The organism is Streptomyces purpurascens (assembly GCF_045040895.1).
Lineage (GTDB): Bacteria > Actinomycetota > Actinomycetes > Streptomycetales > Streptomycetaceae > Streptomyces > Streptomyces purpurascens.
Map to the genome: position 1 here is coordinate 2,215,117 of NZ_CP108341.1, position 56,362 is coordinate 2,271,478.

At 70.3% G+C, this 56,362-nt stretch carries 54 protein-coding genes (2 of these 54 running past the window's edge); 18 read left to right on the top strand and 36 right to left on the bottom strand.

Features of this window, described 5'->3' with window-relative positions; all coding sequences use genetic code 11:
* Nucleotides 1–58: the 3' end of an endonuclease/exonuclease/phosphatase family protein gene (locus tag OHU35_RS10110; protein ID WP_405505187.1), read on the top strand. The gene continues 1,772 nt to the left of window position 1, outside the view; only the last 58 of its 1,830 coding nucleotides appear in the window; its start codon lies off the left edge, out of view; the stop codon is at nt 56–58.
* A 50-nt stretch (nt 59–108) separates the two neighbouring features.
* Here the strand turns inward: OHU35_RS10110 and OHU35_RS10115 are convergent, their stop codons facing one another.
* The 3 genes from OHU35_RS10115 to OHU35_RS10125 form a co-directional block, all read right to left on the bottom strand.
* Complete coding sequence (locus OHU35_RS10115; protein WP_359896916.1) at nt 109–795, bottom strand: antibiotic biosynthesis monooxygenase; 687 nt, start codon at nt 793–795, stop codon at nt 109–111.
* A gap of 349 nt (nt 796–1,144) precedes the next feature.
* The gene (locus tag OHU35_RS10120) at nt 1,145–1,513 is read right to left on the bottom strand and encodes a DUF3618 domain-containing protein (RefSeq protein ID WP_189731081.1); all 369 of its coding nucleotides are present in this window, start codon (nt 1,511–1,513) and stop codon (nt 1,145–1,147) included.
* The gene (locus OHU35_RS10125) at nt 1,510–1,929 is read right to left on the bottom strand and encodes a phage holin family protein (protein WP_189731079.1); all 420 of its coding nucleotides are present in this window, start codon (nt 1,927–1,929) and stop codon (nt 1,510–1,512) included. The genes OHU35_RS10120 and OHU35_RS10125 overlap by 4 nt, the downstream gene beginning before the upstream one ends.
* A 166-nt stretch (nt 1,930–2,095) precedes the next feature.
* Here OHU35_RS10125 and dapA point away from each other — a divergent pair, with 166 nt between their 5' ends.
* A complete protein-coding gene (gene dapA / locus OHU35_RS10130) occupies nt 2,096–2,980 on the top strand; it encodes a 4-hydroxy-tetrahydrodipicolinate synthase (RefSeq protein ID WP_405505188.1) in 885 nt (294 codons plus the stop codon).
* A gap of 107 nt (nt 2,981–3,087) precedes the next feature.
* Here dapA and OHU35_RS10135 read toward each other — a convergent pair whose 3' ends face one another.
* From OHU35_RS10135 to OHU35_RS10150, 4 genes are all read right to left on the bottom strand, one after another.
* Entirely contained in the window at nt 3,088–3,321 is a 234-nt protein-coding gene (locus tag OHU35_RS10135) for a hypothetical protein (protein WP_359897226.1), read from the bottom strand.
* A 258-nt stretch (nt 3,322–3,579) separates the two neighbouring features.
* On the bottom strand, nt 3,580–4,569 hold the full coding sequence (dapD, locus tag OHU35_RS10140) for a 2,3,4,5-tetrahydropyridine-2,6-dicarboxylate N-succinyltransferase (protein WP_189731073.1): 990 nt from the start codon (nt 4,567–4,569) through the stop codon (nt 3,580–3,582).
* 119 nt (nt 4,570–4,688) lie between these two features.
* On the bottom strand, nt 4,689–5,252 hold the full coding sequence (locus OHU35_RS10145) for a TetR/AcrR family transcriptional regulator (protein WP_189731071.1): 564 nt from the start codon (nt 5,250–5,252) through the stop codon (nt 4,689–4,691).
* Entirely contained in the window at nt 5,252–5,572 is a 321-nt protein-coding gene (locus tag OHU35_RS10150) for a multidrug efflux SMR transporter (protein WP_189731069.1), read from the bottom strand. Before OHU35_RS10150 ends, OHU35_RS10145 begins: the two co-directional genes overlap by 1 nt.
* A gap of 167 nt (nt 5,573–5,739) precedes the next feature.
* Between OHU35_RS10150 and OHU35_RS10155 the strand changes: the two genes are divergently transcribed.
* Nucleotides 5,740–6,573, top strand: coding sequence for an AbfB domain-containing protein (locus OHU35_RS10155; RefSeq protein ID WP_189731067.1), 834 nt, complete (start codon nt 5,740–5,742; stop codon nt 6,571–6,573).
* A 66-nt stretch (nt 6,574–6,639) separates the two neighbouring features.
* Here OHU35_RS10155 and OHU35_RS10160 read toward each other — a convergent pair whose 3' ends face one another.
* The 8 genes from OHU35_RS10160 to OHU35_RS10195 are packed head-to-tail and all read right to left on the bottom strand — an operon-like array spanning nt 6,640 to nt 13,220.
* On the bottom strand, nt 6,640–6,972 hold the full coding sequence (locus tag OHU35_RS10160; protein ID WP_184596910.1) for a metal-sulfur cluster assembly factor: 333 nt from the start codon (nt 6,970–6,972) through the stop codon (nt 6,640–6,642).
* On the bottom strand, nt 6,969–7,439 hold the full coding sequence (gene sufU / locus OHU35_RS10165; RefSeq protein WP_189731065.1) for a Fe-S cluster assembly sulfur transfer protein SufU: 471 nt from the start codon (nt 7,437–7,439) through the stop codon (nt 6,969–6,971). Before sufU ends, OHU35_RS10160 begins: the two co-directional genes overlap by 4 nt.
* 16 nt (nt 7,440–7,455) lie before the next feature.
* Nucleotides 7,456–8,712, bottom strand: a complete 1,257-nt coding sequence (locus tag OHU35_RS10170) for a cysteine desulfurase (RefSeq protein ID WP_189731063.1) — start codon at nt 8,710–8,712, stop codon at nt 7,456–7,458.
* The gene (gene sufC, locus OHU35_RS10175; protein ID WP_189731061.1) at nt 8,709–9,473 is read right to left on the bottom strand and encodes a Fe-S cluster assembly ATPase SufC; all 765 of its coding nucleotides are present in this window, start codon (nt 9,471–9,473) and stop codon (nt 8,709–8,711) included. Before sufC ends, OHU35_RS10170 begins: the two co-directional genes overlap by 4 nt.
* Before the next feature lie 7 nt (nt 9,474–9,480).
* Nucleotides 9,481–9,804, bottom strand: a complete 324-nt coding sequence (locus OHU35_RS10180) for a non-heme iron oxygenase ferredoxin subunit (protein WP_189731059.1) — start codon at nt 9,802–9,804, stop codon at nt 9,481–9,483.
* Nucleotides 9,801–10,985 carry a Fe-S cluster assembly protein SufD gene (sufD, locus tag OHU35_RS10185; protein ID WP_189731058.1) on the bottom strand — a complete coding sequence of 395 codons (1,185 nt, stop codon included), beginning with the start codon at nt 10,983–10,985 and terminating at the stop codon, nt 9,801–9,803. The genes OHU35_RS10180 and sufD overlap by 4 nt, the downstream gene beginning before the upstream one ends.
* A 55-nt stretch (nt 10,986–11,040) precedes the next feature.
* Nucleotides 11,041–12,462: a Fe-S cluster assembly protein SufB gene (gene sufB, locus OHU35_RS10190; protein WP_189731056.1), complete on the bottom strand. Its 1,422-nt coding sequence runs from the start codon at nt 12,460–12,462 to the stop codon at nt 11,041–11,043.
* A complete protein-coding gene (locus OHU35_RS10195; RefSeq protein ID WP_189731054.1) occupies nt 12,459–13,220 on the bottom strand; it encodes a metalloregulator ArsR/SmtB family transcription factor in 762 nt (253 codons plus the stop codon). Before OHU35_RS10195 ends, sufB begins: the two co-directional genes overlap by 4 nt.
* Before the next feature lie 161 nt (nt 13,221–13,381).
* Here OHU35_RS10195 and OHU35_RS10200 point away from each other — a divergent pair, with 161 nt between their 5' ends.
* The 4 genes from OHU35_RS10200 to OHU35_RS10215 are packed head-to-tail and all read left to right on the top strand — an operon-like array spanning nt 13,382 to nt 16,969.
* On the top strand, nt 13,382–14,194 hold the full coding sequence (locus OHU35_RS10200; protein WP_189731052.1) for an aminoglycoside N(3)-acetyltransferase: 813 nt from the start codon (nt 13,382–13,384) through the stop codon (nt 14,192–14,194).
* Between the two features lie 31 nt (nt 14,195–14,225).
* Nucleotides 14,226–15,149: an ABC transporter ATP-binding protein gene (locus OHU35_RS10205; RefSeq protein ID WP_189731050.1), complete on the top strand. Its 924-nt coding sequence runs from the start codon at nt 14,226–14,228 to the stop codon at nt 15,147–15,149.
* A gap of 50 nt (nt 15,150–15,199) precedes the next feature.
* Nucleotides 15,200–15,916, top strand: coding sequence for an ABC transporter permease (locus OHU35_RS10210; protein WP_229873563.1), 717 nt, complete (start codon nt 15,200–15,202; stop codon nt 15,914–15,916).
* Between the two features lie 3 nt (nt 15,917–15,919).
* On the top strand, nt 15,920–16,969 hold the full coding sequence (locus tag OHU35_RS10215; protein ID WP_189731045.1) for a heme A synthase: 1,050 nt from the start codon (nt 15,920–15,922) through the stop codon (nt 16,967–16,969).
* Here OHU35_RS10215 and OHU35_RS10220 read toward each other — a convergent pair.
* The 3 genes from OHU35_RS10220 to OHU35_RS10230 form a co-directional block, all read right to left on the bottom strand.
* Nucleotides 16,966–18,072 (bottom strand): amidohydrolase family protein, encoded by a 1,107-nt coding sequence (locus OHU35_RS10220; protein ID WP_189731043.1) that lies wholly within the window; start codon nt 18,070–18,072, stop codon nt 16,966–16,968. The two genes, OHU35_RS10215 and OHU35_RS10220, sit on opposite strands and share 4 nt — an antisense overlap.
* A gap of 161 nt (nt 18,073–18,233) precedes the next feature.
* Complete coding sequence (locus OHU35_RS10225; protein WP_189731041.1) at nt 18,234–18,566, bottom strand: hypothetical protein; 333 nt, start codon at nt 18,564–18,566, stop codon at nt 18,234–18,236.
* A gap of 58 nt (nt 18,567–18,624) precedes the next feature.
* Complete coding sequence (locus tag OHU35_RS10230) at nt 18,625–19,542, bottom strand: heme o synthase (RefSeq protein ID WP_189731087.1); 918 nt, start codon at nt 19,540–19,542, stop codon at nt 18,625–18,627.
* A 383-nt stretch (nt 19,543–19,925) separates the two neighbouring features.
* Here OHU35_RS10230 and tkt point away from each other — a divergent pair, with 383 nt between their 5' ends.
* Genes tkt through pgl form a run of 5 tightly spaced genes read left to right on the top strand, consistent with a single transcriptional unit; the run spans nt 19,926 to nt 26,623 of the window.
* A complete protein-coding gene (tkt, locus tag OHU35_RS10235) occupies nt 19,926–22,013 on the top strand; it encodes a transketolase (protein WP_359897242.1) in 2,088 nt (695 codons plus the stop codon).
* Nucleotides 22,014–22,047: 34 nt separating this feature from the next.
* Nucleotides 22,048–23,166, top strand: a complete 1,119-nt coding sequence (gene tal, locus OHU35_RS10240; RefSeq protein ID WP_189731037.1) for a transaldolase — start codon at nt 22,048–22,050, stop codon at nt 23,164–23,166.
* Between the two features lie 4 nt (nt 23,167–23,170).
* Entirely contained in the window at nt 23,171–24,694 is a 1,524-nt protein-coding gene (gene zwf, locus OHU35_RS10245) for a glucose-6-phosphate dehydrogenase (RefSeq protein WP_189731035.1), read from the top strand.
* Complete coding sequence (gene opcA / locus OHU35_RS10250) at nt 24,691–25,824, top strand: glucose-6-phosphate dehydrogenase assembly protein OpcA (RefSeq protein ID WP_359897245.1); 1,134 nt, start codon at nt 24,691–24,693, stop codon at nt 25,822–25,824. Before zwf ends, opcA begins: the two co-directional genes overlap by 4 nt.
* Before the next feature lie 13 nt (nt 25,825–25,837).
* On the top strand, nt 25,838–26,623 hold the full coding sequence (gene pgl / locus OHU35_RS10255) for a 6-phosphogluconolactonase (protein ID WP_189731033.1): 786 nt from the start codon (nt 25,838–25,840) through the stop codon (nt 26,621–26,623).
* 119 nt (nt 26,624–26,742) lie between these two features.
* Here pgl and OHU35_RS10260 read toward each other — a convergent pair whose 3' ends face one another.
* The 5 genes from OHU35_RS10260 to OHU35_RS10280 form a co-directional block, all read right to left on the bottom strand.
* Complete coding sequence (locus OHU35_RS10260) at nt 26,743–27,582, bottom strand: carbohydrate ABC transporter permease (protein WP_189731032.1); 840 nt, start codon at nt 27,580–27,582, stop codon at nt 26,743–26,745.
* Entirely contained in the window at nt 27,579–28,940 is a 1,362-nt protein-coding gene (locus tag OHU35_RS10265; RefSeq protein ID WP_189731030.1) for an ABC transporter permease subunit, read from the bottom strand. Before OHU35_RS10265 ends, OHU35_RS10260 begins: the two co-directional genes overlap by 4 nt.
* Before the next feature lie 6 nt (nt 28,941–28,946).
* Nucleotides 28,947–30,272, bottom strand: coding sequence for an ABC transporter substrate-binding protein (locus tag OHU35_RS10270; RefSeq protein ID WP_189731028.1), 1,326 nt, complete (start codon nt 30,270–30,272; stop codon nt 28,947–28,949).
* 37 nt (nt 30,273–30,309) lie between these two features.
* The gene (locus OHU35_RS10275) at nt 30,310–31,968 is read right to left on the bottom strand and encodes a glycoside hydrolase family 13 protein (RefSeq protein ID WP_189731026.1); all 1,659 of its coding nucleotides are present in this window, start codon (nt 31,966–31,968) and stop codon (nt 30,310–30,312) included.
* Between the two features lie 142 nt (nt 31,969–32,110).
* Entirely contained in the window at nt 32,111–33,382 is a 1,272-nt protein-coding gene (locus OHU35_RS10280) for an ABC transporter substrate-binding protein (RefSeq protein ID WP_405505189.1), read from the bottom strand.
* Between the two features lie 121 nt (nt 33,383–33,503).
* On the opposite strand from OHU35_RS10280, the gene OHU35_RS10285 reads away from it, so the two are divergent.
* The 3 genes from OHU35_RS10285 to OHU35_RS10295 are packed head-to-tail and all read left to right on the top strand — an operon-like array spanning nt 33,504 to nt 37,249.
* The gene (locus tag OHU35_RS10285; RefSeq protein ID WP_184596865.1) at nt 33,504–34,019 is read left to right on the top strand and encodes a PadR family transcriptional regulator; all 516 of its coding nucleotides are present in this window, start codon (nt 33,504–33,506) and stop codon (nt 34,017–34,019) included.
* A complete protein-coding gene (locus OHU35_RS10290; RefSeq protein ID WP_189731022.1) occupies nt 34,016–34,771 on the top strand; it encodes an ABC transporter ATP-binding protein in 756 nt (251 codons plus the stop codon). The genes OHU35_RS10285 and OHU35_RS10290 overlap by 4 nt, the downstream gene beginning before the upstream one ends.
* Before the next feature lie 51 nt (nt 34,772–34,822).
* A complete protein-coding gene (locus OHU35_RS10295; protein WP_189731020.1) occupies nt 34,823–37,249 on the top strand; it encodes an FtsX-like permease family protein in 2,427 nt (808 codons plus the stop codon).
* Nucleotides 37,250–37,273: 24 nt separating this feature from the next.
* On the opposite strand, the gene OHU35_RS10300 is transcribed toward OHU35_RS10295, so the two are convergent.
* From OHU35_RS10300 to uvrC, 13 genes are all read right to left on the bottom strand, one after another.
* Nucleotides 37,274–38,215, bottom strand: a complete 942-nt coding sequence (locus OHU35_RS10300; RefSeq protein ID WP_189731018.1) for a hypothetical protein — start codon at nt 38,213–38,215, stop codon at nt 37,274–37,276.
* 93 nt (nt 38,216–38,308) lie between these two features.
* Nucleotides 38,309–39,961: a glucose-6-phosphate isomerase gene (gene pgi, locus OHU35_RS10305; protein WP_189731016.1), complete on the bottom strand. Its 1,653-nt coding sequence runs from the start codon at nt 39,959–39,961 to the stop codon at nt 38,309–38,311.
* A 69-nt stretch (nt 39,962–40,030) separates the two neighbouring features.
* Nucleotides 40,031–41,299, bottom strand: coding sequence for an MFS transporter (locus OHU35_RS10310; RefSeq protein WP_189731014.1), 1,269 nt, complete (start codon nt 41,297–41,299; stop codon nt 40,031–40,033).
* A gap of 134 nt (nt 41,300–41,433) precedes the next feature.
* A complete protein-coding gene (locus OHU35_RS10315; protein WP_003976875.1) occupies nt 41,434–41,769 on the bottom strand; it encodes an RNA polymerase-binding protein RbpA in 336 nt (111 codons plus the stop codon).
* A 208-nt stretch (nt 41,770–41,977) separates the two neighbouring features.
* The gene (gene secG / locus OHU35_RS10320) at nt 41,978–42,208 is read right to left on the bottom strand and encodes a preprotein translocase subunit SecG (RefSeq protein WP_184596855.1); all 231 of its coding nucleotides are present in this window, start codon (nt 42,206–42,208) and stop codon (nt 41,978–41,980) included.
* A 100-nt stretch (nt 42,209–42,308) separates the two neighbouring features.
* A complete protein-coding gene (tpiA, locus tag OHU35_RS10325) occupies nt 42,309–43,085 on the bottom strand; it encodes a triose-phosphate isomerase (RefSeq protein ID WP_189731012.1) in 777 nt (258 codons plus the stop codon).
* Between the two features lie 5 nt (nt 43,086–43,090).
* A complete protein-coding gene (locus OHU35_RS10330) occupies nt 43,091–44,302 on the bottom strand; it encodes a phosphoglycerate kinase (RefSeq protein ID WP_189731010.1) in 1,212 nt (403 codons plus the stop codon).
* A gap of 142 nt (nt 44,303–44,444) precedes the next feature.
* Complete coding sequence (gene gap, locus OHU35_RS10335) at nt 44,445–45,455, bottom strand: type I glyceraldehyde-3-phosphate dehydrogenase (protein WP_189731008.1); 1,011 nt, start codon at nt 45,453–45,455, stop codon at nt 44,445–44,447.
* Between the two features lie 250 nt (nt 45,456–45,705).
* A complete protein-coding gene (locus tag OHU35_RS10340) occupies nt 45,706–48,660 on the bottom strand; it encodes a M14 family metallopeptidase (RefSeq protein WP_189731006.1) in 2,955 nt (984 codons plus the stop codon).
* A 152-nt stretch (nt 48,661–48,812) separates the two neighbouring features.
* The gene (gene whiA / locus OHU35_RS10345) at nt 48,813–49,802 is read right to left on the bottom strand and encodes a DNA-binding protein WhiA (RefSeq protein ID WP_189731004.1); all 990 of its coding nucleotides are present in this window, start codon (nt 49,800–49,802) and stop codon (nt 48,813–48,815) included.
* On the bottom strand, nt 49,793–50,872 hold the full coding sequence (gene yvcK, locus OHU35_RS10350; protein WP_189731002.1) for a uridine diphosphate-N-acetylglucosamine-binding protein YvcK: 1,080 nt from the start codon (nt 50,870–50,872) through the stop codon (nt 49,793–49,795). Before yvcK ends, whiA begins: the two co-directional genes overlap by 10 nt.
* Nucleotides 50,869–51,828, bottom strand: coding sequence for an RNase adapter RapZ (gene rapZ, locus OHU35_RS10355; protein ID WP_189731000.1), 960 nt, complete (start codon nt 51,826–51,828; stop codon nt 50,869–50,871). The genes yvcK and rapZ overlap by 4 nt, the downstream gene beginning before the upstream one ends.
* Nucleotides 51,825–53,924: an excinuclease ABC subunit UvrC gene (gene uvrC, locus OHU35_RS10360; RefSeq protein ID WP_189730997.1), complete on the bottom strand. Its 2,100-nt coding sequence runs from the start codon at nt 53,922–53,924 to the stop codon at nt 51,825–51,827. Before uvrC ends, rapZ begins: the two co-directional genes overlap by 4 nt.
* Before the next feature lie 265 nt (nt 53,925–54,189).
* Here uvrC and OHU35_RS10365 point away from each other — a divergent pair, with 265 nt between their 5' ends.
* The 3 genes from OHU35_RS10365 to OHU35_RS10375 all read left to right on the top strand — a co-directional run.
* Complete coding sequence (locus OHU35_RS10365; RefSeq protein WP_184597020.1) at nt 54,190–54,342, top strand: hypothetical protein; 153 nt, start codon at nt 54,190–54,192, stop codon at nt 54,340–54,342.
* Between the two features lie 247 nt (nt 54,343–54,589).
* Nucleotides 54,590–55,537, top strand: coding sequence for a hypothetical protein (locus OHU35_RS10370; RefSeq protein WP_189730993.1), 948 nt, complete (start codon nt 54,590–54,592; stop codon nt 55,535–55,537).
* 142 nt (nt 55,538–55,679) lie between these two features.
* A protein-coding gene (locus tag OHU35_RS10375; protein ID WP_189730991.1) for a LacI family DNA-binding transcriptional regulator crosses the window boundary here: on the top strand, nt 55,680–56,362 show its 5' portion. 391 nt of this gene lie beyond the right edge of the window; 683 of the gene's 1,074 nt are visible here — the first part of the coding sequence; it begins with the start codon at nt 55,680–55,682; its stop codon lies off the right edge, out of view.

The following is a 56,362-nucleotide window of genomic DNA, read 5'->3' on the forward strand; positions in this document are numbered from 1 at the left end:
GGAGTTCAACGACCAGATCAGCGACCACGACCCCCAGGTCCTGCGCTTCCGCCCGTAACCCACAAGGGCCGGCTGAACCACTGCTTCAGCCGGCCCACCTCACCCCACTCACCCGGGCACGAGCCCCAGAGCATGCCGGTACCGGCTCCCGCTCGTCCCCCTCATCCCCGGATACGTCCGCACCCGCTCCCACGCATCGGTCCCTGGCGCGGCCAGAGCATCGTCGTAGGCCTGGTCACTCTCCCACTCGGCGTAATTCAGCACATGCCCGCCATCGACACTCAGATGGAAGTGAGCGGAGATCAGCCCGGCGTGCCCCTCCGGATCGTCCCCCACGGCCTTCAGCACCAGGTCGACCCACTCCTCCGGCCGCGCCCCGGTCGCTTCCTCGAAGTCGATCCGCACGGTGACGATCAACCCCGGCACCCGCACGTCCCCGACGGCCCGCTCCCTGCTGCGATACCGCCGGTACCGCCCGAGCCCCACGCGCTCGATCCCCGGCACGGCGGTGTCGATCTCGTCGACCCGCTCCTGCCGATGGGTCTTCACAAACGCCTCGAAGGCCTGCTCACCGCTCCACTGCGAGTGGTGCATCAGCGTGGACCCGTCATGCCCCGCGTACACGTGATACCCCAGCAGTCCATCAGCGGGCCAGGGCCGCCGCTCCCAGGTACGCCCGATCGCCTCCACAGTCCGCCCCTGCCGCTCGGGCGTCCCCACGCGCCAGGTGCTGAAGAGGGGAGCACCGATACGCGGGTCGGTGAGATCAGGGTGCTGCTCGGTCCGACGGCTCATTGAACACTCCAGTCGCGGTTCGCCGAATGAGTACGCACCCCACCTTTCAATCTCAACCAAGCTTGAGGTCAAGCAAGAGTGTCAGCCACTCAGCGTTAGCGCTGGGCCGGGTGGGTCCGCAGCCCGGCGTAGCGGGGTGCCGCTGCGCCCACCCGTGCCGCCCCCAGCGGCACGCATGCCCGCAGCTGGGGGGACTACGCAAGGGGACGTGTCGGGGGGTGTCCGCCCGCAGCTGGTTGGCGCGTCAACGAACAGTCAGTCGGCATCCAACCCCATCGCGCCGTTCCGAGGACGGACACCCCCCGACACGGCCCCGACCCACCACCACCGCGCAGACGCAGACGCGCACTCACCGATGCCCGTGCTGATGCCTCCACCGCAACACCCCGACAGCCGCCACCGCCCCCGCAGCCGCCCCCACCACGAGCACCGGCCGCGGATGCCGCAACCCGGCCTGAACAGCGTTCCGCACCGGCCGAGGCCCCGCATGCGTCGCCCTGTCCTGCACCGTATGCCCAGCCTCCACCGCACTACTGCGCAACTGCACCGTCATCGCCCCGGCCTTGTCCCGGAGATCAGCCGCCCGCGCCCGCGCACGCCCCTTCACATCCGCCTTCCCCGCCAACTCCTCCACGGTATTGCCGAGTTCACTGCGGGTCCGCTCGATCTGCCGCCGCAGCTCATCGGGCCCCTTGGCCCCACCCGTCGCGTCCGTCATCGATGCGCCCTTTCCTTGATCTCCGACACGTCCGCCTTCACACTGCCGAGAGCCTCCTCAGGCGTAGGAGGCGTGGCCCGCCGCAGCTGCCCCCGGCCGACCACACCCAGCACGGCCGCGATGACGAACAGCACCCCCGTCACGATGAGCGCCGCGGCCCACACGGACAGCACCAGCGAGAGCGCCGCGACCCCCGTACCGGCCAGCGCGAGGAACCCGGCATAGGCGACGGCACCCGCCGCACCGAGCAGCCCACCACCACGCCCCGCACGCCGCCCCTTCTCGGCCAGCTCCTCCTTGGCGAGAGCCACTTCCTGCCGCACCAGCAGGGAGAGCTGCTCTGCGGCCTGTCCGACGAGCTCGCCCACGGAGTGGTGCTCGTCGTGCACGACCCGATGTTCCATGGTTCCGGTCACAGTGTTCCGCCTCCTCTCGAAGCAGGAACCCCCGAGTACCCGGACCGCGACCCCACACGCACGCACACGCACGAACCCCACCCACTCGAACCTCGAAGCAAGTCTCACCAATACCTGGTAGAAAATTTAAGTAGAGCTACACAGAAACGCCGCCGACACTACTGACATGACGACACCGTTCGGCCCCGCCCTCTGCGCCATGATCACCCCGTTCACCGAGACCGGAACCCTGGACCTCGACGGCGCCCAGCACCTCGCCACCCACCTGATCGCACACGGCTGCGACGGCCTCGTACTCTCCGGCACGACGGGCGAATCCCCGACCACCACGGACGCCGAGAAGTCGGCCCTGATCGCCGCCGTCCGCGAGGCCGTGGCCGGCAGGGCGTCGATCGTCGCGGGCATCGGCACGGCCGACACGAGGCACACCGCCGACCTGGCCCGGGAGGCCGAAAAGGCGGGCGCGGACGGCCTGTTGGTGATCCCCCCGTACTACAGCAGACCCCCGCAGGACGCGATCGAGGCACACTTCCGCGAGATCGCGGACGCCACCGAACTCCCGCTCATGCTCTACGACATCCCGATCCGCACCGGCACCCGCGTCGAACCCGAGACGATCCTCCGCCTCGCCGAACACCCCCGGATCGTCGCGGTCAAGGACTGCTCGTACGACTTCCTGGGCGCCCAGAAGGTGCTGTCCCGCACGGACCTGGCGTACTACGCGGGCTGTGACGAGCACAATCTCGCGCTGTACGCCGTAGGCGGCACGGGCTACGTCAGCACGGTCGCGAACGTGATCCCCAGCCACCTGCGAGCGGTCCTGGACGCGTTCGACGCGGGCGACACCGCACAGGCGGCCCGCCTCCAGCAGCGAGCCACCCCCCTCATCGAGGCGATCATGTCGGCAGGCCTGCCGGGCACCGTCACCACGAAGGCGCTCCTCACCGCACTGAACCTCCCCGCAGGCCCGGTCCGCGCTCCCCTACGCCCCGCCGACCGCACCACGACCGACGAACTGCTGTCGCTCCACAGGACCCTGATCACCACCTGACCACCACTTGACCAGCCCCGGGGCGAACCCTGTCCCGCAACGGGCCGGGGCCCACACCGCACCCACGCGCGATACGGACCCCGGCACCCAGCGGTCGTGCTCCCGGCTCAGTTCCAGCCGTACCCGTCACCGAACAGCAGCGTGTGCTCCAGCACGTCCTCCGCCGGGTCGTCGACCTGCCCGGTGCTGACGTTGACCAGACCGAACCGGTGGCCGTTGTGCGAGTTCGTGTTGGTCTCGTCGGCGTGCGCGGCCCCCGCCGGAAGCCAGCACACCGCCAGTACCGCGACCGCCGCCCCGGCCAGACAGCGCGCCACGACCCGCTCTCGCTCGTTCCTCATGCCCCGGTCCTCGTTTCATCGGTTCGGCGTCAGATCGGACACTGCGTCCACCGGTTCATCTGCCTGGCCCGTCACCAGGTCACGCCCGCTAATACGTCCGTACGTGCCCCGGCTCAGCGGAAGGCGTCACCGTTCCCCACCGCATCCCGCTCCTGCCCCCCCAGACAACGATCACTTGAACGACAACGCCGGTGAACACACGAACGCCCTCCCGGCCGTCTCGGGCCTGGGAGGGCGCTCGGCGATGACCGACGCGGATCAGTTGTGGCTGTGCAGGATCTCGTTCAGCCCGCCCCACACCGCGTTGTTCGGCCGGGCCTCGACCGTTCCGGTGACCGAGTTGCGGCGGAAGAGGATGTTGGAGGCGCCGGACAGCTCGCGGGCCTTGACGATCTGGCCGTCGGGCATGGTGACGCGGGTGCCGGCGGTGACGTAGAGGCCGGCCTCGACGACGCACTCGTCGCCGAGGGCGATGCCCACGCCCGCCTCGGCGCCGATCAGGCAGCGCTCGCCGATGGAGATGATGACGTTGCCGCCGCCGGACAGCGTGCCCATGGTGGAGGCGCCGCCGCCGATGTCCGAGCCGTCGCCGATCAGGACGCCCGCGGAGATACGGCCCTCGACCATCGACGTGCCGAGCGTGCCGGCGTTGAAGTTGACGAAGCCCTCGTGCATGACGGTGGTGCCCTCGGAGAGGTGCGCACCGAGGCGGACCCGGTCGGCGTCGGCGATACGGACGCCCTTGGGGGCCACGTAGTCCGTCATGCGCGGGAACTTGTCGACGCTCGTCACCTGCAGGTGCAGGCCCTCGGCGCGCGCGTTCAGGCGGACCTTCTCCAGGTCGTCGACGGCGACCGGGCCCAGCGAGGTCCAGGCGACGTTGGCGAGGTGGCCGAAGATGCCGTGGAGGCTCTGCCCGTGCGGCTTCACCAGACGGTGCGAGAGCAGGTGCAGGCGCAGGTAGACGTCGTGCGCGTCGACCGGCTTCTCGTCGAGCGAGGCGATGACCGTGCGGACCGCGACCACCTCGACGCCCCGGCGGGCGTCAGGGCCGACCGCGGCGGTCGCGCCGTCGCCGAGCAGCTCCGCGGCACGCTCGGCGGACAGCCGCTCGGTGCCGGACGGGCCGGGCTCGCCGGACAGCTCGGGTGCGGGGAACCAGGTGTCGAGGACGGTGCCGTCGGCGGCGATCGTGGCGAGGCCGGCGGCCACGGCGCCGGTGGTGCGAGGAGCAGTCGTGTCGGTCATGAGGGCAACCTAACCGGCGGACGGCGGTCGATGCGAACCGGTACGGAGGCGTCTCACGTGCCGGGCGGTACGTCTCCCGTCCTGGTCGGCGGCGCGCGGCGGCAGCCCCGCCACCGGCCTCACTCCCCCGCCCCGCGACGGCCCGCCCCCGCGACGACCCGCCCCAGCACCTCCCGTGCGTACGCCTCGTCGTACGGCGCCCCCGTCAGCAGCGCCTGAAGACAGATGCCGTCGACGAGCGCCACGAGCGCCCGCGCGGTGACCGGATCCGTACGCCGGGACAGCACCTCGGCGAGTCCCTCGGTGCACTCGGCGGCGACGGGCCGCAGAGCGGGCCGGCGCAGGGCGGCCAGGTACAGCTCGTACTCCAGCTCGACGGCGGTGCGGTCGTCCGCGAGCCACTCGCCCATCCACGCGGCGAGTTCGGCCGCGAGGTCGCTCTGCGGATCCTCCAGACCGCCGCGGGCGGCGACCACCTTGGCGAACCCCTCGTTGGCCTGCCGCAGCGCGGCGACCATCAGTTCGTCGAGGGTCTTGAAGTGGTACGTGGTGGAGCCGAGCGGCACATCGGCCTCGGCGGCGGCACTGCGGTGGCTCAGCCCCGCGATGCCCTTCTCCCCGACGACCCGCATCGCCGCGTCGATGATCCGCTGCCGCCGCTCGGGGTCGTAACGCCGGGGCATCAGTGCCCACCTCCCATGTTCAGCACCACGACCCCGACGATGATCAGCGCGATCCCGGCGGCCTTGGCCGTGGTCATGCCCTCTCCCAGGAACAGGATCCCGATGGTAGCGATGGCCGCGGTGCCCACGCCGGACCAGATGGCGTAGGCCGAGGCGACGGAGACGGTCTTCAGCGTCTGCGCGAGCAGTGCGAAGGAGACGACGTATCCGAGGAGCGTGATCAGCGAGGGCCCGAGCCTGCTGAAACCGTCGCTGTACTTCATGGCAGTGGTCGCACCCACTTCGGCGGCGATGGCCGCGGCAAGCAGCAGATAACCCATATGTACGAGCGTACACACCATCTGTACGACCGTACACATCACAGGACGGAAACCGCTCTCACATAACGCCCCCAGTGATCCCACACGTCCACTACGGTGTCACCGATCACGCACCGGGCCACCACAACTGCGCCGCCGTCAAGGGTGCCCGATGGAGGAACAAGCGCATGACAGAAGACAAGTCCCGGCCGCCACAGGACCGTCCGTGGGAGAGCGGCTGGGCCCCGGACACCACCCGGGCACCGGGAACGCGAAGGCTCTGGCTGGCGGGCGCCCTCGCCCTGGCCACGGTCACCGCGTGTGTGACGGCGATCGCCGTGATGGACAGTCAGTCCCGCGAACCCACACCCGAGTCGGCGGAGCCGACGACACTCAGCAATTCGGCCCCTGGCGGCCTGATCTCCTTCGCGACACCCTCCGGGAACAGCACGCACACGCCCGGCAAGGACCGCGGACGCCCGTCCCCCACTCCCACGACGAGCGCACCCACCAGCCCGAGCGCCTCGGCGAAGCCGCACCCGAAGGCGCCGAAGCCCTCGAAGTCCCACCGGACTTCACCGGCCCCGAAGCCCCCGAAGTCCAACGGGATATCCATACGCTCCGTCAACTACCCCGACCGCTACTGGCGGGTGCGCGACGGCTATGTGCGCCTGGACTCGATCGGCTCCGGCCCCGAGCAGCGTGAGGACGCCACCTTCCGGCGCGTCTCCGGCCTCGCCGACTCCTCCTGCTACTCCTTCACCACCGCGGACGGCCGCTACCTCCGCCACCGCAGCTTCGTCCTCGTCGAGGACGGCGACGACGGCTCGGCCCTCTTCCGCAAGGACGCCACCTTCTGCCCCCGCCCCGTGTACCCCTCGGGCGCGGTCATGCTGGAGTCGGTGAACTACCCGGGCCGCTTCCTTCGCCACCGCGACTTCCAGCTCCGCCTCGACCCGTACCAGCACTACGGCCAGTTCCGCGCGGACGCGTCGTTCCGGCTGGTGGCCGGGCTGGACTGAGCCACTCCGGACCGAGCATGCGAAGGGGCGGCACCGGAGGTGCCGCCCCTTCGTCATACATGTATCTCAGACGTTGAATCCGAGAGCCCGAAGCTGCTCCCGGCCGTCGTCCGTGATCTTGTCGGGGCCCCACGGGGGCATCCAGACCCAGTTGATGCGCAGTTCGTTCACGATGCCGTCCGTGGCGGACTTCGCCTGGTCCTCGATGACGTCGGTGAGCGGGCAGGCCGCCGACGTCAGCGTCATGTCGATCGTCGCGATGTTCGCGTCGTCGATGTGAATGCCGTAGATCAGCCCGAGGTTGACGACGTCGATGCCCAGCTCGGGGTCCACGACGTCGTACAGGGCCTCGCGGACCTCGTCCTCCGAGGCCGGCTTCATCTCGATGGTCTCGCTCATGCCGTCGTCTTCCTTTCGGCGTCGGCCTCGCCCAGGGCCTGGGCCGTCGCGTCCTTCCAGGCCATCCAGCCCAACAGGGCGCACTTGACCCGGGCCGGGTACTTGGACACCCCGGCGAACGCGACCGCGTCCTCCAGGATGTCCTCCATGGCGTCGTCGGGCTCGAGCTTCCCCTTGGACTGCATCAGCTCCAGGAAGGTCTCCTGGATCTTCCGCGCGTCGGAGAGGTCCTTGCCGACGAGGAGTTCGTTCAGGACGGACGCGCTCGCCTGGCTGATGGAACAGCCCTGGCCCTCGTACGAGACGTCCTCGATCGTCGTGCCGTCGTACTTCACGCGCAGTGTGATCTCGTCACCGCACGTCGGGTTGACGTGGTGCACCTCGGCGTCGCCGTCCCGCAAGCCCCGCCCGTGCGGGTTCTTGTAGTGGTCCAGGATGACTTCCTGGTACATCGAATCCAGCTTCACGGTTTCCGCACGCCTCTCAGCCGAAGAAGTTCCGTACGTGCTCCAAGCCGTCGACCAGTGCGTCGATCTCGGCCGGCGTGGAGTACAGATAGAACGACGCTCGCGTGGTCGCGGGAATTCCGTAGCGCAGGCAGACCGGCCGCGCGCAGTGGTGGCCGACCCGGACCGCGATGCCCTGCTCGTCGAGGACCTGACCCACGTCGTGCGGGTGGATGTCCCCGAGGGTGAAGGAGATCGCCGCGCCCCGCTCCTCGGCCGTGGTGGGGCCGATGATCCGGAGGTCGGGGACCTCCAGGAGCCGCTTCACCGCGTACTCGGTGAGCGCGTGCTCGTGGGCGAAGATCTTGTCCATGCCGATCGAGTTGAGATAGTCGATCGCCGCGCCGAGCCCGACCGCCTGGGCGATCGGGGGCGTGCCCGCCTCGAACTTGTGGGGCGCCGGGGCGTAGGTCGAGGAGTGCATCGACACCGTCTCGATCATCTCGCCGCCGCCGAGGAACGGAGGCAGGTCCTCCAGGAGTTCCTGCCGTCCCCACAGGACGCCGATGCCGGTCGGGCCGCACATCTTGTGGCCGGTGAAGGCCACGAAGTCTGCCTGCAGGGCCTGTACGTCCAGCGGCATGTGCGGAGCGGCCTGGGAGGCGTCGACGCACACCAGCGCACCGACCTCCTGGGCGCGGCGCACTATCGCCTCGACCGGGTTCTGGGTGCCCAGGATGTTGGAGACCAGCACGAAGGAGACGATCTTCGTCTTCTCCGTGATGACCTGGTCGATGTTGGACAGGTCCAGGCGGCCGTCGTCGGTGAGGCCGAACCACTTCAGCTTCGCGCCCGTGCGCTGCGCGAGCAGCTGCCACGGCACGATGTTGGAGTGGTGCTCCATCTCCGTGATGACGATCTCGGTCTCGGCGTCCACGCGGTAGGGCTCGTCGGCCCAGCCCAGCATGTTCGCCACGAGGTTGAGCGACTCCGAGGCGTTCTTGGTGAAGATCACCTCGTTCCGCGAGGGCGCGTTGATGAACTCCGCGACCTTGTCGCGCGCGCCCTCGTACAGCGCCGTGGCCTCCTCGGCGAGGACATGCACGCCACGGTGGACGTTGGCGTTGTGCTGCTCGTAGTACTCGTCGAGGACGTCGATGACCTGACGCGGGGTCTGCGAGGTCGCGGCGTTGTCGAGGTAGACGAGCTTCTTTCCGTCATGGACCTGGCGGTCCAGGATCGGGAAGTCCTTGCGGAGCGCCTCAGTGTCGAGGAGGCCCGGCAGCTGTGTCACGCGGATGCGCCACCCTTCGTGTATGCCTCGTAGCCCTCGTCTTCGAGCTTGTCGGCGAGCTCGGCACCGCCGGACTCGACGATCCGGCCGCCGGAGAAGACGTGCACGTGGTCGGGCTTGATGTAGCGGAGGATGCGGGTGTAGTGGGTGATCAGCAGGGTGCCGACCTCGCCCGTCTCACGGACCCGGTTCACGCCCTCGGAGACGACGCGCAGGGCGTCGACGTCCAGGCCGGAGTCGGTCTCGTCGAGGACCGCGATCTTCGGCTTGAGCAGCTCCAGCTGGAGGATCTCGTGGCGCTTCTTCTCACCGCCGGAGAAGCCCTCGTTGACGTTGCGCTCGGCGAAGGACGGGTCGATGTTGAGGCGCTGCATGGCCTCCTTGACCTCCTTCACCCAGGTGCGCAGCTTGGGGGCCTCGCCGCGGATGGCGGTGGCGGAGGTGCGCAGGAAGTTGCTCACCGACACACCCGGGACCTCGACCGGGTACTGCATGGCGAGGAACAGGCCGGCGCGGGCGCGCTCGTCGACGGACATCTCCAGGACGTCCTCGCCGTCGAGCGTGACGGTGCCGCCGGTGATCGTGTACTTCGGGTGACCCGCGAGGGAGTAGGCGAGGGTCGACTTGCCGGAGCCGTTCGGGCCCATGATGGCGTGCGTCTCGCCCTGCTTCACGGTGAGGTCGACGCCCTTGAGGATCTCCTTCGTGGCGTTGTCGGCCTCGACGGTGACGTGCAGGTCTCGGATTTCAAGCGTTGCCATGGGTGCCTCAGGACTCCTGGGTGAGGGAGACGAGCACGTCGTCCCCTTCGATCTTTACGGGGTATACGGGGACGGGGCGCGTCGCCGGAAGGGCGTCGGGCTTGCCGGAACGGAGGTCGAAGCGCGAGCCGTGCAGCCAGCACTCGATGTGACAGTCGTCGACCTCGCCCTCCGACAGGGAGACGTTCGCGTGCGAGCAGATGTCGTACACCGCGAACACCTCGCCCTCGGTCTGCACGATGGACATGGGCGTGCCGTCGAGTTCCACCCGCTTCGGGGTGTCGTCCTCCAGCTCGCTCAGCCCACAGACGCGTACAAATGCGAGGCTCATGCCACCGATGCCTCCAGCTCCTCGTCGATCTTGGCGATCAGGCGCTCCTCGATGTCCGGGAGGCCGATCTGCTGGACCAACTCGGCGAAGAAGCCGCGGACCACGAGGCGGCGGGCCTCCTGCTCCGGGATGCCGCGAGCCATGAGGTAGAAGAGCTGCTCGTCGTCGAAGCGGCCGGTCGCCGAGGCGTGGCCGGCGCCGACGATCTCGCCGGTCTCGATCTCGAGGTTGGGTACGGAGTCCACGCGCGCCCCGTCCGTGAGGACCAGGTTGCGGTTCATCTCGTAGGTGTCGGTGCCCTCGGCCTTGGCCTCGATGAGCACGTCGCCGATCCACACCGCGTGCGCCTCGTCGCCCTGGAGCGCGCCCTTGTAGACGACGTTCGACTTGCAGTGCGGGACGTTGTGGTCGACCAGGAGGCGGTGCTCCTGGTGCTGGCCCTGGTCGGTGAAGTACAGGCCGAAGAGCTCGGCCTCGCCGCCGGGGCCGGCATAGGCGACGCGCGGGTGCAGCCGGACGACGTCGCCGCCGAAGGTGACGACGACCGACTTGAAGGAGGCGTCGCGGCCGACGAGCGCGTTGTGCTGGGCGACGTGGACGGCCTTCTCGTCCCAGTCCTGGACGGAGACGACGGTCAGCTTGGCGCCGTCGCCCAGGAGGTAGTCGACGTTGGCGGCGAGCACCGCGTCACCGGTGTGGTCGATGACCACGACGGCCTCGGCGAAGGCGCCCAGCTCGATCACCTGGTGGCCGAAGGCGGTCCCGCCCTCGCCGTGCACCGCGATGCGGATCGGCTCGGTGAGGACGGTCTCCTTCGGCACGGTCACGACCGAGGCCTTCTCGAAGGCGGAGTAGGCCTGGGCGGCGACGCGGTCCGCCGGGGTGCCCGCCTTGCCGAGCCGCGCGTCGTCGCGGCCGACGGCCTCGACGGTGACGCCCTCGGGGGCCTGGACCTCGACCTTCACGCCGTTGCCGTTCGCCACGGCGGTGCCGTCGTGCAGACCGCGCAGGCGCTCCAGCGGGGTGAACCGCCATTCCTCCTCCCGGCCGTGCGGGACGGGGAAGTCCGCCACGTCGAAGGAGGGGGGCGCGCTCATGCGGGTGGCGACGGTCGACTCGGCCGCCACCGCGATCGAGCCGGTGGTGGTGGACCCCACCGGGATGTTCTGGGCCTCAGCCATGGCTGTCGTAGTGCTCGCTTTCCGTTACGTAAGGGCTTGATGGACTGCGGTGGGGTTAGCCGACCGCGCCTTCCATCTGCAGCTCGATCAGCCGGTTGAGCTCCAGCGCGTACTCCATGGGGAGCTCCTTGGCGATGGGCTCGACGAAGCCGCGCACGATCATCGCCATGGCCTCGTCCTCCGACAGACCGCGGCTCATCAGGTAGAAGAGCTGGTCGTCGGAGACCTTGGAGACGGTCGCCTCGTGGCCCATGGACACGTCGTCCTCGCGGACGTCCACGTAGGGGTAGGTGTCCGAGCGGGAGATCGTGTCGACCAGCAGCGCGTCACAGAGCACGTTCGACTTCGAGCCCGGGGCGCCCTCGCCGATCTCGATGAGACCGCGGTAGGAGGTGCGGCCACCGCCGCGCGCGACGGACTTCGAGACGATGTTGGACGACGTGTTCGGCGCCATGTGGACCATCTTGGCGCCCGCGTCCTGGTGCTGGCCCTCGCCGGCGAAGGCGATGGACAGGGTCTCGCCCTTGGCGTGCTCGCCCATCAGGTAGACGGCCGGGTACTTCATCGTCACCTTGGAGCCGATGTTGCCGTCGACCCACTCCATGGTCGCGCCCTCGTAGGCCACGGCACGCTTGGTGACCAGGTTGTAGACGTTGTTCGACCAGTTCTGGATGGTCGTGTAGCGGCAGCGGGCGTTCTTCTTGACGATGATCTCGACGACCGCGGAGTGCAGCGAGTCCGACTTGTAGATCGGGGCGGTGCAGCCCTCGACGTAGTGCACGTAGGCACCCTCGTCGACGATGATCAGGGTCCGCTCGAACTGGCCCATGTTCTCCGTGTTGATACGGAAGTAGGCCTGGAGCGGGATCTCCACGTGGACGCCCGGCGGCACGTAGATGAAGGAGCCGCCCGACCACACGGCGGAGTTCAGCGAGGCGAACTTGTTGTCGCCGACGGGGATGACGGTCCCGAAGTACTCCTTGAAGAGCTCCGGGTGCTCCTTCAGGGCCGTGTCGGTGTCGAGGAAGATGACGCCCTGCTCCTCCAGGTCCTCGCGGATCTGGTGGTAGACGACCTCGGACTCGTACTGGGCGGCGACACCGGCGACGAGGCGCTGCTTCTCCGCCTCGGGGATGCCGAGCTTGTCGTACGTGTTCTTGATGTCCTCGGGCAGGTCCTCCCAGGACTCCGCCTGCTTCTCCGTGGAGCGCACGAAGTACTTGATGTTGTCGAAGTCGATCCCCGACAGGTCCGAGCCCCAGTTCGGCATCGGCTTCTTCTCGAACAGGCGCAGGCCCTTGAGGCGGAGCTTGGTCATCCACTCCGGCTCGTTCTTCTTGTCGGAGATGTCGCGGACGACGTCCTCGTTGATGCCGCGCTTGGCAGAGGCGCCGGCCGTGTCGGAGTCGGCCCAGCCGTATTCGTACTTACCCAGACCCTCGAGCTCAGGGTGGGCAGTCTCCGTGGGGAGAGTCATGCGGGGTTCCTCCCGGCCGTGCTTGCAGATGCGTTGTCGCTGTCAACTTGCGTGTGGGAAATCTTGGGGATGAACGTCGTGCAGACGCCGTCACCGTGCGCGATGGTGGCGAGCCGCTGTACATGGGTACCGAGCAGCTCGGCGAAAAATTCCGTCTCCGCCTCGCACAACTGGGGGAACTGCTCGGCGACGTGGGCGACCGGGCAGTGGTGCTGGCAGAGCTGTTCACCCTTCTGCGGGTGGGGCGCACTGCGCGCCGTAGCAGCGTACCCGTCCGTGCTCAGGGCCTTGGCCAGCGCTTCGGTCCGCTTCTCGGGCGGCGCCGCCTCGACCGCTTCGCGGTACGCGCCCGCCTGTGCGGCGATCCTGGCGCGGGCGAAGGCGGCGATCGCCTCGCGGCCGCCCTCGCGGTCGGCGATCCAGCGCAGCGCGTCGGCCGCGAGCTTGTCGTACGACTGGTCGAAGGCGTCCCGGCCGCAGTCCGTCAGGGCGAACACCTTGGCGGGACGGCCGCGGGTCCGCGCGCCGTAGACCCGCTGCTCGCGCGCTTCCACGACACCGTCGCCCGCGAGGGCATCCAGGTGCCGGCGTACGGCCGCCTGGGTGAGGCGCAGCCGCTTCGCGAGCTCGGCGACGGTCGACGGGCCGTGGTCCAGGATGGACCGCGCGACTCGGTTGCGGGTGGACCGCTCACCGGTCGCGAGTTCCTCCTGTGGGGCACCCATGGGGGCCTCCCGAGCCTCGCCGACGTTTTTCACAACGCCATTGTTGCGTAATTCTTCAGGAGCGGGCAAGCCACGCCCGGATCGCTCGACGGTGCCTTACGTCACTTAGGTAAAGCTAACCTGACCTGCGGAAACGATCTTTGATCGATCAAACCGCTGGCATGTCGAAGCCCCTTCGGGGACACTCCCGAACCATGTCCACACCCCCTCCGACCGGCCCTCTTGTCACCCGGGACACACTGCGGACGCAGTTGGGCGAACTGGGCGTGCGGCCCGGCGAGACCCTCCTCGTGCACTCTTCGCTCAGCTCCCTCGGCTGGGTCAACGGCGGCGCCGTCGCGGTGGTGCGGGGGCTGCTCGACGCGCTCGGCCCGGAGGGCACTTTGGTGGTTCCCACGCAGACCGGGGACCTCTCCGACCCGGTCCTGTGGCGCAAGCCGCCCGTACCCCCGCAATGGTGGGCGGCCATTCGCGCCACGATGCCCGCGTACGACCCCCGGATCACGCCCGCACGCGGGGTCGGAGTCGTCCCGGAGACGGTACGGACCTGGCCCGGCGCCCTGCGCAGCGCCCATCCGCAGACCTCGTTCGCGGCGGTCGGGCCGCGCGCGGCGGAGGTGACCGAGGGGCACGCACCCGACTGCAGGCTCGGCGAGCACAGCCCGCTCGCGACGCTGGAGGCGACGGGCGCCCGGGTCCTGCTGCTCGGTGCCGGCTACGCCTCCTGCACCAGCTTCCACCTCGCCGAGTACCGGATACCGTCCCCGCGCGTCGCCGTGGGCCGACCGGGTCCGGAAGGCTGGGAGACCGTGACCGAGGTGTCGATCAGCTCGGACCGCTTCGACGAGCTGGGCTACGACTTCGAACGGGACCGTCCCGTCGTACGCGGGAAGGTGGGCGCGGCCGAGGCCAGACTGTTCCCGGTGGCGGACGCGGTGGCCTACGCCGAACGGTGGCTGGCGGTGCACCGGCCGCGTGAGGAGGAGTTCCCGCACCCCCCGGTCTGAGCCCCCGCGCGCCTACCTAGACTCTGGACCCATGCGAAGTGAGCCCGTGGTCCAGGTCCAGGCCCTGGTGAAGCGGTACGGCCCGAAGACCGCGGTGGACGGGCTCGACCTGGTGGCCCGGGAGGGTGTGACCGCCGTGCTCGGCCCCAACGGGGCGGGCAAGACGACCACGATCGAGACCTGCGAGGGATACCGGAAGCCGGATGCCGGCACGGTGCGCGTCCTGGGCCTCGACCCCGTCGGACAGTCCGGGCGGCTGCGGCCCCGCATCGGCGTGATGCTCCAGTCCGGCGGCGTGTACTCGGGCTCCAGGGCCGACGAGATGCTCCGCCACGTCGCCAAGCTGCACGCTCATCCGCTGGACGTGGACGCGCTCATCGAACGCCTGGGGCTCGGCTCCTGCGGGCGTACGACGTACCGGCGGCTGTCGGGCGGGCAGCAGCAGCGGCTCGCGCTGGCGATGGCCGTGGTCGGGCGCCCCGAGCTGGTGTTCCTGGACGAACCGACCGCCGGGCTCGACCCGCAGGCCCGCCGCGCGACCTGGGACCTGGTCCGGGACCTGCGCGCCGACGGCGTCTCGGTGATCCTCACCACCCACTACATGGACGAGGCCGAGCAGCTCGCCGACGACGTGGCGATCATCGACGCGGGCCGGGTCATCGCCCAGGGCTCCCCGGAGGAGCTGTGCAAGGGCGGCGCCGAGAACACGCTCCGCTTCACCGGCCGTCCCGGTCTGGACGTGGGCTCGCTGCTCAAGGCCCTGCCCGCCGACTCCTCGGCCGCCGAGCTGACGCCGGGTTCCTACCGCGTCGTCGGCAAGATCGACCCGCAGCTGCTCGCGACGGTCACCTCCTGGTGCGCCCAGCACGGCGTGATGCCGGAGAAGATCTCGGTGGAGCGGCACTCCCTGGAAGACGTCTTTCTGGAGCTGACCGGTAAGGAGCTGCGTTCGTGACCGCCACCGGCACCTACGCGCCGAAGCCGGGGGCCGCGCCCCTCCCCCGCATGATCGCGGCCCAGGCCGCGCTCGAGACGAAGATGCTGCTGCGCAACGGCGAGCAGCTGCTGCTGACGGTCGTGATCCCGACCCTGCTGCTCGTCCTCTTCAGCACCGTGGACATCGTGGACACGGGGGCCGGTGAGGCGGTCGACTTCCTCGCCCCCGGCATCCTCGCGCTCGCGGTGATGTCGACGGCGTTCACCGGCCAGGCGATCGCGACCGGCTTCGAGCGCCGCTACGGCGTGCTGAAGCGGCTCGCCTCGTCGCCCCTGCCGCGCTGGGGCCTGATGACGGCGAAGACGCTGTCCGTGCTGGTCACCGAGGTGCTCCAGGTGGTCCTGCTGACGGTGATCGCCTTCGCGCTCGGCTGGTCGCCACAGGGCGACCCGTTCGCCGTCCTGCTGCTTCTGGTCCTCGGCACGGCGGCCTTCTCGGGCCTCGGCCTGCTGATGGCCGGGACGCTGAAGGCCGAGGCGACCCTGGCCGCCGCCAACCTGGTGTTCCTGCTGCTGCTCGTCGGCGGCGGGGTCGTCGTCCCGCTGGACAAGTTCCCCTCCGGCGCGCAGGACGTACTCGGCCTGCTGCCCGTCTCGGCGCTGTCCGACGGGCTGCGGGACGTGCTCCAGCACGGGGCCGGCATGCCCTGGGCCGACCTGGGGATCCTGGCGGTCTGGGCCGTGGCCGGACTGGCCGCCGCCGGACGGTTCTTCCGCTGGGAGTAGGCCATGAGGGACCCTCGTGAAAGCGTGCACAAGCGGCGCCCTACGATGGGTCGCGTGCCAAAAGTGACCCGCGCCGACGCCATGGCCGCCCTGCGCAACCCGCTCGCCTTCATCGCCGCACGCTGGACCCCGCAACCCCGGACCGTCCAGCGGGCCGCCCTGTCCGCCATCGTGATGTCGGTGCTCATCGTGGTCACCGGCGGCGCGGTGCGGCTGACCGGCTCTGGCCTGGGCTGCCCGACCTGGCCCAAGTGCACCGCGAACTCGCTGACCACGACCAGCGAGATGGGCGTTCACGGCGTCATCGAGTTCGGCAACCGCATGCTGACGTACGTGCTGTGCGCGGCCGTCGGCTGGGCGATCATCGCCGCGCGCTCGCAGAAGCCGTACCGGCGCGGCCTGGTCCGGCTGGGCTGGGCGCAGTTCTGGATCGTGATGAGCAACGCGGTGCTCGGCGGCATCGTCGTGCTGGTCGGTCTCAACCCGTACACGGTCGCGGCCCACTTCGTGGCGACGTCCGCGCTCATCGCGGTGGCCACGGTGATGTGGCAGCGCACCCGTGAGGGCGACACCGCACCGCGCCCGCTGGTCGGCAAGGCCGTGCGGCAGCTGGTGTGGTTCCTGACCGCGGCCGCCGTCCTGCTCATCCTGGTCGGCACGGTGGTCACCGGCGCGGGCCCGCACGCGGGCGACTCCAGCGAGGTCGAGCGGATGCCGGTCGACTGGGAGACGGTGAGCAAGCTGCACGCCGTGCTGGCCTGGATCGTGGTGACGCTGACGTTCGCCCTGTGGTTCGTCCTCAAGGCGGTCGACGCACCGAAGGGCCCCCTGAACCGCACCCGCGAACTGTTCCTGATCCTGCTCGCGCAGGGCGTCATCGGATACGTCCAGTACTTCACGGACCTGCCCGAGGTCCTGGTCGGCCTGCACATGTTCGGCTCGGCCGTGATGTGGATCTGGGTGCTCCGGGTGGCACTGTCGCTGCGGGAGCGCCCCGAGGTGGCTGTGGACCTGCCCGGCCCTGCCGCCGAGGCCTCCCTGACGAAGGCCTAGTCGAGCCCGTACACCCTGCGCGCGTTCCCCGACGCCAGCATCCCCGCCACCCGCTGCGCGTCGGTCAGGGACCACGCGCCCTCGGCGACCCAGGTGCCGAGCACCCGGCCGAGTGCCTCGCGGAACAGCCGGGCGGCCACCACGTGCAGTTCGGGCAGCCCCTGGGCGCCGCTGGAGAAGAGGATCTTGCCGAACGGGGCCAGCTCCAGGATCTCCGCGAGGACGGTCGCGGCCCGGGCGCCGGTGCGGACCAGGGCGGCGCCGCAGTCGGCGTGGACGTGCGGGAAGACGCCGGCCAGATGGGCGGCGTGCCGGTGGTACGGGTAGCCGTGCAGCAGGACGAGGTCCGTGCCGAGCCCGGCCGTGGCCCGCACGAAGTCCGTCAGCAGCACCGGGTCCGTACGGTCGATGCGCAGGCCCGGCGCCCCGAGCCCCGCGTGCAGCTGGAGCGGCAGACCCGAGGCGACGGCGCTCCACAGCAGATGCCGCAGCAGCACGGGGTCGCTCAGCTCCCCGCCGACCCCGCGCCCCGCGAGCCAGCGGCCGACCGCTCCCCGCACCTCTCCCGGCCCGGGTGGCTCGGGCGCGAGCGCGAGGCCGTGCCGGACGCCCGCGACCGAGGTGAAGGCGACGGCGTTCGCGGCGGCGGCGTGCACGGACTCGGCGAGGTTGGCGAGGAAGGACTCGACGGTTCCGGAGGTGTCGGCGACCTGCTCGGCGAGCAGTTCCAGGCGGACGATCTCGTGGGCCTCGGCGGCGCCCGCGGAGGCCAGCTCGCGGGGCTCCGTGAGGTCGCCGGGGAGGCCGGTGTCGACGAGGTACGTCGTGATGCCGCTGCCGCGCAGGAGCCGGCGGCCGGACTCCAGGACGCCCAGTTCACGGCGGCGGGCCAGGTAGTGGGCGGGGGTGCAGTGGGGTTCCAGGCCGAGCAGGGGCGGGCACCAGCGCCGTACGGCGAAGCCGGTCTGGGTGTCGAAGAGGGTGGTACCGGGGGCGGGTGGGCCCTCGGTGCGGGAGAGGTGGGCCTCGAAGGTGCCGAGGCCCAGTTCCGTGCGGAGTACTCCGTGGCAGTACTGGTCCACTAGGGACGGCGTTTCGATCATCCGGGCTCCCCGGTGTGGACCCTGTTGTTCCAAGGGTCCTAACGGGTGAAGCGGGTTTGAGGTCGCGGGGCCGTCGTAGGGGTACCGGTTTGTTTGGCGGGTGCGGGTCGTGGGTGGCTTGTCACGCCGTTCCCCGCGCCCCCAAACGGAAGGCCGGCTGCTCAGCCGTTCTTGGGGCCGCCGACCTGGATGCCCGCCATGCGGGACCACTCGTAGCGGCCCGTCTTGACCTTCGCCGCGAATTCGCCGTCGAAGGACTCGTGGCGGGTGATGCCCGACTTCTCCACCGCCTGGTCGGCGATCTCGTACGACGGGGCCACCAGGTCGCCCCAGTTGCCGTCCTCGCCGACGAGGACGATGCGGGCGCCGCGTTCGCCGAGGTAGGCGACCTGGCCCTCGGCGCCGCCGTGGGTCCTGGAGAAGGAGGTGATCTGCTTGGCGAGCCGGGCGACCTTGCGCTCGGTCTTCGGGTCAACCTGCTGCGTGTCTGCCATGGTCAGGATGCTACTCACGAGTAGATCAACTGGCGAGAGCAGGGCCCTGTGACGTACGTCAGCGCAGGAACGGGTCGACCGCGACCGCCACGAACAGGATCGACACGTAGGTGATCGACCAGTGGAAGAGCCGCATCTCCTTGAGCTTGGCGCCCGTCACCTCGGCCTTGGCGCGGTTCTGCAGGCCGTGTGCCTCCCACAGCCAGAAGCCGCCGGCCAGCAGGGCGACCGCCGTGTAGAACCAGCCCGTGTAGCCGAGCGGGGTCAGCAGGAGCGAGACGGCGACCATGACCCAGCTGTAGATCACGATCTGCTTGGCGACCACCTTGTTGGAGGCGACCACCGGCAGCATGGGCACGCCCACGCGCGCGTAGTCCTCCTTCACCTTCATCGACAGCGGCCAGTAGTGCGGCGGCGTCCAGAAGAACATGACGAGGAACAGGATGATCGGCGCCCACGACATGGAGTTCGTGACCGAGGACCAGCCGATCAGCACGGGCAGACAGCCGGCGATGCCGCCCCACACGATGTTCTGCGAGGTACGGCGCTTGAGGATCATCGTGTAGACGACGACGTAGAACAGGAGCGCGCCGAGGGAGAGCCAGGCAGAGAGCCAGTTGACCGTGAGGCCGAACAGCAGCGTGGAGACGACGGCCAGGGTGATGCCGAAGGCCAGGCACTCGCGCGGGCTGACCATGCCGGTGACCAGCGGGCGCTGCGAGGTCCGGTCCATCAGCGCGTCGATGTCGCGGTCGATGTACATGTTGAGCGCGTTGGCGCCGCCCGCCGACAGGTAACCGCCGACACAGGTCAGCAGCACCAGCGTCAGATCGGGTACACCCTGCTGCGCCAGGAACATCACCGGAACCGTGGTAATCAGCAACAGTTCGATGATCCGTGGCTTGGTGAGAGCCACGAACGCCTTGACACGGGCACCGAACGGCCGATGGGCCGGGCTCTGGTCCGTCCCGAGCATCCCCGCTGGACGGGATTCAACGGCCGTCACGCACACCCCTACAGAGACATCCCAGCAAGCCTCAGCCGTGTGAAGTCCCGGTAAAGGCTCGCGCGTACCACGCCACTTTAGACGTTGCCCAGACTCGGACATTCGCGGGGGTCGGGTCGTGTTGGGGGGAGGGTTCCGACGGGCGCGTGGAAGCTCGATTGAGCACCCGGATGAGCGGCTCCGTATTCACTTGCCGAATGCGGTACGGCCCAGTCAGGAGGCGGATCCGGATGAGCCCCGGCACTCTGGAGTGACTCGAAAAAACGCACGTCCCACGGGGGTAGGCTCGACTGCGGCCGGTGGGCGCCCCGATACACCGGCATCCGACATGTGGAGAGGAGCCCTGACTCAGGGTGAGCACCAAGCCGACCACCACAGACCTCGAGTGGACCGAGTTGGACCAGCGGTCCGTCGACACCGCGCGTGTCCTGGCCGCCGATGCCGTACAGAAGGTCGGTAACGGCCATCCGGGTACGGCGATGAGCCTGGCGCCTGCCGCCTACACCCTCTTCCAGAAGGTGATGCGGCACGACCCGGCGGACGCCGACTGGGTCGGGCGGGACCGCTTCGTGCTGTCCGCCGGCCACTCGTCCCTGACCCTCTACACCCAGCTGTACCTGGCCGGTTTCGGTCTGGAGCTGGACGACCTGAAGTCCTTCCGCACGTGGGGTTCGAAGACCCCGGGTCACCCCGAGTACGGGCACACGACCGGTGTGGAGACCACGACGGGCCCGCTCGGGCAGGGTGTCGCGAACGCGGTGGGCATGGCGATGGCCGCCCGCTACGAGCGCGGTCTGTTCGACCCGGAGGCCGCCGAGGGCGAGTCCCCCTTCGACCACTTCGTCTACTGCGTCGCCGGTGACGGCTGTCTGCAGGAGGGCATCTCCGCGGAGGCCTCGTCCCTCGCGGGCCACCAGAAGCTGGGCAACCTGGTCCTGCTGTGGGACGACAACCACATCTCGATCGAGGGCGACACCGAGACGGCCGTGTCCGAGGACACGGTGAAGCGGTACGAGGCGTACGGCTGGCACGTGCAACGTGTGGCGCCGAAGCCGGACGGCGACCTGGACCCGCACGCGCTCTACGACGCGATCGAGGCGGCCAAGGCGGTCACCGACCGGCCGTCGTTCATCGCGATGCGCTCGATCATCGCCTGGCCCGCCCCGAACGCGCAGAACACCGAGGCCGCGCACGGCTCGGCGCTGGGTGACGACGAGGTGGCCGCGACCAAGCGCGTGCTGGGCTTCGACCCGGAGCAGAGCTTCGAGGTCTCGGACGAGGTCATCACGCACACCCGCAAGGCGCTGGAGCGGGGCCAGGCGGCCCGGGCCGTGTGGGAGAAGGCGTACCAGCAGTGGCGGGACAACAACCCCGAGCGCGCCGCCGAGTACGACCGCGTCGCCCAGGGTGAGCTGCCCACCGGCTGGGAGGACAAGATCCCGGTCTTCGAGGTCGGCAAGGGCGTGGCCACGCGTGCCGCCTCCGGCAAGGTCCTCCAGGCCCTCGGCGGGGTCATCCCCGAGCTGTGGGGCGGCTCGGCCGACCTGGCCGGCTCGAACAACACCACGATCGACAAGACGTCGTCGTTCCTCCCGGCGGACAACCCGCTCCAGGAGGCGGACCCGTACGGCCGCACGATCCACTTCGGTATCCGCGAGCACGCGATGGCCGCCGAGATGAACGGCATCGCGCTGCACGGCAACACCCGGATCTACGGCGGCACGTTCCTGGTCTTCTCCGACTACATGCGCAACGCGGTGCGGCTGTCGGCGCTGATGCACCTGCCGGTGACGTACGTGTGGACGCACGACTCCATCGGCCTGGGCGAGGACGGCCCGACGCACCAGCCGATCGAGCACCTGGCGTCGCTGCGGGCGATCCCGGGTCTGAACCTCGTACGCCCGGCGGACGCCAACGAGACCGCCATCGCCTGGCGCGAGATCCTCAAGCGCTGGACGAAGGAGTTCGGCAAGGGGCAGCCGCACGGTCTGGCGCTGACGCGTCAGGGTGTGCCGACGTACGAGCCCAACGAGGATGCCGCCAAGGGCGGTTACGTCCTGTTCGAGGCCGACGGCGGCGAGCCCGAGGTCGTCCTCATCGCCACCGGCTCGGAGGTGCACGTCGCTGTCGAGGCGCGCGAGCAGCTCCAGGGCGCCGGCGTGCCCACGCGCGTGGTGTCCATGCCGTCGGTGGAGTGGTTCGAGCAGCAGGACCAGGGGTACCGGGACAGCGTCCTTCCGCCGGCCGTGAGGGCTCGCGTGGCGGTCGAGGCCGGTATCGGACTGACCTGGCACAAGTACGTCGGGGACGCCGGCCGCATCGTTTCCCTGGAGCACTTCGGTGCTTCGGCCGACGGCAAGGTCCTTTTCCGCGAGTTCGGCTTCACTGCCGAGAACGTGGCCGCCGCCGCCCGGGAATCGATCGCCGCAGCTCAGCGCTGACGCTCATATACGACACGTAGGAGATGGAATTTCCATGACAGACGCACTCAAGCGCCTCTCCGAGGAAGGCGTCGCGATCTGGCTGGACGACCTGTCGCGCAAGCGCATCACGTCCGGCAACCTCGCCGAGCTGATCGACCAGCAGCACGTCGTGGGCGTCACCACCAACCCGACGATCTTCCAGAAGGCGATCTCCGAGGGTGACGGCTACGACCAGCAGCTGTCGGACCTCGCCGCCCGCAAGGTGACCGTCGAAGAGGCCATCCGCATGATCACCACGGCGGACGTCCGCGACGCCGCCGACATCCTGCGCCCGGTCTTCGACGCCACGGGCGGCCAGGACGGCCGGGTCTCGATCGAGGTCGACCCGCGCCTCGCGCACAACACCAAGGCGACGGTCGCCGAGGCCCGGCAGCTGGCCTGGCTGGTGGACCGCCCCAACACGCTGATCAAGATCCCGGCCACCAAGGCGGGTCTGCCGGGCATCACCGAGACGATCGGCAACGGCATCAGCGTCAACGTCACGCTGATCTTCTCGCTGGAGCGCTACCGCGAGGTGATGGACGCCTACCTGTCCGGTCTGGAGAAGGCCAAGGCCAAGGGCCTGGACCTGTCCAAGATCCACTCGGTGGCGTCCTTCTTCGTCTCGCGCGTCGACACCGAGATCGACAAGCGGATCGACGCCCTGGGCACCCCCGAGGCCAAGGCGCTGCGCGGCAAGTCCGCCATCGCCAACGCCCGGCTCGCCTACCAGGCGTACGAGGAGGTCTTCTCGAGCGACCGCTGGAGCGTGCTGGAGCGCGCGGGCGCCAACAAGCAGCGTCCGCTGTGGGCCTCCACCGGTGTGAAGGACAAGGCGTACAAGGACACCCTGTACGTCGACGAGCTGGTCGCGCCGAACACGGTGAACACCATGCCGGAGGCGACCCTGTACGCCACCGAGGACCACGGCCAGATCACCGGCAACACCCTCGCCGGCACGTACGAGCAGGCCCGCGCCGACCTCGACGCGGTCGAGCAGCTCGGGATCAAGTACGACGACGTGGTCCAGCTGCTGGAGGACGAGGGCGTCGAGAAGTTCGAGGCGTCCTGGACCGACCTGCTGAAGTCGACCGAGGCCGAGCTTCAGCGCCTCGCCCCCTCGGAGGGCTGAACAGGTGTCGAGCAGCAATCCGCTGCGTGACCCCGCGGACCGACGGCTCCCGCGTATCGCGGGGCCGTCGGGCCTGGTCATCTTCGGCGTCACGGGCGACCTGTCACGCAAGAAGCTCATGCCCGCCGTGTACGACCTCGCCAACCGGGGTCTGCTGCCGCCGGGCTTCTCGCTGGTGGGTTTCGCGCGCCGTGAGTGGGCGCACGAGGACTTCGCACAGGAGGTCCACGACGCGGTCAAGGAGCACGCCCGCACGCCCTTCCGCGAGGAGGTCTGGCAGCAGCTCATCCAGGGCATGCGCTTCGTGCAGGGCACGTTCGACGACGACGACGCGTTCGAGCGGCTGCGCTCCACGATCGAGGAACTGGACAAGGCGCAGGGCACGGGCGGCAACTTCGCCTTCTACCTCTCCGTGCCGCCGAAGTCCTTCCCGTTGGTCATCCAGCAGCTGAAGAAGCACCAGCTGGCCGACCAGCAGGGCGGCTCCTGGCGGCGCGCGGTCATCGAGAAGCCCTTCGGTCACGACCTGAAGTCGGCCGAGGAGCTCAACAAGGTCGTCCACGAGGTGTTCGCGCCGGAGCAGGTCTTCCGGATCGACCACTACCTGGGCAAGGAGACCGTCCAGAACATCCTGGCGCTGCGCTTCGCCAACACGATGTTCGAGCCGATCTGGAACCGGTCCCTCGTGGACCATGTGCAGATCACCATGGCCGAGGACATCGGTATCGGCGGCCGGGCCGGGTACTACGACGGCATCGGCGCCGCCCGTGACGTCATCCAGAACCACCTGCTCCAGCTGCTGGCGCTCACCGCCATGGAGGAGCCGGCCTCGTTCGACGCGGACGCGCTGGCCGCCGAGAAGACCAAGGTGCTCGGCGCCGTGCGGCTGCCGAAGGACATGGGCCGGGACACCGTGCGCGGCCAGTACTCGGCCGGCTGGCAGGGCGGCGAGAAGGTGATCGGCTATCTGGACGAGGACGGCATCAACGCCTCGTCGAAGACCGACACCTACGCCGCGATCAAGCTGGAGATCGACAACCGCCGCTGGGCGGGTGTCCCCTTCTATCTGCGCACCGGCAAGCGGCTCGGCCGCCGGGTGACGGAGATCGCGGTCGTCTTCCAGCGGGCCCCGCACTCCCCCTTCGACACGACGGCCACCGAGGAGCTGGGCTCCAACGCGATCGTCATCCGCGTCCAGCCGGACGAGGGCGTGACGGTCCGCTTCGGCTCGAAGGTCCCCGGCACGTCGATGGAGATCCGGGACGTGTCCATGGACTTCGCGTACGGCGAGTCCTTCACGGAGTCCAGCCCCGAGGCGTACGAGCGCCTCATCCTGGACGTTCTGCTCGGTGACTCGAACCTCTTCCCGCGCACCGAGGAGGTCGAACTGTCCTGGAAGATCCTCGACCCGATCGAGGAGTACTGGGACAAGAACGGCAAGCCCGCCCAGTACCCGGCCGGTACCTGGGGGCCCGTCGAGGCGGACGAAATGCTCGAGCGAGACGGACGGAGCTGGCGCCGGCCATGAAGACAGACCTGACGGACACCACCGCCAGCAAGATCAACAAGGCGCTGGTGCAGGGCCGCCGGGCGATCGGCACCCCGGCGGTCGGCATGGTGCTCACGCTGGTCATCGTGACGGACGAGGAGAACGCCTACGACGCGCTGAAGGCGGCGAACGACGCCTCGCACGAGCATCCCTCGCGCACGCTCGTGGTCATCAAGCGCGTCTCCCGCTCGCCCCGCGACCGTACGCAGTCCCGCCTGGACGCGGAGGTCCGGCTGGGCGCGGACGCCGGCTCGGGTGAGACGGTGGTGCTCCGCCTGTACGGCGAGGTGGCCGAACACGCCCAGTCGGTGGTGCTGCCGCTGCTGCTGCCGGACGCCCCGGTGGTGGTGTGGTGGCCGGTGAACGCGCCGCTCGACCCGGCGAAGGACCCTCTGGGTGCCCTCGGCCAGCGCCGTGTCACCGACACCTACGCCTCCGAGCAGCCGGTACGGGACCTGGCGACCCGGTCGGGGACCTACACCCCCGGCGACACGGACCTGTCCTGGACCCGCATCACGCCCTGGCGCTCCATGCTGGCGGCGGCCCTCGACCAGGTCACCTGCGAGGTCAGGGCCGTCGAGGTGGAGGGCGAGGAGTTCAACCCGAGCTGCGAGCTGCTGGCGATGTGGCTCGCGGACCGGCTGGACGTCCCCGTGAAGCGCTCGCTGTCCGGCGGCCCCGGTCTGACGGCGGTCCGCCTGGACACCAACTGCGGCCCGATCAAGCTGGACCGCGCGGACGGCTCCCTCGCCACGCTCTCCATCGACGGCCAGCCGGACCGCGGAGTGGCGCTCAAGCGCCGGGACACGGCCGAGCTGATAGCGGAGGAGCTGCGGCGGCTTGACCCGGACGACACGTACGCGTCGGCCCTGCGGTACGGGGTGGACCGGCTGAAGTCCTCCTGGTCGGCTCCGGCGCCTCGGGTCTCCGGGGAGTCGGTGGCCAAAGGGGAGAGCGGAGAGCCCAAAAGTGACGGGCGAGCACGACTCGCCCTCCCCGCTCCCGTCGAAACGGCTGCGAAAGCACCCGCTGCGGAAGCGACGGCGCAGGCACCGGTGAAGCAGGAACCGCCCGCGCTGGAACCGGTACGGAAGGCGACGACGAAGTGAGGGCTACGACGAAGTGAGTACGGCACCGCAGCTGGTCGTGCACCGCGACAAGGAGCTGATGGCGCAGGCCGCGGCGGCCAGGCTGATCACGAAGATCGTGGACGCGCAGGCCTCCCGGGGCTCGGCGTCCGTGGTCCTGACGGGCGGCCGCAACGGCAATGGCCTGCTGGCCGCGCTGGCCGCGGCGCCCGCCCGGGACGCCGTCGACTGGAGCCGGCTCGACCTCTGGTGGGGCGACGAGCGGTTCCTGCCCGAGGGCGACCCGGAGCGCAACATCACGCAGGCGAGGGAGGCGCTGCTGGACGCGGTGCCGCTCGATCCGAAGCGGGTGCACGCGATGCCCGCGTCGGACGGCCCGCACGGCGCCGACGTGGACGCGGCGGCGGCTTCGTACGCGGAGGAACTGGCGCAGGCTGCCGGCCCGGAGAACCACGGCCCCGTGCCGACGTTCGACGTGCTGATGCTCGGCGTCGGCCCGGACACGCATGTCGCCTCGCTGTTCCCGGAGTTGCCCGCGGTACGCGAGACGGACCGCACGGTCGTGGGCGTCCACGGCGCGCCCAAGCCGCCGCCGACCCGGGTGACGCTGACGTTGCCGGCGATCCGTGCGGCCCGTGAGGTGTGGCTCCTGGCCGCGGGCGAGGACAAGGCCCAGGCCGCGGCGATCGCGCTCTCGGGCGCGGGCGAGATCCAGGCCCCGGCGGCCGGGGCGTACGGCCGCAGCCGGACGCTGTGGCTGCTGGACGGGGCGGCGGCCTCGCAACTGCCGCGGTCGCTGTATCCGCCGGCTTCGGCTTAGGCACACCAGGGGGCTCCGCCCCCTGGATCCTCCAGGCCTTGGCCCACCCATCAAAGGCATTTCGGGTGGTGGGTGGGCGCAGGCGAGGGTCCAGGGGGCGGAGCCCCTTGGTGCAGCGGCTACTTGACCGAGCCCGCCATCACGCCCTGCACAAAGTGCTTCTGGAACGCGAAGAACACGACGACAGGCACGACCAGGGACACGAACGCCCCCGGCGCCAGGACATCGATGTTGCTGCCGAACTGCCGGATCTGGGACTGGAGTTCCACGGTCAGCGGCTGCGACGCGCTGTCCGCGAACAGCAGCGCCACCAGCATGTCGTTCCACACCCACAGGAACTGGAAGATGGCCAGGGAGGCGATCGCCGGCCGTCCCACGGGCAGTACGAGCCGCGTGAAGATGCGCCACTCACTGCCCCCGTCCATGCGCGCGGCCTCCAGCATCTCCTTCGGTATCTCGGAGAAGTAGTTCCGCAGCAGGAACACCGCGAACGGCAGGCCGTAGGCGACGTGGAAGAGCACGACACCCGGGATGGTCCCGAACAGCCCCAGCTGCCCGAAGAGTTTCGCGACCGGCAGCAGCCCGATCTGCACGGGCACCACCAGCAAGGCGACCACGACCAGGAAGATCGTCTCCCGCCCGGGGAAGTCCAGCCATGCGAAGGCATAGCCCGCGAGCGCCGCGATGACGACGACCAGCACCGTCGTCGGCACCGATATCAGCACCGTGTTCCAGAACGCCGTCGTGATCCCGGCGTTCCCCAGCAGCTCCGAGTAGTTGTCGAAGGACAGCTGCCCGGGGCTGGTGAACACCGTCCACCAGCCGCCCTTCGCGGTGTCCTCGGCGGACCGCAGCGAGGACAGGAACAGCCCGGCCAGGGGCGTCATCCACACCAGGCCCACGATCACGAGGAAGGCCTGGACGACCCCGTTGCCCAACCCGCGCCGAACCGCGTTCATCGCTGACTCCTTCGGAAACGGCGGACGTTGAACACCATGGCCGGAACCACCAGCAGCAGGAGCAGCACACCCAGCGCGCTGCCGAGCCCCTGGTTGTTGCCGCCGCCGAACGACACCAGCCACATCTGCGTCGCGAGCACGGTCGCGTCTTCCTGCACCGGCCCGGGCGCGATGATGTAGACGAGGTCGAAGACCTTCATCACGTTGATCACCAGGGTGATGAAGACGACCGTCAGCACGGGTGCCAGCAACGGCACCGTGATCCGCCGGAAGATCTGCCACTCGTTGGCGCCGTCCATCCGCGCCGCCTCCAGCGTGTCCCGCGGCAGCGTCGCCAGGCCCGCGCCGATCAGCACCATGGAGAAGCCGGTCCAGATCCACAGGTACGCGCCGATGATCGCCGGTGTGACCAGCGCGGGTCCGAGCCAGGAGACGCCCTCGTAGGGCGGGGCGAAGTTGGACGACGGCAACTGCACCGCGTAGGAGCCCGGTTCGAGTCCCTCGAAGCGGAAGGAGCCGTCGGACGCGGTGGTCGCCGTGGCGACCGCCTTGCCGTCGCGCACCGCCTCGACCTTCATCTCGGGCAGTCCGCTCTCGCGCCGGTCGACCTTGCCCTGCTCCCCTCCCCCGCCGGGCGTGAAGTCCAGGTAGACCACACCGCGCACCTCGTCGGGGGCGGCCTTCTGTCCCGCCGCCGCGTACGCGGGCTTTGTGCCGCCCGGCAGGTCGTCGGGCAGCACCCCGACCAGCGGGAGCGACACCGCGTTCCCCGGCGACACGCTCTGGCTCGTGCGGTACGACCCGTCCTTCTCCTTCGTCAGCCCCTGCCCCTCACGCCCACGGGCCGTCGGGTAGGACGAGGAGCCCTCGAACGCGTCGTGGACGGAGACCACCGCCGCGTTGAGGACGCCCTTGTCGGGGTCCTCGTCGTAGGCGAGCCGGAAGATGATGCCGGCGGCGAGGAAGGAGACCGCCATCGGCATGAAGAGCAGCAGCTTGAAGGCCGTGGCCCAGCGGACCTTCTCCACCAGGACGGCCAGGATCAGCCCGAGGCCGGTCAGCAGGGCCGGCGCGACGACGACCCAGATGGCCGTGTTGCGTACGGCGTTGAGGGTCGCCGGGTCGCTGAACATCTCGGCGTAGTTGTCGCCGCCCACGAAGGTCGTCCCGGAGGCGTCGAAGAAGCTGCGGCCGATGCTGAACAGCACGGGGTAGACGACGAGCGCGCCGAGCAGCAGCAGCGCGGGCAGGACGAACAGCAGGGCGATGGTCCTGCCTCGCCGGCGCAGGCGCCGGGTGCGGTCGGCGATCGTGCCGGGCGGTGGAGGACTCGTCTCTTTCACGAGGGTCGCTGTCATGGCGTATCAGTCCTGGTACGCCTTGGCCGCCGCGGCCTCCAGCTTCGCCGCGGTGCCCTTCGGGTCGGACGGGTCGCGCAGGAAGTCCTGGAGCAGCTTCCACTCGCCGGTGCCCTTCGTGCCGCCGAAGGCCGCCGGGGCCTGGTCGGACATGTCGAAGCGGACCGAGTCCCCGGCCTGGACGAGGGACTTGGCGGTGGCGCGGGTGACGTCGTCGCCGTACTTGGCGAGGTCGAGCTCCTTGTTCGGGGAGAGGAAGCCGCCCGCCTCGGCCCACACCGCGGAGGCCTCCGGCGTGGCCAGGTACTCCGTGAGAGCCTGCGCGGCCTTCTGGTTCTTGCCGTCCTTCAGGACGGCGGCCGCGTCACCGCCGCTGACGACCGGCGCCTCACCGCCGCCGACCGCGGGGAACGGGAAGAAGTTCGCGTCCTTCCCGACGGTCTTGCCGAACTGGTCCTTGGCGACGCCTGCGACGAAGTCGCCCTCGTAGACCATGCCGGCCTCGGGCTCCGGACCGAAGACCTTCTCCACGGAGCCGGGGAAGTCGGTGTTCAGGGCGCCCTTCTGACCGCCGGCGATGAGCTGCTTGTCCTTGAAGAGCTTGCCGAGCGTGGTGAGGGCGTCGACGACCGACGCGTCGGTCCACTTCAGCTTGTGCGCGGCGAGGGCATCGTACTTCTCGGGTCCGGCCTGGGACAGGTAGACGTTCTCGAACCAGTCGGTGAGGGTCCAGCCGTCCTGTCCGGCGACGGAGAACGCGGCGAGCCCGGAGTCGGACACGGTCTGCCCGGCCTTGAGCATCTCGTCGTACGACTTCGGCGGCTTCACACCGGCCTGGGCGAGGGCGTCGGGGCTGTACCAGACGGTGGACTTGTGGGCGGCCTTGAAGTACAGGCCGTAGAGGGTGCCGTCGACGCTGCCGTACTTCTTCCACACGGGGGCGTACCCCGCGTCCACGGACTGCTCGGTCTTCTTCGACAGCGGCTTCAGCCAGCCCTTGGCGGCGAACTGCTTGAGCACGCCGACCTGCGGGACCATCACGACGTCGGGGGCGTTGCCGCCCTCGATCTTGCTGCCGACGACGGTGGAGACGTTGTCGCCGGTGGACGTGAACTGCGTCTTGGCGCCGGTCTTCTCGGTGAAGGCGTCCAGCACCTTCTGGAAGTTCTTCTGCTCGGTGCCGGACCAGACGCCGGCCACGGTGACCGTCTGGCCGCTGAGCGCCTTGTCGCCGCCGCCGGCCGTGACGGGGCCGCCGCCGCAGGCGGTCGTGCCGAGCGCCAGGGCGAGGGCGGTGCAGCCGGTGAGCAGGGTGGTACGTCGTCGCATCATCGTTGATGTCCCTTCGGGGAGTTGACTTGCGGGGAGTTCAGGAAGAGATCCACCAGGCGGCCGTGGAGCCGGGCAGCACGCCGGCGGGGCAGGGGCCGCTGGCCAGCAGCGGGGTGCCGGAGACCGGCGCGGGTGTGGGGGCCGTGCCGAAGTTGACGGCACACACCAGGTCGTCGCCTCGGGCGAAGGCCAGGACGCCGGGCGGGGCGTCCAGCCAGCGCAGCGTGCCCTCGCCCAGCTGGGGCAGGGTGCCGCGGAGTTGGAGGCCGTCGCGGTACAGGTGCCAGAAGGAGCGGGTGTCGGCGAGGGCGCGGTCGGTGGCGTACTCGGCGAAGTACTCCGGCTGCGGCAGCCACGGCTTGGCGCTCTCCTCGCCGGAGGTGAAGCCGAAGGGCGACGCCTGCCCCGACCAGGGCAGCGGCACCCGGCAGCCGTCGCGGATCCGGGCCCGGCTTCCGGTGCGGTGGAAGATCGGGTCGGTGAGCACGTCGTCGGGCAGGTCGACGACCTCGGGCAGGCCGAGCTCCTCGCCCTGGTAGATGTAGGCGGCTCCGGGCAGTGCCAGCATCAGCAGCGCGGCGGCGCGGGCCCGGGCGGCACCGAGGCCGCTGCCCTCCGTGGCGGGTTCGCCGTAGCGGGTGACGGTGCGGACCTGGTCGTGGTTGTTGAGGACCCAGGTGACCGTCGAGCCGGTGCCGGCGATGTCGTGCATGGCCTCGGAGATGACCTTCTGGAAGGCGTCGGGGTCCCAGGGGGCGCTGAGCAGGTCGAAGAAGAAGGCCTGGTGGAGTTCGTCCGGGCGGACGTACTGGGCGTGCTCGCGGGCGGTCGGGACGGAGACCTCGCCGACGAGCAGGCGTTCGCAGCCGTCCCGCTCGGTGTACTCCTCGCATATGGAGCGCCAGCGCCGCCACACCTCGTGCACCTCGGGCTGGTTCCAGGCGAGCGGGTTGACCGAGTCGCGGGTGCGGGCGTCGGCCTCCGGGTCGTCGGAGTCGGGCAGCTCGGGGTGCTTGTAGAGGCCGGCGGCGACGTCGATGCGGAAGCCGTCGACACCCCGGTCCAGCCAGAACCGCAGGACCCGGTCGAACTCGGCGGCGACCTCCGGGTCGCGCCAGTTCCAGTCGGGCTGCTCGGGCGTGAACATGTGCAGGTACCACTGGCCGGGCCGCCCGTCCGCCTCGGTCACCCGGCTCCACGCCGGGCCGCCGAACATCGCGTGCCAGTTGTTGGGCGGCTCGTCGCCGTCCGGGCCGCGGCCGTCGGCGAAGTGGAAACGGGCGCGGGCGTCGCTGCCGGGAGACGCGGCGAGGGCCTCGCGGAACCAGGGGTGCTCGCTGGAGCAGTGGTTCGGGACGATGTCGAGCAGCACCTTGACGCCGAGCCGCCGCGCGGCCCCGACCAGCAGGTCGAACTCGGCGAGGTCGCCGAAGAGCGCATCGACGTCGCAGTAGTCGGCCACGTCGTAGCCGTGGTCGTGCTGCGGCGAGGGATAGAAGGGGCTCAGCCAGATCCCGTCGACGCCGAGCTTCTTCAGATACGGCAGTCCGGCCCGGACGCCGGCGAGATCGCCGATGCCGTCGCCGGTGCTGTCGAGGAAGCTGCGGACGTACACCTGATAGATCACTGCGTCACGCCACCAGTGGTGCCTGTTCAACCCATCGACCTGTCTCTGTGGAGGGCAGCGGTTATGCATGCATGTTAAGTAGGCATGTCGAGAGGGTGTCAATGAAAAGGCGGAAGCTACCGAGGAGTTGAAATAGTAAAATTGGGCGCCAATCGGGCATATCTCAGCCAGATGAGACGTCCGCGTTACCTAACAAGTAACTAGAAGAGCGCTAGCCGCGCGAGATGACGGCGAGCTCCCGTGCCAGACGGCGCACCGCTGCCGTCGGCGTCTCGTGCCCGGCCATCGCGTCGTGGACGACGGCCTGGACGACCAGGCTGACCTGGTCGTAGCGCGGGCTCTTGGGGCGCGGCGCGGCCGCGAGCACGCTCTCGCGCAGGGTCGGCAGGTACGGGAACCTGCGGATGAGCCGCGGGTCGGTGTAGAGATCGGCCCGCACGGGCGGCAGCGCGCCACGGGTGAGGACCTGCCGCTGGACGCCCTCGCTGGTGAGGTACGCGATCAGGCGGGCGGTCGAGTCAGGGTGCCGGGCGTGGCTGCTGACGGCCAGGTTGGATCCGCCGAGGACGCTCGTCCCCGGCCCGTCCCGTCCGGGCAGCGGCACGGCGCCGATCTTCCCGGCGACCCGGGAGCCCGGGGCGGAGGCGCCGACGTACGCGTACGGCCAGTTCCGCAGGAAGAGCAGCCGGCCCTCCTGGAAGGCCTGCTTGGACTCCTCCTCCTTGTAGGCCAGCGCCTCTTTCGGGATCCAGCCCTCTTGTACTCCGCGGGCCAGGAACCCGATGCCCTCGCGGGCCGCCGCCGAGTCGACGGTGACGCGTTCGCCCTCGTCGCCGAGGATCGAGCCGCCCGCCGAGTAGACGGCCTCGGCCGCGTTGACGGTGAGGCCCTCGTAGGGAAGGAACTGCCCGGCGTAGCCGTCGAGGCCGTACTTCGGGGCGATGGTCTTCGCGTACCGCTCCAGTTCCGCCCAGGTGCGCGGCGGCGCGACGCCCTCCTTGGCGAGGACGTCCTTGCGGTAGAGGAGCAGGCCGGCGTTGGTGACGTACGGGACGGCGTACAGCTGTCCGTCGTAGGTCGCCGTGTCGACGACCGGCGGGAGGAAGGTCTTCAGCGGGAAGCGGTCGCGGGGCAGGGGCCTGATCCAGCCCGCGGCGGCGAACTCCGAGGTCCAGTTGACGTCGATGTTGAGCACGTCGAACCGGCTGCGGTCGCCGTCGCGCAGGTCGGTGGCCATCTGCGCCTGGGTCTCGTCGGCCGAGTCGGGCAGCTCGACGAGGGTCACCTTCTCGCCGGGGTGGGTGCGGTTCCAGCCCTCCAGCAGAGGACCGAGATAGCCGGTGAGGTCTCCGGCGGTGGCCAGGGTGAGCGGTCCGCGACCGCCGTCGGCCGGCTCGCCCGCCTGTGCTCCGGCGGCGACGTAGCCGGTCATGACCACGACGAGAACGAGAAGGCCCCTACCCGCGGCATGGATCCACCGCATAGGTTCCTCCCTGTACACCGGCGACGGGCTCCCTTGCCCGGAATCAGAGGCCATGTATACCTGTTAGGTATGGGCGATACTAGGGTCTGGAGCACATTGACCGGACAGGAGGACTGCACGCGTGCGCCTGCACCTCCTGGCACTCCTCGCCCGCGGCCCCGCCCACGGATACGAGCTCAAGCAGGACCTTGAGCAACTGCTGGGCTCCGCGTACCCTCAGCCGAATGTCGGCCAGATCTATGTGACCCTCGGCCGCCTCGAGAAGTCGGGACTGATCGAGGGCGAGGACGTGGCGCAGTCCAGCCGGCCCAACAAAAAGGTCTACCACCTCACCGACGCCGGGCGGGAGGCGCTGCGCGCCTGGTTCGAGGAGCCCGAGGACGAGCCGCGGGTACGGGACGACTTCTTCATGAAGCTGGCGCTCGCTCCGCAGACCGGGCTCGCCGACCAGATCTCCCTGATCAACCACCAGCGGCGCCAGTATCTGAACACCATGCGGCAGCTCTCGAAGCTGGCCGCCGCCGAAGACCGCGACAACCGCATCGCGCATCTGCTGATAGAGGGCGCGATGCTGCACCTGCAAGCCGATCTCGACTGGCTGGAGCGGTGCCAGGAAGAGCTGGAGGAGCTGGAGTGAGCGACGACCGTCCCGCTCCTGTGCTGCGCGCCGAGGGACTGGTGAAGACGCACCACGGCGAGGGCGCGCCCGCCCATGCCGTGCGCGGGGTCGACCTGTGCGTACGGCAGGGCGAGTTCGTGGCGATCACCGGCCCGTCCGGCGCCGGAAAGTCGACGCTGCTGCATCTGCTCGGCGGGCTCCAGCGGCCGGACGCGGGCCACCTCTGGCTCGACGGCGAGTCCACCGACACCTACGGCGAGGCCCGCTGGGCGGTGGAGCGCAGGAAGCGGATCGGGATCGTCTTCCAGTTCTTCAACCTCGTGTCGAACCTGTCCGTCGCCGACAACGTGGAACTGCCCGCCCTGCTCGCCGGGAGCTCGCCGAAGCGGGCGCGCACCGAGCGCGAGCAGCTGCTGGGCGAGCTGGGCCTGACGGGCAAGGAGCGCAGCATGCCGGGCGAGCTGTCCGGCGGTGAGCAGCAGCGGGTCGCGCTGGCCCGGGCCCTGGTCAACCATCCCCCGCTGCTGCTGGCCGACGAACCGGCCGGCAGCCTCGACAGCAAGGGCACCCGCGAGGTGATGCGGCTGCTGTCCCGCTTCCACCAGCGCGGCCAGACGATCCTGCTGGTCACCCATGACGCGCGGCTGGCGAGCGCCGCGGACCGGGTGATCAGCTTCTTCGACGGCCGGATCGCCGACGACGCGGAACTCGACGGGGGCACACCACCGCGCCGGTCCGGCATCTCCGGTGTGCTGGAACTCAAGGACTGACATGCGGGTGTACGACGGCTGCCCGGCGTCCGGGCCGAGAGGCTGAGGCCCGTGCGAGCCACCCTGCGCTGGGCGCACTCCGATCTGCGCACGCACCGCGGCGAGGCGCTGTTCCTCGTCCTCGCCACCGCGGGCATCGTCGCGTCGCTGCTGCTGGCCACGGCCCTGTTCGGGTACGCGACCAACCCCTGGCAGCGCGTGTTCACGCAGTCGCACGGAGCGCATGTGTGGCTGCACACCGACACCGCCGCCGACACCGGGAAACTGGCCGGGCTGGACGGCGTCGACTCCGTCGCCGGCCCTTATCCCACCGCCGCCACCACCGTCTCCTCAAGGGGCAGCCGCGCCGCCGTCGAGCTGCGCGGCACTCCGGAACGGCCCTCCGTCGGCCGCCCGCCGCTCGTCTCCGGCCACTGGCTCGACCCCTCGACGCCGAACGGTGTGGTCCTCGAGAGCCGTCTCGCCCGCGCGCTGCTGGCCGAGCCCGGCGACACCCTCACCGTGCCCGGCACCGCCCGCGAGCTGACCGTCGTGGGGCTCGCCGACAGCGCCGAGCCGCGCTACCGGCCCGGTGAGCAACCGGGCCTGGTGTGGGCACTGCCGTCGGCCGTGCCGGAACCCGGCGGCCAGGTGATCGGTCTGCGCCTGACGGACCCCGGCGACACCTCCTACGTCGTGCAGCGTGCCGTGACCGTGCTGGGATCCGGGGCGATCGGCGAGGTCTCCACCTGGCAGCAGGCACGCGCCGAGGCCCAGGGCGACAACCGGCTCCTCGGCCAGGTGCTGGGCCTGTTCGGGCTGGGCGCGCTGGTCGCCGCCGGGCTCGCCGTGCACGGGGCGATCAGCACCCGTATCCGCGGCCACCTGCGGGACCTCTCCGTGCTGAAGGCGATCGGCTTCACCCCGGGGCAGGTGGTCCGCGTCTTCCTGCTCCAGCACCTCGCCTACGCCCTGCTGGGCGCCGTGGCCGCCGCCGCGCTCGCCGAGGCCCTGGGCAGCCGGATCCCCGGGCGGCTCGGGGACGCGGTCGGCGTGTGGCAAGGCCTACCCGGGCACACCGTGGCACTGGTCGTGGTCCCGGTGGGCGCGGTGCTGTTCATCGGCGCGACCACCGGCCTGGCCGCGTGGCGGGCGGGACGGGTGCCGCCGGTGCCGGTGCCGAGGCCCGCGGCGGCACTGGGCGGGCGGTTGACCGGGGCAGCAGGCCGAAGCCGCGGAACGCGGCCCGCCGGCCACGGGGTGCGGCCCGCTTCCGCTTCGCCGGGCAGGCGGGCGGCGAGCGGCGTGCGCCGCGTCCTCAGGCTCCCGCCCGCGGCTCCGCGCACCGGACAGCTGTCCGGCATGGCCCGCCGGGCACTCGGCCTGCGGATTCCGCCCGCGCTGGTGCTGGGCTGGCACAAGGCGTTCACCCGCCGCCCCCGGTCCCTGGCCACGGTCGCCCGCCTCACACTGCCGCTGCTGCTGATCGTCGTGGCGATGAGCGCGTGGACCACCATCGACCGCTTCCACAGCGAGCCGGAGCAGATCGGCCTGCCCACCACGCTCAGCGTCCGCGCCGACACCGGCCTGAGCGAACGGCAGACCCGCACCCTCCTGGAACGCGACCCGCAGGTCGCCGCCGCCTACCCCGGCGTCGAGACGGCCGCCCTGGTCCCGGGCCAGACGGCGACCATCGCCCTGCGCGGCCTCGGCACCCACCAGGACCCCTACCCGTACACCCTCGCCGAGGGCCGCGCCGCCCGCGGTGCCGACGAGGCCGTGGCGGGGCAGGGACTGCTCGACCTGCTGGACGTGCGCGTCGGCGACTGGGTCCGCATGACCGTCGGCGACCAGCCGCAGATCCTGCACATCGTGGGCCGCAGCATCGAGCCGGAGAACGCCGGCCGGGTCATCTCCACGTCCCTCGACACTCTCCGCGCGAACGACCCCGGGCTCCGCCCGACCCTCTACGAGCTGCGCCTGGACCCCGGCGCCGACCCGGCGAAGGTCGCCGACCGGCTCGCCACGGCCGGGCGCGGCCATCTGGACGTGCACACCGTGGCCAACCCCGCCGACGGGCTCTCCCCGCTGCGCGCCGTCGTCGCCGGACTGATCGCCGTGCTCGCCCTGATCGGGCTCATCGAACTGCTGACCGCGATCGGCGGCGCCGTCCGCGAGGGCGAACGGGACCTGCTGGCGCTGAAGGCCATCGGCCTGTCCCCCCGCCAGATCACGGCGATCACGGTCACGGCCACCGGCTGTACGGCCCTGGCGGCCGTGCTCGCCGCCACCGTCCTGGGCCTGCCGCTCGCCCACTGGCTCATCGACGCCCAGGGCCGATCGAGCGGGATCGGCGCCGGGATCGCGCAGGGCCCGTCGGCCCTCCTCATGTTGCCGCTGGGGGCGGCGGCGGTGCTCTGCGCGGCCGCACTGGCCGCCCTGCCCGCGGCCCGCGCGGCACGCCGCCGGCTCGCGGACACGCTGAGCGCGGTCGCCTGACCTCGACTTCGGCGGCTTCGCCGGTCAGCCGCCGTAGGGCCGCTGCGGGTTGTACGGCGGCTGCGGGTGGGGTGGGTAGGGGTTGCCGCCTCCGGTGGGCTGCTGCGGCACACCGTAGGGATTGCCGTACGGGTTCCCCTGCGGCGGCAGGTACGGCTGCCCCGCCGGGGGCATCCCCGGCGGCACGTGCGGGGACATCGGCGGAACGGGACCGGGGGCCGGTGCCAGGGTCGCCGGGTGTGCCCTCAGCCGGATCCCGTACCGCCGCCTCAGCCGCCCCATCTCCAGCAACGCGATCGCGGTGACCGTCACCGGAGCGCCCAGGATGAAGACGATGCCCAGCCTGAGGCTGAGCCCGTGCAGATCACCGGTGACCAGGTCCGGGACAGCCATCAGCCAGCTCGTCACCATGGCGAGCAGCGGCGGCAGACAACGGTGCGTGGCAGCCGTACCGAAGAAGTTGCCGGAGACCCGCACCGCCCCGTAGGCCGTGAAGATGAGCATCCACATCATCGTCACGCCGACCCCGATGATCGCGGCGGGGTGCGCCGACCCGTTCACCGTCCGCACCAGCACCAGCAGGGCGGCCACACATCCGACGAACAGCACCAGCAGCTTGAGGGAGTTGAGCAGAGGCACCCGCAACTGCCGTACGGTGCCGCCGCGCCTCCAGACGAAGAGCATCGCCCCGACCGTCAGCGGCGTGAGGAAGAGCAGGACGACCGAGGCGGTCATCGCGTTCTCCAGCAGCTCCGTGAAGTCGAAGCCGCCCTGGATGAAGGTGTAGACGCCGAGGGACGCGACCGCGCCTGCGATGACCCGGAACTTCTTGAGCTGCTCCACGGACGGATCGAGCGACTCCGGTATCCACGCCGGGTGGAACACGGCCCGAGCCACGTCCTGGGGCTTCAACAGGGACCGGGCCGTCAGCGTGCCGCCCGTCCAACTTCCGCGTGTGCGTGCCACTTCGCGCTCCCCCGAGCACTCGCTGTCATGATCGCCCGGAGTCTACGGGACGCGGACGGCGTCCCACCGTCCGCGTCCACTGTCCGGAAGCCGTCACCCCCGGCCGCGCAACTCCCGGTAGGCCGCGACCAGCGCCTTCGTGGAGGCGTCCAGGCCCTCGACCTCGGCGCCCTCGGTCAGCGCGGGCTCGACGCGCTTGGCGAGGACCTTGCCCAGCTCCACGCCCCACTGGTCGAAGGAGTCGATGTTCCACACCGCGCCCTGCACGAACACCTTGTGCTCGTAGAGGGCGACGAGCTGGCCGAGGACGGACGGCGTCAGCTCGGGCGCCAGGATCGTGGTCGTCGGGTGGTTGCCCTGGAACGTCTTGTGCGGCACCAGCTCCTCCGGCACCCCCTCGGCCCGCACCTCCTGAGGCGTCTTGCCGAAGGCGAGCGCCTGCGTCTGGGCGAAGAAGTTGGCCATCAGCAGGTCGTGCTGCGCCTTGAGTTCGTCGCTCAGCTCGGCGACCGGCCGTGCGAAGCCGATGAAGTCCGCCGGGATCAGCTTCGTGCCCTGGTGGATGAGCTGGTAGTAGGCGTGCTGCCCGTTGGTGCCCGGTGTGCCCCACACCACCGGCCCGGTCTGCCACTCCACCTCACGCCCGTCCCGGCCCACGTACTTGCCGTTGGACTCCATGTCGAGCTGCTGGAGGTAGGCGGTGAACTTGGACAGGTAGTGGCTGTACGGCAGCACCGCGTGCGACTGGGCGTCGTGGAAGTTGCCGTACCAGATGCCCAGCAGGCCCAGCAGCAGCGGCACATTGGACTCGGCGGGCGCGTTCCGGAAGTGCTCGTCGACGATGCGGAACCCGTCGAGCATCTCCCGGAAGCGGTCCGGGCCGATGGCGATCATCAGGGACAGGCCGATCGCGGAGTCGTACGAGTAGCGGCCGCCGACCCAGTCCCAGAACTCGAACATGTTGGCCGTGTCGATGCCGAACCCGGCGACCTTCTCGGCGTTCGTCGACAGGGCGACGAAGTGCTGGGCGACGGCGGCCTTGTCACCGAGCGCGGCCAGCAGCCAGCTTCGGGCGGACGTGGCGTTGGTGACCGTCTCGATGGTGGTGAAGGTCTTGGAGGCGACGATGAACAGCGTCTCCGCCGGGTCCAGGTCGCGCACGGCCTCGTGCAGGTCGGAGCCGTCCACGTTCGACACGAAGCGGAACGTCATCGAGCGGTCCGTGTAGGCGCGCAGCACCTCGTACGCCATCGCGGGGCCGAGGTCGGAGCCGCCGATGCCGATGTTGACGACGTTGCGGATGCGCTTGCCGGTGTGGCCGGTCCACTCGCCGGAGCGGACACGGTCGGCGAAGCCGGCCATCTTGTCGAGCACGGCGTGCACGCCCGGCACCACGTTCTCGCCGTCGGCCTCGATCACCGCGTCCCGCGGGGCGCGCAGCGCGGTGTGCAGCACGGACCGGTCCTCGGTGGTGTTGATCTTCTCCCCGCGGAACATGGCGTCCCGGAGCCCGAAGACGTCGGTGGCGGCGGCCAGTTCCCGCAGCAGTCGCAGGGTGTCGTCGGTGACGAGGTGCTTGGAGTAGTCGACGTACAGGTCGCCGACCCGGAGGGCGTACGCGGTGCCGCGGCCGGGCTCGGCGGCGAACAGCTCGCGCAGCCGGACCTCGCCCAGCTCCTCGCGGTGCTTGGCCAGTGCCGTCCACTCGGGCGTCTGGTTGAGCCTGGTACGGCCGTCTGCGTTCATCTCGGACTTCAGCCTTCTTTCCTGTCCTGCCTGCGTACCTTGCCCCGCTGCCGGTCCCAACCTAATTGATCAGCGCGTGGCCTCGGTCGTCGTGGCACCGTCGGCCGGTTCAACAACAGATACGTTCGCGTGGAGCGTGGGTATCAGCGCGGTGACGGCCAGGAGGAAGAAGGCGGCGGTGAGCAGGGGCGGGGTGTTCGGGCCCCAGGCGGTGGCGACGGCTCCGCCCAGCAGGGCGCCGAGGGGTACTCCGGCGAAGGCCAGGGTGCGGAAGGCCGAGCTGACCCGGCCCAGGAGTTCAGCGGGGCTGCGCTCCTGCATCAGCGTCGTCGTGTTGACGTTCCACACCATGCCCATGAGCCCGAAGACGGCCAGCACCCCCACCAGCACGGTCAGGCTGCGCACGGTGCCCATGACGACGAGGGCCGCGGTCTGCACCGATCCGGCGAGCAGCACCGACCGCAGCCGGCCGAGCCGCGCCACCAGCCGGCTGTTCACCACTCCCCCGGCCAGGCTGCCCAGAGTGACGGCGGCGCCCGCCGCCGCGTAGCCCGCGGGGCCCGCCTCCAGCCAGTCGGTGACGAGGACGACCAGCAGGGCGAGCAGGGTGCCCATGCCGATGTTGCACAGGGCCGTGGCGGCGCACAGGCTGCGCAGGGCGCGGTCGCGCCACAGGGTGCGCAGCCCCTGCGCGATCTCGCGGCGCAGGGTGCTGCCCGCAGGTCTCGGCTTCCGGTCGGTCCCGTCGGCCGGGAGTGTGGCGATCAGCGCGGCGGCCACCAGGAAGGTCACCGCGTCGGCCGCGAAGGGCACGGCGGCCCCCGCCGCCAGCAGCAGCGGCACGACCGGCCCGCCCAGCAGGCCGCCCGCGACGCGCTGGCCGGTCATCAGCCGGGCGTTGGCGCTGCCGAGCGCGTCCCGGTCGACCAGGGCGGGCAGCAGCGCGGTCGCGGCGTTGTCGAAGAGGGTCTGAAGGGTGGTGAGCGCGACGGCCAGCGCGATGAGCAGGCCGATCGAGGCGTGTCCGAGCGCGACGGCCACGGCGAAGCCGGCGACCAGCAGGCCGCGTAACGCATCCGCCATCCACATGGCGCGCCGCTGGTCCACGCGGTCGGCGACGGCCCCGCCGAGCAGTCCGAAGACGATCCAGGGCAGATAGCCGCAGGCCGTGACGGAGGCGATGAGCAGTGGCTCGTCGGTCAGTGTGACGGCCAGCAGCGGCAGCGCGGCCGTACGCAGCGCGTCACCGAAGCTGGACAGCACGGCAGCGCTCCACAGCCGTCCGAAACCCCCGCTCCACGCGGGCGCGCGCACGCTCCCCACCCCGACCGTCGCCACTGTTCCCCCTCACGGTTCGCCCGATGCACAAACCGTAGAGGGCACCACTGACAATCGGTCCGCGAGCGGACCGCGGCGGGGCTCGGAAACCAGCTCCGGCCGGGCACCTGCTGGTGCCCGGCCGGTCTCGACTTCTAGATCTCGCCCCGCAGTTTGGCGAGCGCCTCGGCGAGGATCGCCTCGCCGTCCGCGTCGCTGCGCCGCTCCCGTACATACGCCAGGTGCGTCTTGTAGGGCTCGGTGCGCGGCGGGTCCGGCGGGTTGTCCCGGTCCTGGCCGGCCGGGAATCCGCAGCGGGGACAGTCCCAGGTTTCGGGCACCTGCGCGTCGCTGGCGAAGCTCGGCTGGGTCTCGTGTCCGTTGGAGCACCAGAAGGAGATGCGCAGCCGCGGCGCGGACTCGCCGCGCTCGGCCTCGCCCATCGGCCCCGCCCCGACCCGGCTTCCCCGGATCGCGTTGCCACTTGCCACGGTCGTAACTCCCTGCGTGATGGTGCCGCGAAGCGAGTCGGCGTTCCGCTTCGCCGCGAGCGCCTCAGTCTACGTAAGGCCCAACGCGCGTCCAGTGATTGGAGTTACAACCCTCACACGAAGACGCAAGCCCCATGATAGGCCGCGCTCAGCTGCGCGTACCGAACATGGGGCCTTGCGAACGAGTTCCGTGCGGCTTGCTCCTCGGTCAGTTGTTCACCTTCATCAGGATGCCGAGTACGACAATGCACGCGAACCAGCCCAGACCGACCACAACGGTGATCCGGTCGAGGTTGCGCTCGGCGACCGAGGAGCCGCCGACGGAGGACTGCATGCCGCCACCGAACATGTCGGAGAGGCCGCCGCCCTTCCCCTTGTGCATCAGCACCAGCAGCATCAGCAGCAGGCTGAAGACGATCAGGGCGATCGAGAACCCCATAACCACGGCTGGACCAACTTCCTCGGATTCTGACGGACGACGCGGGGCCCAGCACATGCTGGACCCCGCAAGGGTACGACGTTACGCCGCTACCGCATACTCACTGGTCGCGGAAGCGCACGATCTTGACGAACTCGTCGGCGTCCAGCGAGGCGCCGCCGACCAGGGCACCGTCGATGTCGGCCTGGGCCATGATCTCGGCGACGTTGCCCGCCTTGACCGAGCCGCCGTACTGGATGCGGACCTTGTCGGCCAGGTCCTGCGAGTACAGCTCGGCGATCTTGCCGCGGATCGCCGAGCAGACCTCCTGGGCGTCCCCGGCTCCGCAGACCTTGCCGGTGCCGATGGCCCAGACGGGCTCGTAGGCGATCACGATGGTCTCGGCCTGCTCGGCGGGGAGGTCCTTCAGACCGCCCTCGACCTGGGCGAGGGTGTGGGAGACGTGGTTGCCCGCCTCGCGGATCTCCAGCTCCTCGCCGACGCACAGGATGGGCGTCAGGCCGTGCTTGTAGGCGGCCTTGACCTTGGCGTTCACCAGCTCGTCGGTCTCGGCGTGGTACTGGCGCCGCTCGCTGTGGCCGATCGCGACGTACGAGCACTTCAGCTTGGCCAGCATCGGGCCGGAGATCTCGCCGGTGAAGGCACCGCCGTCGTGCGCCGAGATGTCCTGGGCACCGTACTTGATCTTGAGCTTGTCGCCGTCGACCAGGGTCTGCACGGAGCGCAGGTCGGTGAAGGGCGGCAGGACGGCGACCTCGACGGCCTCGTAGTCCTTGTCGGCCAGGGCGAAGGCGAGCTTCTGGACGTGGGCGATGGCCTCGAGGTGGTTGAGGTTCATCTTCCAGTTGCCCGCCATCAGCGGCGTGCGCGCGGTCATGTGGGTCAGTCCTCCAGTGCGGCGAGGCCGGGGAGCGTCTTGCCCTCGAGGTATTCAAGGGAGGCGCCGCCACCGGTCGAGATGTGGCCGAATGCCGTCTCGTCGAAGCCCAGGGTGCGCACGGCGGCGGCGGAGTCGCCACCGCCGACCACGGTGAAGCCCTTGGATTCGACGAGTGCCTGGGCGACCGCCTTGGTGCCCTCGGCGTAGTCGGGGTGCTCGAAGACGCCCATGGGGCCGTTCCAGAAGACGGTGGCGGCGTCGGCGAGCTTGGATGCGTACAGCTTGCAGGTCTCGGGCCCGTTGTCGAGGCCCTGTCGGTCGGCCGGGATGGCGTCCGCGGCGACGGTCGTGGGGTTGGCCGGGGCCTTGGTCTTCAGGTCCGGGAACTCGGTCGCGGCGAGGACGTCGACCGGCAGGACCAGCTCGACGCCGGTCTTCTCGGCCCGCTCGATGTACTCCTGGACGGCGGGGACCTGGTCCTCCTGGAGGAGGGACTTGCCGATCTCGTAGCCCTTGGCCTTGAGGAAGGTGTAGGCCATGCCGCCGCCGATGAGGATGCGGTCGGCCTTGCCGAGCAGCTGGTCGATCACGGCGAGCTTGTCGGAGACCTTGGCCCCGCCGAGCGCGACGACATACGGCCGCTCGACCTCGTCGGTGAGCTTCTTGAGGACGCCCACCTCGGTCGCGATGAGGTAGCCGGCGTAGTGCGGCAGCCGGGCCGGGAGGTCGTACACGGAGGCGTGCTTGCGGTGTACGGCTCCGAAGCCGTCGCCGACGTAGACGTCGGCGAGGGCGGCGAGCCGGTCGGCGAAGGCGCCGCGCTCGGCGTCGTCCTTGCTCGTCTCGCCGGCGTTGAAGCGCAGGTTCTCGACGACGGCGACCTGTCCGTCGGTCAGGGCGGCGACGGTGGCCTGGGCGGACTCGCCGACCGTGTCGGTCGCGAAGGCCACGTCGGCGCCGAGGAGTTCACCGAGGCGCGCGGCGGCGGGGGCGAGGGTGAAGGCCGGGTCCGGGGCGCCCTTGGGGCGGCCCAGGTGGGAGGCGACGACCACGCGGGCGCCCGCCTCGGCGAGGGCCTTGACCGTGGGCAGCACGGCGCGGATACGGCCGTCGTCGGTGATCGCCGTGCCGTCCAGCGGCACGTTCAGGTCGGCGCGGACGAAAGCCCGCTTGCCCGCGACCCCTTCGGCGAGGAGTTCGTCGATCGTCTTCATGAGGGGACTCCTGAAAGAGCTCGTGATCGCTCGTAAGCGCTCGTGATCGAACAGCTCTGATCTGTACGTGCGTCAGGGCTCGGACAGCGCGTCCTCGCGCTGCCCGAGCCCTGCTCTCACATGGTCGTGCCTGCTCGATTGATCAGAGCTGGTTGCCGACGAAGACCGTAAGGTCGACGAGGCGGTTGGAGTAGCCCCACTCGTTGTCGTACCAACCGAGGATCTTCACCGAGTTGCCCTCCTGGACCATGGTCAGGGAGGAGTCGAAGGTGCAGGAGGCCGGGTCGCTGACGATGTCCGAGGAGACGATCTGGTCCTCGGTGTAAGCCAGGTAGCCCTTGAGGTCGCCGTCCTCGGACGCCTTCTTGAACGCGGCGTTGACCTCGTCCTTGGTGACCTCGCGCTGGAGCGTCACGACCAGGTCGGTGGCCGAGCCGGTCGGGACCGGGACGCGCATCGCGATGCCGTCGAGCTTGCCCTTGAGCTGCGGCAGGACCAGCGCGGTGGCCTTCGCGGCACCCGTGGTGGTCGGGATGATGTTCTCGGCGGCGGCGCGGGCGCGGCGCAGGTCCGAGTGCGGGAAGTCCAGGATGCGCTGGTCGTTGGTGTACGCGTGGACCGTCGTCATCAGGCCCTTGACGATGCCGAAGTTCTCGTCGAGGACCTTGGCCATCGGCGCCACACAGTTGGTGGTGCAGGACGCGTTGGAGATGACGTGGTGGTTCGCCGGGTCGTACTTGTCCTGGTTGACACCCATCACGATGGTGATGTCCTCCTCCTTGGCCGGAGCCGAGATGAGGACCTTCTTGGCGCCGCCGGCGAGGTGCTTGGCGGCATCGGCCTTCTTCGTGAAGATGCCGGTGGACTCGATGACGATGTCGACGCCCAGCTCGCCCCACGGGATGTCGGCGGGGTTGCGCTCGGAGAGCACCTTGATGGTGTGGTCGTCGACCGTGATCGTGTCTGCGGTGTGCGACACCTCGGCCTTGAGGCGGCCCAGGATGGTGTCGTACTTGAGCAGATGAGCGGTGGTCGCGGTGTCACCCAGGTCGTTGACAGCCACGATCTCGATGTCCGCACCCTGCTCCAGCAGCGCGCGGAAGTAGTTGCGGCCGATGCGGCCGAAGCCGTTGATGCCTACGCGGATCGTCACGAACCGATCTCCTCGTTGGTACGCCGGCCATGAAGAGCCGGCGAGCTCTGTTTGGGATGTCCCCGACCGCCTACGACCCTACCTCCCTGAGCCCCAGGTGGTGACATCCAGATGCCCCATACACGGCAGGGCGGTCCGTACCCGCCAGTAGGGGTACGGACCGCCCACCGCTGAGAGCAAGATCACTCGATTTCGCTACACCGGGCCCATCCCTGTTGACCAGGGACGTCACCCTTTCAGGGAAGGGATGTCACCCGTCCAGGGATGCGAGTGCCTTCCTCATCAGTGCCGTCCGGTCGGCCGCCGCGGCGACGTGTTCCAGGCCGAAGCCCAGCAGCACCGTGTCGTCCGTGGTGACCGCGCCGAATGTCTGGAACAGCGCCCCGGTGCGCGTCCAGTCCTTGAGGACGGCCGGGCTGCCCGCGGGCGGGCCGGCCGTCTTCCAGGCGCCGAGGGAGGTCTCGAAGCCCTCGGTCTCCTTCGCCGTGCCGCCGACGACGAGCGAGGCGTCGTCGGCGAGGACGCCGCGCCCGCCGGTGCCCGGGTCGGTGACGGAGCTGATCGACACCTCGACCGTCTTGCCGGCATAGGCGCTCAGGTCGAAGTTCACCTGCTGCCAGCCGCTGGAGGCGCCGGTGAGGCTGTGCCACTGGCCGGTGCTGCCGGCGGCGGTGCAGCCGTTGTCCGTCAGGGTGAGGTACCGCTTCAGCCACGGGTGCTCATTGACGTAGAAGCCGGCCGCGCACTCCTCCGGCACAGTGGCCTTGGTGGCGCCGCCCGCCTCGGGCAGGGTCGTCCAGTCGTCGGTGCCGGTGGTGTGAGCCTCCAGCAGGACGTGGTCGTAGCCGGGCTCGGTGTCCCACAGCAACTGGGTGCGCAGCGTGGGCTTGTCGGCCGCCGTGGTGCCGGTGAGGTCCACGGTGCGGGTGAGGCGCTTGTAGCCGTCGTTGGTGTGGACGGCCGCCGCCATGGAGGAGCCGGCGTACGGGCCGTACGGGTTCACCGTGCCGGCGAACCGTCCCGCGCCCTCGCTCGCGAACTGCGGGTACGTGTCGGCGGGCAGTTCGCCGGAGGTCACCGCGTAGGTGCCCGCCTTGTCCAGCGGGTTGCCGGGGGCGCCGACGAGCGTGGCCGTTGAGCTGCCGAGCCTGCCGGAGCCGGTGAAGGCGGTGGCCCCGGGGGTCGAGGTACGGCTGTAGGCACCCAGGTAGTACTGGCTGAAGTCGTTCGACAGGGCCCCGCCGCCCAGGTCGACACTGCCGCCGGCCTGCTCTCCCGCCTCGATCAGCCGGCCGCCCTCGTTGAGGAAGGCCCGCAGCTGGAGCTGGGTGGCGACACCCGGGACGCCCGCGCCCGTGTAGTGCACGACGGTGTCGAAGTGACTCAGCACGCCGAGCGCGTCGGGCGCGCCCTGCTTGGCGACGTCCCAGACGACCGCCTTGCGGCCGTTGGCCCTGAGCGCGTCGACGTAACTCTGCGCCTGCGTGGCGGTGGCGCCTTCCTCGGCGACCACGAGGGTGTTCGCCCTGGGCAGCTCGGCCACGGTGTAGGTGAAGCGCTTGCTGGAGACCGGCTTTCCGTTCTTCGTCTCCCCGGTGAACCACACCTCGACCTTGTCGCCCGGGTCGCCGTCCTTGACCTTCGCCCGGTACTCGTCGAAGTAGAGGTTGTCCTCACCGCCGTACGTCTCGCCGCCCTTCCACGGCTTCAGCGCCATGTCCTCGGTGCGGCCGCCGTTGACGCGGTACCTGAGCTCCTTGTCGCGCACGGACTTGCGTGCGACGACGGAGATCTCCTGGTCGGCGCCGCGCGAGTACGACGTGGAGAAGGCGGCCGGGGTGAAGTCGGCGGCGCTCATGCCGACCGAGGAGGACGGCCGGTCGGGGTGGGAGGCCGACTCGGCGACGGAGAGCGCGAACGGGACGTTCTTCGCGAACTCCTGCTGGATCAGCTTCTCGTCGTCCGGGAAGGTGAAGACCGACCGGCAGTCGGACGCCTTCCACTCGTCGTTCGGGTCGATGTTCGAGGCGGTCGCGCAGGTCGACATCTCGGGAGTGAACATCGCCAGGCCGTTGACGTTCGAGGCGTGGCCGTCGGCCTCGCCGTTCGTCGTGTACAGCTCGGAGGAGACCTGCGGGTGGTAGCCGGGAACCGCCGGGTTCTCGGGCGTGCCGGCGAGCGCCTCGTACAGGACGTCGTCCGGGGTCGGGGTGGCCACCTGCCAGCCGACTCCGTAGAGGATGAGTTCGGCGGCGGAGTGGTAGTTGATGCCGTACGTGAAGCCGATCCGCTTCTGGAAGGCGTCCAGGGCCTTGGTCTCCGGCTCGGAGCCCGGGCCCGCGCCGCGGTAGGTCTCGCTGGTGGGGTTGGGGGACGAGCCCTCGTCGTCGTAGCCCCACTTGTAGGTGAAGTTGCGGTTGAGGTCGACGCCGTCGCCGGTGCCGATGATGCCGTCGCCGTTGACGTCCCGCAGGTTCTTGCGCCACATGCGGTTGCCGTCGCTCTTGAAGGTGTGGTCGTAGCCGTCGGGGTTGGCCGACAGGAGGAACCACAGCTCGGTGGAGTCGACGATCTTCTTGACGCGCTTGTCCGTCTTGTACTTGTCCAGGTAGTGGTGCATCAGGCGCCGGGTCATCTCCGGCGTGATCCACTCGCGCGCGTGCTGGTTGGACATGTAGAGGACGGAGGGCTTGGAGCCGTCCTTCGTCTTCTTCGCGTTCTTGGTGAGCTTCAGGGCGAGGATGTCCTGGCCACCCACCGTCTTGCCGATGGAGACGACCTTGGTGAGGCCGGGGTGCTGCTGCGCGGCCCGGAGGATCTCCTCCTTCAGGCCACCCCCTCCGCTGTACGGGCGGAACACGCCCTCGGCGGCGTTCTTGACGCGCTTCTCGGCACCTGCGGAGACTTTGTGCTCGGCGAGGCCGACGCCCTGCTTCCGAAGCTTCTTCGCCTGCTGGTCGGTGAGATAGACCTCGACGGTGCCCGTGCCCTTCTCGGGCACCTGCTCGCCGAGTTCGTGGCCGTCCTGGCCGGCCGCGAGCAGCAGGGGTACCTGCTTCTGGGTGACCTCGGCCCGGAAGACCTTGACTTCGTCCGAGTCGGACGGGGCTGAACTTCCCGGTTGTGCCTGGGCGATGGGTGCGATGCTCGCTCCGCCGATCAGGAGCGCGCCGACAGCGAGGATCGATCTCGCTCTACGTCTCATGAACCCCCCTTGCGTGGGTTCGCCACAGCAGCGAACAGATGCCAGGCTCATGACAGTCCATGATCGAGTCAAGAGTGCCTGAACGACACGCAAAAGCCGGTGCCGACCACCCAAGTGGGCGTCGGGCACCGGCTGATTGACGGCCTGTGAGGTCAGCCGACGAGGTTGTCGGCGAGTTCGTCGGCGAGGTTGGACTCCGTGCCCGGAATGCCGAGGTCGGAGGCGCGCTTGTCGGCCATGGCCAGCAGGCGTCGGATCCGGCCGGCGACGGCGTCCTTGGTCAGCGGCGGGTCCGCGAGCGCGCCCAGCTCCTCCAGGGAGGCCTGCTTGTGCTCCATGCGCAGCCGGCCGGCGGCGGCGAGGTGCTCGGGGACGTCGTCCGCGAGGATCTCCAGAGCGCGCTGCACGCGGGCACCGGCGGCGACGGCCGCGCGGGCCGAGCGACGCAGGTTGGCGTCGTCGAAGTTGGCGAGCCGGTTCGCCGTGGCGCGCACCTCGCGGCGCATCCGGCGCTCCTCCCAGGCCAGCACCGACTCATGGGCACCGAGCCGGGTCAGCAGGGCACCGATGGCGTCACCGTCACGCACGACGACCCGGTCCACGCCGCGCACCTCACGGGCCTTGGCCCCGATCGACAGGCGGCGGGCGGCGCCGACCAGCGCGAGCGCGGCCTCGGGGCCCGGGCAGGTCACCTCGAGGGAGGAGGAGCGGCCCGGCTCGGTGAGCGAGCCGTGCGCCAGGAACGCGCCACGCCAGGCGGCCTCGGCGTCGCAGGTGGCCCCCGAGACCACCTGCGGGGGCAGGCCGCGGATCGGGCGGCCGCGCCCGTCGACCAGGCCGGTCTGGCGGGCCAGCTGGTCCCCGCCCGCGATGACGCGCACGACGTAGCGGGAGCCGCGGCGCAGTCCGCCGGGTGCCATCACGATCAGTTCGGAGCTGTGGCCGAAGATCTCCAGGATGTCCCGCTTCAGGCGGCGGGCCGCCATCGCCGTGTCCAGCTCCGCCTCGATCACAATCCGACCGCTCACCAGGTGGAGGCCGCCGGCGAACCGCAGCATGGCGGAGACCTCCGCCTTTCTGCAGCAGGTCCGGGTGACGGGGAGCCGGGAGATCTCGTCCTTCACCGCTGCCGTCATCGCCATGGGCCGATCCTTCCATGCATCCGAAAAATACGGTCGTACGCGGCGGCCAACAGCTCCGGGTCGTGCCTCGGGGTCCCGTCGGGCCTGGCCACCGGCGCCAGCTCGACCGCGGCCCCGAAGCGCTTGGCGGCGTCGGTCAGGGAGTCACGGTCGGGCACGGCGGCCTCGTCGGCCAGCACCACGTCCAGGGCGAGTTTAGGGGCGTGTCGTCCCAAAACCTCCAAATGACGCTGCGGGGAGAAGCCCTCGGTTTCTCCGGGCTGCGGGGCGAGGTTCAGGGAGAGTACCCGGCGTGCCTTGGTCTGCGTGAGCGCGTCCAGCAGCTCGGGCACGAGCAGGTGCGGGATGACCGAGGAGAACCAGGAGCCGGGACCGAGCACCACCCAGTCCGCGTCCAGGACGGCCTCGACCGCCTCGGGCACGGCGGGCGGGTCGTGCGGCACGACGTGCACGGACTGCACCTCGCCCGGGGTGAGGGCGACGGTGGCCTGGCCGCGGACCGTGTCGACCTCCTCCGGGCGCTCCGGGTCGTGGCCCTTGACCAGGGCCTGGAGCTCCAGCGGGACGGCGGACATGGGCAGCACACGCCCCTGGGCGCCCAGCAGCCGTCCGACCAGGTCGAGGGCCTGCACGTGGTCGCCGAGCTGCTCCCAGAGGGCGACGATCAGCAGGTTGCCGACCGCGTGCTCGTGCAGGTCGCCCTGGGACTGGAAGCGGTGCTGGATGACCCGGGCCCAGGTCTGGCCCCAGTCGTCGTCACCGCACAGCGCGGCCAGCGCCTTGCGCAGGTCGCCGGGCGGCAGCACGCCCAGCTCGTCGCGGAGCCGGCCGCTGGAGCCGCCGTCGTCGGCCACGGTGACGACGGCGGTGAGGTCGCCGGTGATCCGGCGCAGTGCGGCCAGCGAGGCGGACAGCCCCATGCCGCCGCCGAGGGCGACGACCTTGGGCTGGGTGCCCCGGCGGCGCGGTCTGCCGCCCCGGGCCTCGGCGGGCCGGCCGGCCCGTGCGTCGGTGCTGCCGTCGGGCACCACCCGGCGCAGCCGGCTCAGCCGCGGAGTACGTCGTGTCATTCGCGTCCCATGTCCCGGTGTACGACCACTGTCTCCACGCCTTCGGACGCGAGCCGGGCGGCGAGCTTCTCCGACATGGCGACCGAGCGGTGCTTGCCGCCCGTGCAGCCCACGGCGATGGTCACGTAGCGCTTGCCCTCACGGCGGTAGCCGGTGGCGACGAGCTGGAGGAGCTCCGTGTACCGGTCGAGGAACTCCTTGGCGCCGGGCTGGTTGAAGACGTACCCGGAGACCTCGTCGTTGAGGCCGGTGTACGGGCGCAGCTCCGGGACCCAGTGCGGGTTCGGCAGGAAGCGGCAGTCGACGACGAGGTCGGCGTCGACCGGCAGGCCGTACTTGTAGCCGAAGGACATCACCGTGGCCCGCAGCTCCGGCTCCTCCTCGCCGGCGAACTGGGCGTCCATCTTGGCGCGCAGCTCGTGCACGTTCAGGCTGGAGGTGTCGATCACCAGGTCGGCGTCGCCGCGCAGCTCGCGCAGCAGTTCGCGCTCGGCGTCGATGCCGTCGACGATCCGGCCGTCGCCCTGGAGGGGGTGCGGGCGGCGGACCGACTCGAAGCGGCGCACCAGGGCCTCGTCGGAGGACTCCAGGAAGACGATCCTCCGGGTGACGTTCTTCGCCTCCAGGTCGGCGAGGGAGTCGCGGAGGTTGTCGAAGAAGCGGCGGCCGCGGACGTCGACGACGACGGCGATCCGGGCCACGTTGCCCTGGGAGCGGGCGCCGAGCTCCACCATGGTGGGGATCAGCGCGGGCGGCAGGTTGTCGACGACGAACCAGCCGAGGTCCTCCAGGCACTTCGCGGCCGTCGAGCGGCCGGCCCCGGACATGCCGGAGATGATCACCAGCTCGGGGATGGCCGCGTCCGGGACCGGGGCCTTGTCGTTGGGCGTGCCCGTACTCACCTGTGCTCCGTCTCCGGCTTGCTGTTCTTGCCCGTCGTGCTCGTTCACATTCATGTCTCCTGCCCCCGTCGTTCGTCCGGGGCGCCCATCGTCACGGGCTCCCCACTGGAACCCATGGTGCCGCGTTCCGTGCCAGGTTCCGTGCCGGGCTCCTCTTCCATGATCTCTCCGGTCGCCGTGTTGACGGCGGGTGCGGCCGGGGCCGCCTGGGCGAGGGCCGCCGCGATGGTCTCCGCGGTCTTGCGGCCTATGCCGGGAACCTCGCAGATCTGGTCGATGGTGGCAGATCGCAATTTCTTCAACGAACCGAAGTGTTTCAGGAGTGCCTGCTTCCGCGTGTCCCCGAGTCCCGGCACGTCGTCCAGGGGGCTGGAGCGGAAGCGCTTGGCCCGCTTCGAGCGCTGGTAGGTGATCGCGAACCGGTGGGCCTCGTCACGGACCCGCTGGAGCAGGTACAGGCCCTCGCTGGTGCGGGGCAGGACCACCGGGTCGTCGTCGCCGGGCACCCAGACCTCCTCCAGGCGCTTGGCGAGGCCGCACACGGCGATGTCGTCGATGCCGAGCTCGTCCAGGGCCCGCCGGGCGGCCGCGACCTGGGGGGCGCCGCCGTCGACGACCACGAGCTGGGGCGGGTAGGCGAACTTCCTGGGGCGGCCGTCGTCCTCGGCGAGGCCGGGTCCGACGATCGCGCCGGTGCCGTCCATCTCAGGAGTCTCGGCGTTCTCGCCGTCGGTCCACTCCCCCGTCTTCTCCTTCTCGGCGAGGTAGCGCCGGAAGCGGCGCGTGATCACCTCGTGCATGGAGCGGACGTCGTCCTGCCCGGCGAAGCCCTTGATCTGGAAGCGGCGGTACTCGCTCTTGCGGGCGAGCCCGTCCTCGAAGACGACCATGGACGCCACGACGTCGTCACCCTGGAGGTGGGAGATGTCGTAGCACTCGATCCTGAGCGGGGCGCTGTCCAGGTCGAGGGCGTCGGCGATCTCCTCCAGGGCACGCGAGCGCGTGGTCAGGTCGGAGGCGCGCTTGGTCTTGTGCAGGACGAGCGCCTGCTGCGCGTTGCGCTGCACCGTCTCCATGAGGGCCTTCTTGTCGCCGCGCTGCGGGACACGCAGGGAGACGATCGAGCCGCGCCGCCCGGTCAGCCACTCCTGGACGGGCTCCACCGGGTCGGGCAGGGCCGGGACCAGGACCTCCTTGGGGACGGCGTCGCCGGTCTCCTCGCCGTAGAGCTGCTGCAGGGCGTGCTCCACGAGGGCGCCGGTGGTGATCTCCTCCACCTTGTCGGTGACCCAGCCGCGCTGACCGCGCACGCGTCCGCCGCGCACATGGAAGATCTGGACGGCCGCCTCCAGCTCGTCCTCGGCGACCGCGATCAGGTCGGCGTCGGTCGCGTCGGCGAGCACGACCGCGTTCTTCTCCATGGCCTTCTTCAGGGCCTCGATGTCGTCGCGCAGCCGGGCCGCCCGCTCGTATTCCATCTCCTCGGCCGCTTCCGCCATGCGCTTCTCCAGCCGGCGGATGTACGTGTTCGTCCGGCCGGCCATGAAGTCGCAGAACTCGTCGGCCAGTTCGCGGTGCTCCTCGGCGGAGACCCGGTCCACGCAGGGGGCCGAGCACTTGCCGATGTAGCCCAGGAGGCAGGGGCGGCCGGTGCGGGCGGCGTTCTTGAAGACACCGGCGGAGCAGGTGCGCACGGGGAAGACGCGCAGCAGCAGGTCGACCGTGTCGCGGATGGCCCACGCGTGCCCGTACGGCCCGAAGTAGCGGACGCCCTTCTTCTTGTGACCGCGCATCACCTGCACGCGCGGGTACTCCTCGTTCATCGTCACCGCGAGGTACGGGTAGCTCTTGTCGTCGCGGTACTTGACGTTGAACCGGGGGTCGTACTCCTTGATCCAGGAGTACTCCAGCTGGAGCGCCTCGACCTCCGTGGACACCACCGTCCACTCCACGGACGCGGCCGTGGTGACCATGGTCCGGGTACGCGGGTGCATTCCCGCCACGTCCTGGAAGTAGTTCGCCAGGCGCTGGCGCAGGCTCTTCGCCTTTCCGACGTAGATCACCCGGCGGTGCTCGTCACGGAACCTGTAGACCCCCGGCGTGTCGGGGATCTCACCCGGTTTGGGGCGGTAGCTGGAGGGGTCGGCCATGTCTCACACCCTACTGGCGAGCACCGACAGTCCGACGGGAGCGCGGGGCACGATCACGGGCTTGGCGGGTGGCAGTTTCCAACGGCATGTCCCGCCGCGGGGATTACGGCAGGCCGGTAGCGGGAATGCAGGCTTCCCACGGGGACACGGCGGCGTCCGGCGGACGAGGGCCGTGTCGGTGCAGGCACAGGTTGTCAGTGCGGACCGGCCGCTTCCCACGCGGAGCGGGCGGGCCACGGGTCGGAGGGCTGCGCAGATGAAGCAGATGCGGATCGAGAAAACCCGGCGGACGGTCCGTGCCCGCCGGTACGCGGACGAGGCGTTCGCGCTGCGCGACGCCCTGGACCCGCGCGACCCCGACATAGTGCGGGCCAAGCGTCTCGCCCTCGAGGAACAGGGCGGAAGCGACCGCTCCTAGATATTCACCGCCTGCCGCGAACGCCCGGGGTGCAGGCCCCGGGCGTTCGCATGTCCGGGCGGGCGTACATCACTGTCCGGCATCAGGTGTTGTCGGGACCAGGTCAACACGCTTCAATGCGGTGGAACTCGGGGCCCTGAACGACGACGTACGGATGTGAAGGCCTGCCGTGCGCCGGCGGGACGGCCCCGGGCGGCCCGTGCGAACGGTCTGACCAGCCGTTGCCGACTCACAGAGAGGCCCCTGCATGCCGCACGCCACACAGCACGCGGACGTCGCCACCGCGGACCTGGACTCGGCCCTGCGAGGCGGCCCCTTCCACGTCGCCCTGCGTGCGGCGATCGCAGCCCGTGGGCTGCCGCTGCAACGCGTGCAGCACCATCTGTCCCGCCACGGCGTGAAGGTCGGTGTCACGAGCCTGAGTTACTGGCAGCAGGGGGCCAGGCGTCCGCAGCGCCCCGAGTCGCTGCGCGCCGTCCGCGCGCTGGAAGAGATCCTGGAGCTTCCCGAGGAGTCGCTGATCCGGCTGCTCGCCGAGTCCGACGCCGGCCCGTCCGGGCAGCGGTCAGCGGCCCGGTCCTATCGCTCCCTCGTCGAGGCCTCCGGGGTCCTGGACCAGTTGCTGGCCGAGCTGGACTGCCCGCCGGACGGGGGCCTGCACACCCTCGGGCACCACGAGCGGCTGCGGATCGGGGCGCGGCGCGAGCTGGCCGAGCGCGAGTCGCACCACATCGTGCGCGCCCACCGGGACGGCATCGACCGCTTCGTCGCCGTCCACCACGGCGACCGGGGAGCCGTGCCCGAGCGCATGAGGGTGCATGCCCTGGAGAACTGCCGTACGGGCCGCGTCCGTTGGCACCACGACACCGGTGTGCTCGCCGCCGAGCTGCTCTTCGACACCCGGCTGCGGGCCGGGGACACCTTCCTGTTCCGCTACGGCGTCGAGGACGGGACGGCGGACGAGTCGCGCGAGTACGTCCGCGGCTTCGACGCCCCGGGCGGCCAGTACGCGCTCCAGGTGCGCTTCGACGCGGCCGCCCTCCCGGTCAGCTGCCACCGGTTCGCTCAGCCCTCGGCGGCGGCGCCGCGCAGCGGCTGCCAGGAGCTGGCGCTGAGCGGCCGGCACCGGTCGGTGCACGTGGTCGAGCCGCGGGTGCGGGCCGGGTTTCTGGGGATCGGCTGGGACTGGGAGTAGGCGTCACGACGGCGGGGCCGCGGTCGGTCTGCGGTCGCGGTGACGGTCCCGCACGGACGTAAACGTTTGCGCAAGCGTTTACGTCCGGCGTCGGATGCGATACGTTCCCCGCCGGACCGCCGGAAGCGGAGGAGGGAACGGCATGGCGACCATGGCCGACGTCGCGCGGAGCGCCGGTGTCTCCGTGGCGACCGTCTCGCACGTGCTGAACGGCACCCGGCCGGTGCTGCCGCACACCCGCCAAGCGGTCCTGGACGCCGTGGAGGAGCTCGGCTACACCACGAACACGCTGGCCCGTTCCCTGGTGACGTCCCGCACCCGTTCCATCGGGCTGGCGGTGTCGGCGATCAGCAACCCGTACTTCACGGAGATCCTCCAGGGCGTCGAGGCCAGTGCCCTGGAACACGGCTACAGCCTGCTGATCGCCGATCCGCACGACGACCCGGAGCACGAGCGCAAGGTCGTCCAGCTGCTGCACGAGCGCCGGGTGGACGGCATGATCGTCGCGCCCTCGGCGGATCCGCGCGGACTGCTCGCCTACCTGGGGCGGCACGACGTACCGGCGGTGTTCCTCGACCGGCTGGTGGACGCCCCGGCGGCGGACGGCGGTCCGCGTTTCGACCAGGTGTGCGCCGACAACGCCGAACCGACGTCCCGGCTGGTCACCCATCTCGCCGGCCTCGGCCACCGGCGGATCGGGCTGGTGGCGGGGCGGCCGGGGCTCAGCACCACGAGCGAGCGGATCACCGGCTACCGGAGCGGTCTCGCCTTCGCGGGACTGCCGTACGACGAACGGCTCCTGGCGCACGGCGACTCGGAGTCGGC

Coding starts and splice junctions, on each gene's coding strand:
- OHU35_RS10115 (WP_359896916.1), bottom strand. CDS start 795: ATGAGCCGTCGGACCGAGCAGCACCCTGATCTCACCGACCCGCGTATC.
- OHU35_RS10120 (WP_189731081.1), bottom strand. CDS start 1,513: ATGACGGACGCGACGGGTGGGGCCAAGGGGCCCGATGAGCTGCGGCGG.
- dapA (WP_405505188.1), top strand. CDS start 2,096: ATGACGACACCGTTCGGCCCCGCCCTCTGCGCCATGATCACCCCGTTC.
- OHU35_RS10135 (WP_359897226.1), bottom strand. CDS start 3,321: ATGAGGAACGAGCGAGAGCGGGTCGTGGCGCGCTGTCTGGCCGGGGCG.
- dapD (WP_189731073.1), bottom strand. CDS start 4,569: ATGACCGACACGACTGCTCCTCGCACCACCGGCGCCGTGGCCGCCGGC.
- OHU35_RS10145 (WP_189731071.1), bottom strand. CDS start 5,252: ATGCCCCGGCGTTACGACCCCGAGCGGCGGCAGCGGATCATCGACGCG.
- OHU35_RS10150 (WP_189731069.1), bottom strand. CDS start 5,572: ATGGGTTATCTGCTGCTTGCCGCGGCCATCGCCGCCGAAGTGGGTGCG.
- OHU35_RS10155 (WP_189731067.1), top strand. CDS start 5,740: ATGACAGAAGACAAGTCCCGGCCGCCACAGGACCGTCCGTGGGAGAGC.
- OHU35_RS10160 (WP_184596910.1), bottom strand. CDS start 6,972: ATGAGCGAGACCATCGAGATGAAGCCGGCCTCGGAGGACGAGGTCCGC.
- sufC (WP_189731061.1), bottom strand. CDS start 9,473: ATGGCAACGCTTGAAATCCGAGACCTGCACGTCACCGTCGAGGCCGAC.
- OHU35_RS10180 (WP_189731059.1), bottom strand. CDS start 9,804: ATGAGCCTCGCATTTGTACGCGTCTGTGGGCTGAGCGAGCTGGAGGAC.
- sufD (WP_189731058.1), bottom strand. CDS start 10,985: ATGGCTGAGGCCCAGAACATCCCGGTGGGGTCCACCACCACCGGCTCG.
- sufB (WP_189731056.1), bottom strand. CDS start 12,462: ATGACTCTCCCCACGGAGACTGCCCACCCTGAGCTCGAGGGTCTGGGT.
- OHU35_RS10200 (WP_189731052.1), top strand. CDS start 13,382: ATGTCCACACCCCCTCCGACCGGCCCTCTTGTCACCCGGGACACACTG.
- OHU35_RS10205 (WP_189731050.1), top strand. CDS start 14,226: ATGCGAAGTGAGCCCGTGGTCCAGGTCCAGGCCCTGGTGAAGCGGTAC.
- OHU35_RS10210 (WP_229873563.1), top strand. CDS start 15,200: ATGATCGCGGCCCAGGCCGCGCTCGAGACGAAGATGCTGCTGCGCAAC.
- OHU35_RS10215 (WP_189731045.1), top strand. CDS start 15,920: ATGAGGGACCCTCGTGAAAGCGTGCACAAGCGGCGCCCTACGATGGGT.
- OHU35_RS10220 (WP_189731043.1), bottom strand. CDS start 18,072: ATGATCGAAACGCCGTCCCTAGTGGACCAGTACTGCCACGGAGTACTC.
- OHU35_RS10225 (WP_189731041.1), bottom strand. CDS start 18,566: ATGGCAGACACGCAGCAGGTTGACCCGAAGACCGAGCGCAAGGTCGCC.
- OHU35_RS10230 (WP_189731087.1), bottom strand. CDS start 19,542: ATGCTCGGGACGGACCAGAGCCCGGCCCATCGGCCGTTCGGTGCCCGT.
- tal (WP_189731037.1), top strand. CDS start 22,048: ATGACAGACGCACTCAAGCGCCTCTCCGAGGAAGGCGTCGCGATCTGG.
- opcA (WP_359897245.1), top strand. CDS start 24,691: ATGAAGACAGACCTGACGGACACCACCGCCAGCAAGATCAACAAGGCG.
- OHU35_RS10260 (WP_189731032.1), bottom strand. CDS start 27,582: ATGAACGCGGTTCGGCGCGGGTTGGGCAACGGGGTCGTCCAGGCCTTC.
- OHU35_RS10265 (WP_189731030.1), bottom strand. CDS start 28,940: ATGACAGCGACCCTCGTGAAAGAGACGAGTCCTCCACCGCCCGGCACG.
- OHU35_RS10270 (WP_189731028.1), bottom strand. CDS start 30,272: ATGATGCGACGACGTACCACCCTGCTCACCGGCTGCACCGCCCTCGCC.
- OHU35_RS10275 (WP_189731026.1), bottom strand. CDS start 31,968: ATGCATAACCGCTGCCCTCCACAGAGACAGGTCGATGGGTTGAACAGG.
- OHU35_RS10280 (WP_405505189.1), bottom strand. CDS start 33,382: ATGCGGTGGATCCATGCCGCGGGTAGGGGCCTTCTCGTTCTCGTCGTG.
- pgi (WP_189731016.1), bottom strand. CDS start 39,961: ATGAACGCAGACGGCCGTACCAGGCTCAACCAGACGCCCGAGTGGACG.
- secG (WP_184596855.1), bottom strand. CDS start 42,208: ATGGGGTTCTCGATCGCCCTGATCGTCTTCAGCCTGCTGCTGATGCTG.
- tpiA (WP_189731012.1), bottom strand. CDS start 43,085: ATGACCGCGCGCACGCCGCTGATGGCGGGCAACTGGAAGATGAACCTC.
- OHU35_RS10330 (WP_189731010.1), bottom strand. CDS start 44,302: ATGAAGACGATCGACGAACTCCTCGCCGAAGGGGTCGCGGGCAAGCGG.
- OHU35_RS10340 (WP_189731006.1), bottom strand. CDS start 48,660: ATGAGACGTAGAGCGAGATCGATCCTCGCTGTCGGCGCGCTCCTGATC.
- whiA (WP_189731004.1), bottom strand. CDS start 49,802: ATGGCGATGACGGCAGCGGTGAAGGACGAGATCTCCCGGCTCCCCGTC.
- yvcK (WP_189731002.1), bottom strand. CDS start 50,872: ATGACACGACGTACTCCGCGGCTGAGCCGGCTGCGCCGGGTGGTGCCC.
- rapZ (WP_189731000.1), bottom strand. CDS start 51,828: ATGAATGTGAACGAGCACGACGGGCAAGAACAGCAAGCCGGAGACGGA.
- uvrC (WP_189730997.1), bottom strand. CDS start 53,924: ATGGCCGACCCCTCCAGCTACCGCCCCAAACCGGGTGAGATCCCCGAC.
- OHU35_RS10365 (WP_184597020.1), top strand. CDS start 54,190: ATGCGGATCGAGAAAACCCGGCGGACGGTCCGTGCCCGCCGGTACGCG.
- OHU35_RS10370 (WP_189730993.1), top strand. CDS start 54,590: ATGCCGCACGCCACACAGCACGCGGACGTCGCCACCGCGGACCTGGAC.